The sequence below is a fragment of the Streptomyces caatingaensis genome (genome assembly GCF_001187435.1).
In the GTDB taxonomy this organism is placed as follows: Bacteria; Actinomycetota; Actinomycetes; order Streptomycetales; family Streptomycetaceae; genus Streptomyces; species Streptomyces caatingaensis.
Map to the genome: position 1 here is coordinate 116,044 of NZ_LFXA01000004.1, position 57,671 is coordinate 173,714.

General features: G+C 72.5%; 45 protein-coding genes, 1 tRNA gene and 2 pseudogenes (2 of these 48 only partly in view). 20 read left to right on the forward strand and 28 right to left on the reverse strand.

The window, feature by feature from the left end; translation table 11 throughout:
* Together opcA and pgl are read left to right on the forward strand one after the other, a co-directional pair.
* On the forward strand, positions 1-942 hold the 3' portion of the coding sequence (opcA, locus tag AC230_RS07935; protein ID WP_049715358.1) for a glucose-6-phosphate dehydrogenase assembly protein OpcA. 93 nt of this gene lie to the left of the window's left edge; the window shows 942 of its 1,035 coding nt (coding positions 94-1,035); the start codon falls outside the window, past its left edge; its stop codon occupies positions 940-942.
* Entirely contained in the window at positions 939-1,721 is a 783-nt protein-coding gene (gene pgl / locus AC230_RS07940; RefSeq protein ID WP_078871069.1) for a 6-phosphogluconolactonase, read from the forward strand. The genes opcA and pgl overlap by 4 nt, the downstream gene beginning before the upstream one ends.
* A 74-nt stretch (positions 1,722-1,795) precedes the next feature.
* On the opposite strand, the gene pgi is transcribed toward pgl, so the two are convergent.
* The 13 genes from pgi to AC230_RS08005 all read right to left on the reverse strand — a co-directional run bounded on the left by pgi (position 1,796) and on the right by AC230_RS08005 (position 17,587).
* A complete protein-coding gene (gene pgi / locus AC230_RS07945) occupies positions 1,796-3,454 on the reverse strand; it encodes a glucose-6-phosphate isomerase (RefSeq protein WP_049715359.1) in 1,659 nt (552 codons plus the stop codon).
* A 151-nt stretch (positions 3,455-3,605) separates the two neighbouring features.
* The gene (locus tag AC230_RS07950) at positions 3,606-3,941 is read right to left on the reverse strand and encodes an RNA polymerase-binding protein RbpA (RefSeq protein ID WP_003957010.1); all 336 of its coding nucleotides are present in this window, start codon (positions 3,939-3,941) and stop codon (positions 3,606-3,608) included.
* Positions 3,942-4,099: 158 nt separating this feature from the next.
* Positions 4,100-4,330 (reverse strand): preprotein translocase subunit SecG, encoded by a 231-nt coding sequence (gene secG, locus AC230_RS07955; protein ID WP_198535472.1) that lies wholly within the window; start codon positions 4,328-4,330, stop codon positions 4,100-4,102.
* A gap of 130 nt (positions 4,331-4,460) precedes the next feature.
* On the reverse strand, positions 4,461-5,237 hold the full coding sequence (gene tpiA / locus AC230_RS33240) for a triose-phosphate isomerase (protein ID WP_049715361.1): 777 nt from the start codon (positions 5,235-5,237) through the stop codon (positions 4,461-4,463).
* A gap of 6 nt (positions 5,238-5,243) precedes the next feature.
* Entirely contained in the window at positions 5,244-6,455 is a 1,212-nt protein-coding gene (locus tag AC230_RS33245) for a phosphoglycerate kinase (protein ID WP_049715362.1), read from the reverse strand.
* A 98-nt stretch (positions 6,456-6,553) separates the two neighbouring features.
* Positions 6,554-7,558, reverse strand: a complete 1,005-nt coding sequence (gap, locus tag AC230_RS07970) for a type I glyceraldehyde-3-phosphate dehydrogenase (protein ID WP_049715363.1) — start codon at positions 7,556-7,558, stop codon at positions 6,554-6,556.
* Positions 7,559-7,695: 137 nt separating this feature from the next.
* Positions 7,696-10,662 (reverse strand): M14 family metallopeptidase, encoded by a 2,967-nt coding sequence (locus AC230_RS07975; RefSeq protein ID WP_049715364.1) that lies wholly within the window; start codon positions 10,660-10,662, stop codon positions 7,696-7,698.
* A gap of 163 nt (positions 10,663-10,825) precedes the next feature.
* A complete protein-coding gene (whiA, locus tag AC230_RS07980; protein ID WP_049715365.1) occupies positions 10,826-11,845 on the reverse strand; it encodes a DNA-binding protein WhiA in 1,020 nt (339 codons plus the stop codon).
* On the reverse strand, positions 11,836-12,882 hold the full coding sequence (locus AC230_RS07985; protein ID WP_049715366.1) for a gluconeogenesis factor YvcK family protein: 1,047 nt from the start codon (positions 12,880-12,882) through the stop codon (positions 11,836-11,838). Before AC230_RS07985 ends, whiA begins: the two co-directional genes overlap by 10 nt.
* Positions 12,879-13,811, reverse strand: a complete 933-nt coding sequence (rapZ, locus tag AC230_RS07990; RefSeq protein WP_198535473.1) for an RNase adapter RapZ — start codon at positions 13,809-13,811, stop codon at positions 12,879-12,881. The genes AC230_RS07985 and rapZ overlap by 4 nt, the downstream gene beginning before the upstream one ends.
* 169 nt (positions 13,812-13,980) lie before the next feature.
* Positions 13,981-15,954 (reverse strand): excinuclease ABC subunit UvrC, encoded by a 1,974-nt coding sequence (gene uvrC / locus AC230_RS07995; RefSeq protein WP_049715368.1) that lies wholly within the window; start codon positions 15,952-15,954, stop codon positions 13,981-13,983.
* A 135-nt stretch (positions 15,955-16,089) separates the two neighbouring features.
* Positions 16,090-16,938 carry a hypothetical protein gene (locus AC230_RS08000; RefSeq protein ID WP_049715369.1) on the reverse strand — a complete coding sequence of 283 codons (849 nt, stop codon included), beginning with the start codon at positions 16,936-16,938 and terminating at the stop codon, positions 16,090-16,092.
* A 4-nt stretch (positions 16,939-16,942) separates the two neighbouring features.
* A complete protein-coding gene (locus AC230_RS08005; protein WP_049715370.1) occupies positions 16,943-17,587 on the reverse strand; it encodes a papain-like cysteine protease family protein in 645 nt (214 codons plus the stop codon).
* Positions 17,588-17,822: 235 nt separating this feature from the next.
* On the opposite strand from AC230_RS08005, the gene AC230_RS08010 reads away from it, so the two are divergent.
* A complete protein-coding gene (locus AC230_RS08010) occupies positions 17,823-18,764 on the forward strand; it encodes a hypothetical protein (protein WP_049715371.1) in 942 nt (313 codons plus the stop codon).
* Positions 18,765-18,777: 13 nt separating this feature from the next.
* Here the strand turns inward: AC230_RS08010 and AC230_RS08015 are convergent, their stop codons facing one another.
* Together AC230_RS08015 and uvrA are read right to left on the reverse strand one after the other, a co-directional pair.
* Positions 18,778-19,215: a Rieske (2Fe-2S) protein gene (locus tag AC230_RS08015; RefSeq protein WP_049715372.1), complete on the reverse strand. Its 438-nt coding sequence runs from the start codon at positions 19,213-19,215 to the stop codon at positions 18,778-18,780.
* Positions 19,216-19,356: 141 nt separating this feature from the next.
* On the reverse strand, positions 19,357-22,278 hold the full coding sequence (gene uvrA, locus AC230_RS08020) for an excinuclease ABC subunit UvrA (RefSeq protein ID WP_049715373.1): 2,922 nt from the start codon (positions 22,276-22,278) through the stop codon (positions 19,357-19,359).
* Positions 22,279-22,528: 250 nt separating this feature from the next.
* Between uvrA and AC230_RS08025 the strand changes: the two genes are divergently transcribed.
* The 3 genes and pseudogenes from AC230_RS08025 to AC230_RS30865 all read left to right on the forward strand — a co-directional run.
* The gene (locus AC230_RS08025) at positions 22,529-23,215 is read left to right on the forward strand and encodes a maleylpyruvate isomerase family mycothiol-dependent enzyme (protein ID WP_049715374.1); all 687 of its coding nucleotides are present in this window, start codon (positions 22,529-22,531) and stop codon (positions 23,213-23,215) included.
* 39 nt (positions 23,216-23,254) lie between these two features.
* Positions 23,255-23,911: an MBL fold metallo-hydrolase gene (locus AC230_RS08030; RefSeq protein WP_049715375.1), complete on the forward strand. Its 657-nt coding sequence runs from the start codon at positions 23,255-23,257 to the stop codon at positions 23,909-23,911.
* Between the two features lie 132 nt (positions 23,912-24,043).
* Positions 24,044-25,300, forward strand: a pseudogene (locus AC230_RS30865) (MFS transporter); the annotation flags it as partial.
* Positions 25,301-25,315: 15 nt separating this feature from the next.
* Here AC230_RS30865 and AC230_RS08035 read toward each other — a convergent pair.
* The 4 genes from AC230_RS08035 to uvrB all read right to left on the reverse strand — a co-directional run bounded on the left by AC230_RS08035 (position 25,316) and on the right by uvrB (position 31,395).
* A complete protein-coding gene (locus AC230_RS08035) occupies positions 25,316-26,302 on the reverse strand; it encodes a TerC family protein (RefSeq protein WP_049715834.1) in 987 nt (328 codons plus the stop codon).
* A gap of 156 nt (positions 26,303-26,458) precedes the next feature.
* The gene (locus tag AC230_RS08040) at positions 26,459-28,390 is read right to left on the reverse strand and encodes a TerD family protein (protein ID WP_049715376.1); all 1,932 of its coding nucleotides are present in this window, start codon (positions 28,388-28,390) and stop codon (positions 26,459-26,461) included.
* A gap of 99 nt (positions 28,391-28,489) precedes the next feature.
* Positions 28,490-29,068, reverse strand: a complete 579-nt coding sequence (locus AC230_RS08045) for a TerD family protein (protein WP_049715377.1) — start codon at positions 29,066-29,068, stop codon at positions 28,490-28,492.
* A 197-nt stretch (positions 29,069-29,265) separates the two neighbouring features.
* Complete coding sequence (gene uvrB, locus AC230_RS08050; RefSeq protein ID WP_049715378.1) at positions 29,266-31,395, reverse strand: excinuclease ABC subunit UvrB; 2,130 nt, start codon at positions 31,393-31,395, stop codon at positions 29,266-29,268.
* Between the two features lie 224 nt (positions 31,396-31,619).
* Here uvrB and AC230_RS08055 point away from each other — a divergent pair, with 224 nt between their 5' ends.
* Positions 31,620-32,570, forward strand: a complete 951-nt coding sequence (locus AC230_RS08055; RefSeq protein ID WP_049715379.1) for a glycerophosphodiester phosphodiesterase — start codon at positions 31,620-31,622, stop codon at positions 32,568-32,570.
* Between the two features lie 54 nt (positions 32,571-32,624).
* A complete protein-coding gene (locus AC230_RS08060) occupies positions 32,625-32,903 on the forward strand; it encodes a DUF6343 family protein (protein ID WP_277816846.1) in 279 nt (92 codons plus the stop codon).
* A 45-nt stretch (positions 32,904-32,948) separates the two neighbouring features.
* Here AC230_RS08060 and AC230_RS08065 read toward each other — a convergent pair whose 3' ends face one another.
* From AC230_RS08065 to rpsA, 4 genes are all read right to left on the reverse strand, one after another.
* Positions 32,949-33,320 carry a tetratricopeptide repeat protein gene (locus tag AC230_RS08065; protein ID WP_049715380.1) on the reverse strand — a complete coding sequence of 124 codons (372 nt, stop codon included), beginning with the start codon at positions 33,318-33,320 and terminating at the stop codon, positions 32,949-32,951.
* 82 nt (positions 33,321-33,402) lie between these two features.
* On the reverse strand, positions 33,403-34,017 hold the full coding sequence (coaE, locus tag AC230_RS08070) for a dephospho-CoA kinase (RefSeq protein ID WP_049715381.1): 615 nt from the start codon (positions 34,015-34,017) through the stop codon (positions 33,403-33,405).
* Positions 34,018-34,042: 25 nt separating this feature from the next.
* The gene (locus AC230_RS08075; RefSeq protein ID WP_049715382.1) at positions 34,043-34,987 is read right to left on the reverse strand and encodes a PAC2 family protein; all 945 of its coding nucleotides are present in this window, start codon (positions 34,985-34,987) and stop codon (positions 34,043-34,045) included.
* Between the two features lie 159 nt (positions 34,988-35,146).
* On the reverse strand, positions 35,147-36,640 hold the full coding sequence (gene rpsA, locus AC230_RS08080; RefSeq protein ID WP_049715383.1) for a 30S ribosomal protein S1: 1,494 nt from the start codon (positions 36,638-36,640) through the stop codon (positions 35,147-35,149).
* Positions 36,641-37,011: 371 nt separating this feature from the next.
* Here rpsA and AC230_RS08085 point away from each other — a divergent pair, with 371 nt between their 5' ends.
* Complete coding sequence (locus tag AC230_RS08085) at positions 37,012-37,827, forward strand: class I SAM-dependent methyltransferase (RefSeq protein ID WP_049715384.1); 816 nt, start codon at positions 37,012-37,014, stop codon at positions 37,825-37,827.
* Positions 37,828-38,044: 217 nt separating this feature from the next.
* Positions 38,045-40,615 carry an ATP-dependent helicase HrpB gene (gene hrpB, locus AC230_RS08090; protein ID WP_049715385.1) on the forward strand — a complete coding sequence of 857 codons (2,571 nt, stop codon included), beginning with the start codon at positions 38,045-38,047 and terminating at the stop codon, positions 40,613-40,615.
* Positions 40,616-40,639: 24 nt separating this feature from the next.
* Here hrpB and AC230_RS08095 read toward each other — a convergent pair whose 3' ends face one another.
* On the reverse strand, positions 40,640-40,843 hold the full coding sequence (locus AC230_RS08095; RefSeq protein ID WP_049715386.1) for a hypothetical protein: 204 nt from the start codon (positions 40,841-40,843) through the stop codon (positions 40,640-40,642).
* Positions 40,844-41,039: 196 nt separating this feature from the next.
* A complete protein-coding gene (gene polA / locus AC230_RS08100; protein ID WP_198535490.1) occupies positions 41,040-43,865 on the reverse strand; it encodes a DNA polymerase I in 2,826 nt (941 codons plus the stop codon).
* A gap of 144 nt (positions 43,866-44,009) precedes the next feature.
* Here polA and AC230_RS08105 point away from each other — a divergent pair, with 144 nt between their 5' ends.
* The 7 genes from AC230_RS08105 (at position 44,010) to AC230_RS08135 (ending at position 52,701) form a co-directional block, all read left to right on the forward strand.
* Positions 44,010-46,316: an FdhF/YdeP family oxidoreductase gene (locus AC230_RS08105; RefSeq protein ID WP_049715388.1), complete on the forward strand. Its 2,307-nt coding sequence runs from the start codon at positions 44,010-44,012 to the stop codon at positions 46,314-46,316.
* Between the two features lie 57 nt (positions 46,317-46,373).
* Complete coding sequence (locus AC230_RS08110; RefSeq protein WP_049715389.1) at positions 46,374-46,841, forward strand: PaaI family thioesterase; 468 nt, start codon at positions 46,374-46,376, stop codon at positions 46,839-46,841.
* 292 nt (positions 46,842-47,133) lie between these two features.
* Positions 47,134-48,354 carry a branched-chain amino acid ABC transporter substrate-binding protein gene (locus AC230_RS08115; RefSeq protein WP_049715836.1) on the forward strand — a complete coding sequence of 407 codons (1,221 nt, stop codon included), beginning with the start codon at positions 47,134-47,136 and terminating at the stop codon, positions 48,352-48,354.
* A gap of 99 nt (positions 48,355-48,453) precedes the next feature.
* Positions 48,454-49,383, forward strand: coding sequence for a branched-chain amino acid ABC transporter permease (locus tag AC230_RS08120; protein ID WP_049715390.1), 930 nt, complete (start codon positions 48,454-48,456; stop codon positions 49,381-49,383).
* Positions 49,384-49,388: 5 nt separating this feature from the next.
* Positions 49,389-51,122: a branched-chain amino acid ABC transporter permease gene (locus tag AC230_RS08125; protein ID WP_049715837.1), complete on the forward strand. Its 1,734-nt coding sequence runs from the start codon at positions 49,389-49,391 to the stop codon at positions 51,120-51,122.
* Positions 51,123-51,127: 5 nt separating this feature from the next.
* A complete protein-coding gene (locus AC230_RS08130; RefSeq protein WP_049715838.1) occupies positions 51,128-51,988 on the forward strand; it encodes an ABC transporter ATP-binding protein in 861 nt (286 codons plus the stop codon).
* The gene (locus AC230_RS08135) at positions 51,985-52,701 is read left to right on the forward strand and encodes an ABC transporter ATP-binding protein (protein WP_049715391.1); all 717 of its coding nucleotides are present in this window, start codon (positions 51,985-51,987) and stop codon (positions 52,699-52,701) included. The genes AC230_RS08130 and AC230_RS08135 overlap by 4 nt, the downstream gene beginning before the upstream one ends.
* Positions 52,702-52,765: 64 nt before the next feature.
* Here the strand turns inward: AC230_RS08135 and AC230_RS08140 are convergent, their stop codons facing one another.
* On the reverse strand, positions 52,766-53,422 hold the full coding sequence (locus AC230_RS08140) for an ANTAR domain-containing response regulator (RefSeq protein WP_049715392.1): 657 nt from the start codon (positions 53,420-53,422) through the stop codon (positions 52,766-52,768).
* Between the two features lie 96 nt (positions 53,423-53,518).
* Between AC230_RS08140 and AC230_RS08145 the strand changes: the two genes are divergently transcribed.
* Positions 53,519-53,593, forward strand: a tRNA-Leu gene (locus AC230_RS08145).
* A gap of 120 nt (positions 53,594-53,713) precedes the next feature.
* Positions 53,714-54,472 (forward strand): helix-turn-helix domain-containing protein, encoded by a 759-nt coding sequence (locus tag AC230_RS08150; protein ID WP_049715393.1) that lies wholly within the window; start codon positions 53,714-53,716, stop codon positions 54,470-54,472.
* Between the two features lie 3 nt (positions 54,473-54,475).
* Here AC230_RS08150 and pyk read toward each other — a convergent pair whose 3' ends face one another.
* Positions 54,476-55,897: a pyruvate kinase gene (gene pyk / locus AC230_RS08155; RefSeq protein WP_049715394.1), complete on the reverse strand. Its 1,422-nt coding sequence runs from the start codon at positions 55,895-55,897 to the stop codon at positions 54,476-54,478.
* Between the two features lie 144 nt (positions 55,898-56,041).
* Positions 56,042-56,736 (reverse strand): annotated as a pseudogene (locus tag AC230_RS08160) (SIMPL domain-containing protein).
* Between the two features lie 200 nt (positions 56,737-56,936).
* Between AC230_RS08160 and AC230_RS08165 the strand changes: the two are divergent.
* A protein-coding gene (locus tag AC230_RS08165; RefSeq protein ID WP_049715395.1) for a bifunctional metallophosphatase/5'-nucleotidase crosses the window boundary here: on the forward strand, positions 56,937-57,671 show its 5' portion. The gene runs 1,086 nt beyond the window's last position; only the first 735 of its 1,821 coding nucleotides appear in the window; the start codon lies at positions 56,937-56,939; its stop codon lies off the right edge, out of view.

The following is a 57,671-nucleotide window of genomic DNA, read 5'->3' on the forward strand; positions in this document are numbered from 1 at the left end:
GTGCTCACCCTGGTCATCGTCACCGACGAGGAGCACGCCTACGACTCGCTCAAGGCGGCCAACGAGGCCTCCCGCGAGCACCCGTCGCGCAAGCTCGTCGTCATCAAGCGGGTCAGCCGCTCCCCGCGCAACCGCTCGCAGGCCCGGCTCGACGCCGAGGTCCGGGTCGGCACCTCCGCCGGCACCGGCGAGACGGTCGTGCTGCGGCTGTACGGCGACGTGATAGACCACGCCCAGTCGGTGGTGCTGCCGCTGCTGCTCCCGGACGCCCCCGTGGTCGTCTGGTGGCCGGTCGCCTCCCCGCTCGACCCGGTCAAGGACCCGCTCGGCGCCCTCGCCCAGCGCCGCGTCACCGACACCTACGCGGCCGACGAGCCGGTCTCCGAGCTCACCACCCGCGCCGCCAACTACGCGCCCGGCGACACGGACCTCGCCTGGACCCGCATCACCCCCTGGCGCTCGATGCTCGCGGCCGCCCTGGACCAGCAGCCGGACGTCAAGGTCACCGCGGCCGAGGTGGAGGGCGAGGACTGCAACCCCAGCGGCGAACTGCTGGCCATGTGGCTCGCCGACCGCCTCGGGGTGCCGGCCCGCCGCACCGTCTCCGACGGCCCCGGCCTCACGGCCGTCCGCCTGGAGACCGAGGACGGCGTCATCACCCTGGACCGCACCGACGGCTCGCTCGCCCGCCTCTCCATGAAGGGCCACCCGGACCGCGCGGTCGCGCTCAAGCGCCGCGAGACGTCCGAGCTGCTCGCGGAGGAACTGCGCCGGCTCGACCCCGACACGGTCTACGCGGCCACGCTCAAGTACGGCGTGCACCGCCTGGCGGGCACCTCCGCCCCGGAGCAGGCGCCCGCCGGGGCCCCGGCCCCCGACGGGGCCAAGCCGGCCCCGGGCCCCGCGAAGAAGGGCTCCGCTCCGAAGAAGGCGGCGAAGTGAGCACCGCCCCGCGGATCGTCGTCCACCGCGACAAGGAGCTGATGGCCCGGGCCGCGGCGGCCCGGCTCATCACCCGGATCGTGGACGCCCAGGCGGCCCGCGGCTCGGCCTCCGTCGTCCTCACGGGCGGGCGCAACGGCAACGGGCTGCTCGCGGCCCTCGCCGCCTCGCCCGCCCGCGACGCGGTCGACTGGTCCCGGCTGGACCTGTGGTGGGGCGACGAGCGCTTCCTGCCCGACGGGCACCCCGAGCGCAACGTCACGCAGGCCCGCGAGGCCCTCCTCGACGCGGTCGGGCTCGACCCCGCGCGGGTCCACCCCATGCCCGCGGCGGACGGCACCTACGAGGACGCCGACGAGGCGGCCGCCGCGTACGCGGCCGAACTGGCCGCCGCGGCGCGGCCCGAGGACCACGGCGCGGTCCCGTCCTTCGACGTCCTCCTCCTGGGCGTCGGCCCGGACACGCACGTCGCCTCGCTCTTCCCGGAGCTCCCCGGCGTCCGCGAGACCGAGCGCACGGTCATCGGCGTCCACGGCGCGCCCAAGCCGCCGCCGACCCGGATCTCCCTGACCCTGCCCGCGATCCGGGCGGCCCGCGAGGTCTGGCTGCTGGCGGCGGGCGAGGACAAGGCGTCCGCCGTGGCGCTCGCGCTGAGCGGCGCGGGCGAGATCCAGGCGCCGGCGGCGGGGGCGTACGGGCGTACGCGCACGCTGTGGCTCCTGGACCAGCCCGCGGCCGCCCAGCTCCCGCGGGACCTGTACCCGCCGGCGTCGCCGTAACGGAGAGGGGCCCCGGTCCCTCCCCCAGAGGGGGTACCTCCTCTGGGGGAGGGACCGGGGCCCCTTCCGCCGCGTCAGCGGCCCCGCACCGCCCGGTAGCGGGCGACGAGCGCCGAGGTCGAGGGGTCGAGCCCCTCGACGGAAGCCCCCTCCGTCAACGCCGGCTCCACCCGCTTCGCCAGCACCTTCCCCAGCTCGACCCCCCACTGGTCGAAGGAGTCGATGTTCCAGATCGCCCCCTGCACGAACACCTTGTGCTCGTAAAGCGCGATCAACTGCCCCAGCACGGAAGGCGTCAGCGCGTCCGCGAGGATCGTCGTCGTGGGCCGGTTGCCCCGGAAGGTCTTGTGGGGGACGAGCTCGGGCGCGACGCCCTCCGCCGCGACCTCCTCCGGCGTCTTGCCGAAGGCCAGCGCCTGCCCCTGCGCGAACAGGTTGGCCATCAGCAGGTCGTGCTGGGCGACGAGCCGCGGCTCCAGGTCGTCCACGGGGCGCGCGAAGCCGATCAGGTCGGCGGGGATCAGCTTCGTCCCCTGGTGGATCAACTGGTAGTACGCGTGCTGCCCGTTGGTGCCCGGCGTGCCCCACACCACCGGCCCCGTCTGCCAGTTGACGGGCCGCCCGGCGCGGTCGACGGACTTGCCGTTGGACTCCATGTCCAGCTGCTGGAGGTAGGCGGTGAACTTGGAGAGGTAGTGGCTGTAGGGCAGCACGGCGTGCGACTGCGCGTCGTGGAAGTTGCCGTACCAGATGCCGAGCAGACCCATCAGCAGCGGCACGTTCTTCTCGGGCGGCGCGGTGCGGAAGTGCTCGTCGACGAGGCGGAAGCCGTCGAGCATCTCCTGGAAGCGGTCCGGCCCGATGGCGATCATCAGGGAGAGCCCGATGGCCGAGTCGTACGAGTAGCGGCCGCCGACCCAGTCCCAGAACTCGAACATGTTGGCCGTGTCGATGCCGAACTCGGCGACCTTCTCCGCGTTGGTGGAGAGCGCGACGAAGTGCTTGGCGACGGCCTCGTTCCCGGCGCCCGCGCCCAGCCCGTCCAGCAGCCAGCCCCGCGCGGACGTCGCGTTGGTGATGGTCTCGATGGTGGTGAAGGTCTTGGACGCGATGATGAAGAGCGTCTCGGCCGGGTCGAGGTCCCGCACGGCCTCGTGCAGGTCCGCGCCGTCCACGTTGGAGACGAAACGGACCGTCAGGTCGCGGTCGGTCCAGGCGCGCAGCGCCTCGTGGGCCATCGCCGGACCGAGGTCCGAGCCGCCGATGCCGACGTTGACGACGTTGCGGATGCGCTTGCCGGTGTGGCCCGTCCAGGCCCCCGACCGGACCCGGTCCGCGAAGTCCCGCATCTTGGCCAGCACGGCGTGCACGGCGGGGACGACGTTCTCCCCGTCCACCTCGATCACGGCGGAGGCGGGGGCGCGCAGGGCGGTGTGCAGGACGGCCCGGCCCTCGGTCGTGTTGATCTTCTCGCCGCGGAACATCGCGTCCCGCAGCTCCGCCACCCCGGCCGCCGCCGCGAGGTCGCGCAGCAGCCGCAGGGTCTCGTCGGTGACGAGGTGCTTGGAGTAGTCGACGTACAGGTCGCCGACGGTCAGCGCGTACTTCTCGGCCCGCCGGGGGTCCTCCGCGAACAGCCGGCGCAGCTGCACCTCCCCCAGCTCGTCCCGGTGCTTGGTCAGTGCGTTCCACTCGGGCATGCGGTCGAGCCCGGTGCGGCCCTCAGCGTTCATTTCGGACATCAGTCCATTTCTTCTCGTAGCTCTCTCGCCTCTCCCAACCTAATGGAGCCGCCGCAGATTCCGGGGCACGGCCCCGGGAACACCACCGGCCCGGCCGGAAGGAACGGTCCTTCCGGCCGGGCCGGTCAGTGCTGGCGGTTCGTCAGATCTCCCCGCGGAGCTTGGCGAGTGCCTCGGCGAGGATCGCCTCGCCGTCCGCGTCGCTGCGCCGCTCCCTGACGTACGCGAGGTGCGTCTTGTAGGGCTCGGTGCGCGGGGGGTCCGGCGGGTTGTCCCGGTCCTGGCCGGCCGGGAAGCCGCAGCGCGGGCAGTCCCAGGTGTCCGGGACCTGCGCGTCACTGGCGAAGCTCGGCTGCGTCTCGTGCCCGTTGGAGCACCAGAAGGAGATGCGCAGGCGCGGGGCCGACTCGCCCCGCTCCGCTTCCCCCATCGGCCCCGCCCCGACCCGGCTTCCCCGGATCGCGTTGCCACTTGCCACGGTCGTAACTCCCTGCGTGATGGTGCGGCGGAGCGTGACAGTCCGCTCCGCTGCGAGCGCCCCAGTCTACGGAAGGCCCAACGCGCGTCCAGCGGCAGGAGTTACACGGCCGGCCGCGCGGCGCGGGTTCCATCATAGGCCGCGGGTACGACGGAGCGTCAGCTGTCGAGCTTCATCAGCACGCCGAGCACGACGATGCAGGCGAACCACAGCAGGCCCACCACGATGGTGATCCGGTCGAGGTTGCGCTCGGCGACCGAGGACCCGCCGACGGACGACTGCATGCCGCCGCCGAACATGTCGGACAGGCCGCCGCCCTTCCCCTTGTGCATGAGCACCAGCATCATCATCAGCAGGCTGAAGACGATGAGGGCGATCGAGAACGCCATGACCACTGGTGGACCAACTCTCTCGGACTGTTGACGAACGGATGCGGGGCCGGCCCCGGCGGAAACCGCCGGTCCCGGCCCCGACAGGGTACGACGGGCGGCGCCCGTCGGCACAGCGCTACCGGTGGGACTACTGGTCGCGGAAGCGGACGATCTTGACGAACTCCTCCGCGTCCAGCGCAGCACCGCCGACCAGCGCGCCGTCCACGTCCGGCTGCGCCATGATCGCGGCGACGTTGCCGGACTTGACCGAGCCGCCGTACTGGATGCGGATCTTGTCGGCCACCTCCTGGCCGTAGAGCTCGGCCAGGCGGCCGCGGATCGCCCCGCAGACCTCCTGGGCGTCCTCGGGGGTGGCGACCTCGCCGGTGCCGATGGCCCACACCGGCTCGTAGGCGATGACGATGGTCCCGGCCTGCTCGGCCGGGACGTCCTTCAGGGCGCCGTCGAGCTGGGCCAGGGTGTAGGCGACCTGGTTGCCGGCCTTGCGGACGTCCAGGCCCTCGCCGACGCAGAGGATCGGGGTCACGCCGTGCTTGAAGGCGGCCTTGACCTTGGCGTTGCAGAGCTCGTCGGTCTCGCCGTGGTACTGGCGGCGCTCGGAGTGGCCGATCGCCACGTAGGAGCAGTTGAGCTTGGCGAGCATGGGGCCGGAGATCTCGCCGGTGTACGCGCCGGAGTCGTGCGCCGAGATGTCCTGGGCGCCGTACTTGATCTTGAGCTTGTCGCCGTCGACGAGCGTCTGCACCGAGCGCAGGTCGGTGAACGGCGGCAGTACGGCGACCTCGACGGACTCGAAGTCCTTGTCCGCGAGGGCGAAGGCGAGCTTCTGGACGTGGGCGATGGCCTCGAGGTGGTTGAGGTTCATCTTCCAGTTGCCCGCCATCAGCGGGGTACGTGCACTCACGGTGTTTCAGTCCTCCAGAGCGGCGAGGCCGGGGAGCGTCTTGCCCTCGAGGTACTCGAGGCTGGCGCCGCCACCGGTCGAGATGTGGCCGAAAGCGTTTTCGTCGAAGCCCAGGGTGCGCACGGCGGCGGCGGAGTCGCCACCACCGACGACGGTGAAACCGGGCGAGTCGAGCAGGCCCTGGGCGACGGCCTTGGTGCCGTTCGCGTAGTCGGGGTGCTCGAAGACGCCCATGGGGCCGTTCCAGAACACCGTCCCGGCGTCGGCGAGCTTCGAGGCGTACAGCTCACGGGTCTTGGGGCCGATGTCGAGCCCCTCCTTGTCCGCCGGGATGGCGTCGGAGGCGACGACGTCGGGGTTGGCCGGGGCCTTGGTCTTCAGGTCCGGGAACTCGGCGGAGACCAGGACGTCGACGGGGAGGACGAACTCCACGCCGCGCTTCTCGGCCTCGGCCAGGTACTCCAGGCACGTCGCCTTCTGGTCCTCCTGGAGCAGCGAGATGCCGACCTCGTGGCCCTTGGCGGCCAGGAAGGTGTACGACATGCCGCCGCCGATGAGGATGCGGTCGGCCTTCTTCAGCAGGTTGTCGATGACGCCCAGCTTGTCGGAGACCTTGGCGCCGCCCAGCACGACCACGTACGGCCGCCGGACGTCCTCGGTGAGCTTCTTCAGGACGCCGACCTCGGTGGCGATCAGGTCGCCGGCGGCGTGCGGGAGCCGCTTGGGGAGGTCGAAGACCGAGGCGTGCTTGCGGTGCACGGCACCGAAGCCGTCGCCGACGTAGAGGTCGGCCAGCGCCGCGAGGGCGTCGGCGAAGGCGCCGCGCTCCGCGTCGTCCTTGCTGGTCTCGCCCGCGCTGAAACGGAGGTTCTCCAGCAGCGTGACCTCGCCGTTCGCCAGGGCGGCGACGGTGGCCTTCGCGCTGTCGCCGACCGTGTCGGTGGCGAACGAGACGTCCTTGCCCAGGAGCTCGCCGAGCCGCTTCGCGGCCGGGGCCAGGGAGAACTGCGGGTCCGGGGCGCCCTTGGGGCGGCCCAGGTGGGAGGCCACGATCACCTTGGCGCCCGCCGCGGCGAGCTTGGCGATCGTGGGCGCGACGGCACGGATGCGGCCGTCGTCGGTGATGGTCGTGCCGTCGAGCGGGACGTTGAGGTCGGCGCGGACGAAGACCCGCTTGCCCTCGACGCCGCCCTCGATGAGTTCGTCGATCGTCTTCATGTGGTGACTCCGGTGACTTCCGTGAGTTTCAGCCATGCGACGGGGCCCGTACCGCGCGTCGGTGCGCCGTACGAGCCCCGTCCCTTACAACGCCCGTGTCAGAGCTGGCCGCCGACGAAGACGGTCAGATCCACCAGGCGGTTGGAGTAGCCCCACTCATTGTCGTACCAGCCGACGACCTTGACCTGCTTGCCCTGGACCATCGTCAGCTTGGAGTCAAAGGTGCAGGAGGCCGGCCAGTTGACGATGTCGGAGGAGACGATCGGGTCCTCGGTGTACTCGAGGACGCCCTTGAGCTGGCCCTCGGCGGCCTTCTGGAAGGCGGCGTTGATCTCTTCCTTGGTGGTCTCGCGCTCGAGCTCCAGGACGAGGTCGGTGACCGAGCCGGTCGGGACCGGGACGCGCATGGCGATGCCGTCCAGCTTGCCCTTGAGCTGCGGGAGGACCAGGGCGGTGGCCTTGGCGGCACCGGTCGAGGTCGGGATGATGTTCTCCGCGGCGGCGCGGGCGCGGCGCAGGTCGGAGTGCGGGAAGTCCAGGATGCGCTGGTCGTTGGTGTACGCGTGGACCGTCGTCATCATGCCCTTGACGATGCCGAAGTTCTCGTCGAGGACCTTGGCCATCGGCGCCACGCAGTTGGTGGTGCAGGAGGCGTTGGAGATGACGTGGTGGTTGGCCGCGTCGTACTTGTCCTGGTTGACGCCCATCACGATGGTGATGTCCTCGCCCTTGGCCGGGGCCGAGATGAGGACCTTCTTCGCGCCGGCGGCGAGGTGCTTGGCGGCGTCCTCGCGCTTGGTGAAGATGCCGGTGGACTCGATGACGATGTCGGCGCCCAGCTCGCCCCAGGGCAGGTTGGCGGGGTCGCGCTCGGCCATCGTCCTGAAGGTCATGTCACCGACGGTGATCGTGTCGTCGGTGTGGCTGACGTCCTGCTTCAGGCGACCGAGGATGCTGTCGTACTTCAGCAGGTGCACCAGGGTGGCGTTGTCGGTCAGGTCGTTGACACCGACGATCTCGATGTCCGCACCCTGCTCCAGGAGCGCACGGAAGTAGTTGCGACCGATACGGCCAAAGCCGTTGATGCCTACGCGGATCGTCACGAACCGATCTCCTCGTTGGTGTGCCGGTCTGTCCCGGCGGCTGTATGGGATGTCCCCGACCACCACCGACCCTACCTCCAACCGGCGATGTACGTGACATTGGAGGCCCCCCTGGTCAAGAGGGGGGCGCTGTGGCGTCAGACACGCAAAATGTGCAGGGCGGCGCTCAGAAGAGCCCCCCGCTCGCGTGCCCCGCGGACGTGTTCGAGCCCGAAGCCGAGCAGCACGGTGTCACGCGTCGTGACGGCGGCGGAGGAGTGGTAGAGGGCCTTGGAGACCGTCCAGTCACCCCCGTTGCCGGGGCTGCCGGCCGGCGGGCCGGGGACCTTCCAGGGTCCGGTCGAGCCGGCCTCGAAGCCCTCGGTGTCCTTGACGGCGCCGCCGGCGGTGACGGTGGCGTCGTCGACGAAGACGCCGGGCCCGCCGGTGCCGCCGTCGGTGACGTAGGAGACCGAGACCTCGACCGTCCGCCCGGCGTAGGCGCCGAGGTCGAACGAGGCGCGGTGCCAGCCCTGGGAGGAGCCGGTGAAGCGGTGCCAGGCGCCGGTGGTGCCGTGCGCGGCGCAGGAGCCGTCGCGCAGGGTGAGGTAGTGCCGGAGGAAGGGGTGCAGGGTCAGGTACGAACCGTCGGCGCAGTCCGCGGGCACCTCGGCGCTGGTGCCGCCGTTGGCGTCCGGCAGCGTCGTCCAGTCGTCGCCGCCGGCCGTGCGGATCTCGACGACGGCGTTGTCGTAGCCCTTCTCGGTCTCGTGGCTGATCTGGAACCCGAGCGTGGGCCGGTCCTTGGCGGTGACGCCGGTGAGGTCGATGGTGCGCGTGAGGCGCATCCAGGCGCGGTCCTTGTGCCGGGCCGCGGCCATCCCGTCGCCGGCGTACGGCTCGAAGGCGGTGCGCAGGCCCGGGTAGACGCCGGCTCCGGTGCTGCGGAACTGCGGGAAGCGGTCGGCGCGGAGCACGTCGGAGGTGGTGACGTAGGAGCCGGCGGCGTCGAGCGGGCTGCCGGGGGCGTCGGCCAGGTCGGCGCCGGTGCCGGCGAGCGGTCCGGAGCCGGTGAACCGCCGCGGGTGGGCGAGGGCGGTGCGGCCGTAGGCGCCCAGGTAGTACTGCGCGAAGTCGTCGGTCTCGGCCGCGCCGACGCGGGACGTACCGCCCGCCTCGGGCCCCAGGGCGACGAGCCTGCCGCCCTCGTTGAGGTAGTCGCGGACGGCCAACAGGGTTTTCCCGTCGGGCTTGTTGGCGCCGGTGTACCAGACGGCCGACCTGAAGTGCCGCAGCACGCCGAGGGGATGGGGCGCGCCCTGCCGGGCGACGTCCCAGACGACGGCCCGGTGGCCGGCCCGGTCGAGCGCCTCCGTGTAGGCGGCGAGCCGGCGGGCCGGGTCGGTGCCGCCCTCGTCGGCGATGACAAGGGTGTCGGCGGCCGGCCGGTGCCAGACGGTGTAGGCGAAGGGCTCGCTGCGGACGGTGCCGCCGCCGGGGGTGCGGCCGGTGAACCAGACCTCCACCCTGGCGCCTTCGGGGGCGCCGCGCACGGTGCCGCGGTACTCGTCGAAGCGGATGTTGTCGTGTCCGCCGTAGCGCTTGCCGCCGCGCCAGGGCGTGAGCGGCGCGGTGCGCGTCCTCCCGCCGTCCACGCGGTAGTTGAGGCGCTTGCCGGCCAGGGACTTGCGGGCGGTGACGGCGACGGGCTGGTCGGCGCCGCGCGCGAAGGAGGCGGCGAAGGCGTCGGGGGTGAAGTCCGGCGCGGTCGTGCCGACGGAGGAGGCGGGCCGGTCGGCGTGGGACGCGGTGTCGGCGACGGAGAGGGCGAAGGGGATGTTCTTGGTGAACTCCGCCCGGATGAGCTTCTCGTCGTCGGGGAAGGTGAAGCTGGAGGGGCAGTCGGCCGGGTTCCAGCGGCCGGAGGTGTCGGAGCGCGAGGCGGTCTGGCAGGTCGACATCTCCGGGGTGAACATCATCGTCCCGTTGACGTTGGCCGCGTGGCCGTCGGCCTCGCCGTTGGTGGTGTACAGCTCGGAGGAGAGCTGGGGCCGGTAGCCGGGGATCGCGGACTTCTCCGGGGTGCCGGCGAGCGCCTTGTAGAGGACGTCGTCGGGGGTGGGGGTGGCGACCTGCCAGCCGACGCCGTAGAGCAACAGCTCCGCGGCGGAGTGGTAGTTGACGGCGTAGCGGAAGCGGATCCGCTTCTCGAACGCGTCGAGCGCCCGGGTCTCGGGCTCGGAGGCGGGGCCCGTGCCGCGGTAGGTCTCGGAGGCGGGGTCGGCGGACGAACCCTCGTTGTCGTAGCCCCACTTGTAGGGGAAGTTGCGGTTGAGGTCGACGCCGTCGCCGGGGGTGATCTTCCCGTCGCCGTTGTTGTCGCGCAGGTTCTTGCGCCACAGCCGGGTGTCCGGGCTCTTGAACGTGTAGTCGTAGCCGTCGGGATTGGCGGAGAGCAGGAACCACAGCTCGGTGCTGTCGACGAGCCGGGTGATCCGCCGGTCCTTGCCGTAGGTGTCCAGGACGTGGTGCATCAGCCGGCGGGTCATCTCCGGCGTGACCCACTCGCGGGCGTGCTGGTTGGACAGGTAGAGCACGGCCGGTTTCGACCCGTCGCGGGTGCGCCGCGCGTCCTTGCCCACCTTGACGGCCAGGATGTCCTGGCCGCGCAGGCTCTTGCCGATGGAGACGACCTTGGTGAGCCCGGGGTGCGCGGCGCCGGTGGCGAGGATCTCCTCCCGCAGGCCGCCCGCGCCGCCGTACGGGCGGAAGACGCCGTCGCCGCCGCCGCGGGCGAAGCGCTCGCGGGCGTGCCGGGAGACGTGCCGCTCGGTGAGTTCGACGCCCTGGGCGCGCAGTCGGCCGGCCTGCCGGCCGGTGAGGTAGAGCTCGACGGGCGCCTTCTCGCCCGCGGCGGGCGGGCGGCCCAGTTCGTGTCCGTCCGCGCCCGCCCGGACCAGGAGCGGCATCTGCGCCGCGGTGACCCGGGCGTCCCAGACCCGGATGGCGTCGGAGGCGGCCGCGCCCGGCGGGGCGTCCGGCCGCGCGTGTGCGAAGGGTGCCGCGGTCAGGCCGCCGACGAGCAGCGAAGCCGCCACGAGGATCGATCGCGTCCTGCGTCTCATGAACCCCCCATGCCGTTGTCCGTCCCGTGCGATGACGGACGCAAGGCTTGCGACGGCCCATGACCATGTCAATAGGGCACGCTTCCAACCGGACGACGGCGCCCCCGGCGGCCGAAGGGCCGCCGGGGGCGGTTCACCCGGTTGGCTCCCCTCAGGGGTGAGGTCAGCCGGCCATGTCCTTGACGAGGCCGGCGACGACGTCCTCGGGGAGGTCGGCCAGCTCGGAGAGGTTGGACTCGGTGCCCGGGATGCCCAGGTCCTGGGCGCGCTTGTCGGCCATGGCCAGCAGCCGGCGGATGCGGCCGGCGACGGCGTCCTTGGTCAGCGGCGGGTCGGCGAGGGCGCCCAGCTCCTCCAGCGAGGCCTGCTTGTGCTCCATGCGCAGCCGCCCGGCGGCGGCGAGGTGCTCGGGCACCTCCTCGCCGAGGATCTCCAGGGCCCGCTGGACCCGGGCCCCGGCCGCGACCGCGGCGCGGGCCGAGCGGCGCAGATTGGCGTCGTCGAAATTGGCCAGCCGGTTGGCCGTGGCGCGCACCTCGCGGCGCATGCGCCGCTCCTCCCACGCCAGGACGGACTCGTGGGCGCCGAGGCGGGTGAGCAGCGCGCCGATGGCGTCGCCGTCGCGGACGACGACCCGGTCCACCCCGCGGACCTCGCGGGCCTTGGCCGCGATCTGCAGCCGGCGGGCCGCGCCGACCAGGGCGAGGGCCGCCTCGGGGCCGGGGCAGGTGACCTCCAGGGAGGACGAGCGGCCGGGCTCGGTCAGCGAGCCGTGCGCGAGGAAGGCGCCCCGCCAGGCGGCCTCGGCGTCGCAGGTGGCGCCGGAGACGACCTGCGGCGGCAGGCCGCGGATCGGCCGGCCGCGGCCGTCGACCAGGCCGGTCTGGCGGGCCAGCTGGTCACCGCCCGCCACCACCCGCACCACGTACCGGCTGCCGCGGCGCAGCCCGCCGGGGGCCATCACCACCAGGTCGGACGCGTGTCCGAAGATCTCCAGGATGTCCTTGCGGAGGCGCCGGGCGGCGATTCCGGTGTCGAGCTCCGCCTCGATCACGATGCGGCCGCTGACGAGGTGCAGTCCGCCGGCGAACCGCAGGATCGCCGAGACCTCCGCCTTCCTGCAGCAGGTCCGGGTGACGGGGAGCCGGGAGATCTCGTCCTTCACCGCTGCCGTCATCGCCATGGGCCGATCCTTCCATGCATCCGAAAAATACGGTCGTACGCGGCGGCCAACAGCTCCGGATCGTGCGTAGCGGAACTCCCCTGCGCGGCGACCGGCGCCAGCTCGACCGCGGCGCCGAGCCGCTTGGCGGCGTCGCACAGGCTCTCGCGGTCGGGCACGGCGGCCTCGTCGGCCAGCACCACGTCCAGGGCGAGTTTAGGGGCGTGTCGGGCCAAAACCTCCAAATGACGCTGCGGGGAGAAGCCCTCGGTTTCGCCGGGCTGGGGGGCGAGGTTCAGCGAGAGGACCCGGCGGGCCTTGGTCTGCTGGAGCGCGTCGAGCAGCTCGGGGACGAGCAGGTGCGGGATGACCGAGGAGAACCAGGAGCCGGGGCCGAGCACCACCCAGTCCGCGTCGAGGACGGCCTCGACGGCCTCGGGGACGGCCGGCGGGTCCTCCGGGACGACGTGGACGGACTGCACCTCGCCGGGGGTGAGGGCGACGGTGGCCTGGCCGCGGACGGTGCTGACGGCCTCCGGCACGGCCGGGTCGTGGCCGCGGACGAGGGCCTGGAGCTCCAGCGGGACGGCGGACATGGGCAGCACCCGGCCGTGCGCGCCGAGCAGCTTGCCGACCAGGTCGAGGGCCTGGACGTGGTCGCCGAGCTGCTCCCAGAGGGCGACGATCAGCAGGTTGCCGACGGCGTGGCCGTGCATGTCGCCGTGGCTCTCGAAGCGGTGCTGGATGACGCGCGCCCAGGTCTGGCCCCAGTCGTCGTCGCCGCACAGGGCGGCGAGGGCCTTGCGCAGGTCGCCGGGGGGCAGCACGCCGAGCTCGTCGCGGAGCCGGCCGCTGGAGCCGCCGTCGTCGGCGACGGTGACGACCGCCGTGAGGTCGCCGGTGATGCGGCGCAGCGCGGCGAGCGAGGCCGACAGCCCGCGGCCGCCGCCGAGGGCGACGACCTTGGGCTGGGTGCGGCGCCGGTGGCTGCGCGCGGCGCCGCGCGCGCCGGGGACGAGCCGGCGCACGCGGCGCATCCGGAAACTGCGGGCGGTCACTCGCGCCCCATGTCCCGGTGGACGACGACGGTTTCGACACCCTCCGAGACGAGGCGGTGGGCGAGCTTCTCGGACATGGCGACCGAGCGGTGCTTGCCGCCGGTGCAGCCGACGGCGATGGTCACGTAGCGCTTGCCCTCGCGGCGGTAGCCGGCGGCGATGAGCTGGAGCAGCTCGGTGTAGCGGTCGAGGAACTCCTTGGCGCCGGGCTGGTTGAAGACGTAGCCCGAGACCTCCTCGTTGAGGCCGGTGAAGGGGCGCAGCTCCGGGACCCAGTGGGGGTTGGGCAGGAAGCGGCAGTCGACGACGAGGTCGGCGTCGACGGGGAGGCCGTACTTGTAGCCGAAGGACATGACGGTGGCCCGCAGCTCGGGCTCCTCCTCGCCGGCGAACTGGGCGTCCATCTTGGCGCGCAGCTCGTGGACATTGAGGCTGGAGGTGTCGATGACGAGGTCGGCGTCGCCGCGCAGCTCGCGCAGGAGGTCGCGCTCGGCGGCGATGCCGTCGACGATGCGGCCGGAGCCCTGGAGGGGGTGCGGGCGGCGCACGGACTCGAAGCGGCGCACGAGGGCGTCGTCGGACGCCTCCAGGAAGATCACGCGCCGCTTGACCTTCTTGGCGGCCAGGTCGGCGAGGGATTCGCGGAGGTTGTCGAAGAAGCGCCGGCCGCGGACGTCGACGACCACGGCGATGCGGGCGACGTTGCCCTGGGAGCGGGCGCCGAGGTCGACCATGGTGGGGATGAGGGCGGGCGGCAGGTTGTCGACGACGAACCAGCCGAGGTCCTCCAGGCACTTGGCGGCGGTGCTGCGGCCCGCCCCCGACATGCCGGAGATGATCACCAGCTCGGGGATGCCCGCCGCCTCGCCCGTCGTGTCCGCCGTGGTGGCCGTACTCACCTGTGCTCCGTCCCGCTCGCTGTCGTTCATGAGTTGTCCCCCGTTCTGCCGGCGGGGCCGTGGTCGCGGCCCCGGGTGTCCGGCCTTCCTTCGGATCTGCCTCTGATCTTCCCAGGGCCTTCGGCCCGTGCGGGGAAGGGAGGAGGCTCCGCGCCCGCGCGCGCCGGGGCGGCTCCCCGGTCCGCGCGGCCGGTCTCCATCATCCCTCGGTCCCGTCCAGGATCTCGCCCGTCGCGGTGTTGACCGCGGGGGCGGGCGGTGCGCTCGCGGCCAGGGCCGCGGCGACGGACTCGGCGGTCCGGCGGCCGACGCCGGGGACCTCGCAGAGCTGCTCGACGGTGGCCGTCCGCAGCTTCTTGACCGAGCCGAAGTGCTTGAGCAGCGCCTGCTTGCGGGTCTCGCCGAGGCCGGCGACCGCGTCGAGCGGCGACGCCTTCATCGTCCGCGTCCGCTTGCCGCGCTGGTAGGCGATGGCGAAGCGGTGCGCCTCGTCGCGGACGCGCTGGAGCAGGTAGAGGCCCTCGCTGGTGCGGGGCAAGACGACGGGGTCGTCCTCGTCGGGCAGCCAGACCTCCTCCAGGCGCTTGGCGAGGCCGCAGACGGCGACGTCCGCGACGCCAAGCTCGTCGAGGGCGCGGCGGGCGGCGGCCACCTGGGGCTGTCCGCCGTCGACGACGACGAGCTGCGGGGGGTAGGCGAAGCGCTTGGGGCGGCCGTCGTCGTCGCGGTTGCCGTCCTCGGCGGCCTCCTCGACGGCCCACTCCCCCGTCTTCCGCCGCTCCGCGAGATAGCGGCGGAAGCGGCGGGAGACGACCTCGTGCATGGAGCGGACGTCGTCCTGCCCCGCGAAGCTCTTGATCTGGAAGCGGCGGTACTCGCTCTTGCGGGCCAGGCCGTCCTCGAAGACGACCATGGAGGCCACGACGTCCTGCCCCTGGAGGTGGGAGATGTCGAAGCACTCGATGCGCAGCGGCGCCGACTCCAGGCCGAGGGCCTCGGCGATCTCCTCCAGGGCGCGGGAGCGGGTGGTGAGGTCGGAGGCGCGCCTGGTCTTGTGCAGCGCGAGCGCCTGCTGGGCGTTGCGCTGGACGGTGGCCATCAGGTCCTTCTTGTCGCCGCGCTGGGGGACGCGCAGGTCGACGCGGGAGCCGCGGCGGCCGGCGAGCCACTCGGCGACGGGCTCCACCGGCTCGGGCAGGGCGGGGACGAGGACCTCCTTGGGGACGGCGTCGCCGCGCTCCTCCCCGTAGAGCTGCTGGAGGGCGTGCTCGACGAGGCCGGGCGTGCCGACCTCCTCGACCTTGTCGGTGACCCAGCCGCGCTGGCCGCGCACCCGGCCGCCGCGGACGTGGAAGATCTGCACGGCCGCTTCGAGTTCGTCCTCGGCGACCGCGATCAGGTCGGCGTCGGTGGCGTCGGCGAGCACGACGGCGTTCTTCTCCAGGGCGCGCTTGAGCGCCGCTATGTCGTCGCGCAGCCGGGCGGCCTTCTCGTACTCCATCTCCTCGGCCGCATCCTGCATCCCCTTCTCCAAACGGCGGATGTACGCGCCGGTACGGCCGGCCATGAAGTCGCAGAACTCCTCGGCCAGTTCGCGGTGCTCCTCCGGGGTGACGCGGCCGACGCAGGGGGCGGCGCACTTGCCGATGTAGCCCAGCAGGCAGGGGCGGCCGATCTGGGCGGAGCGCTTGAACACCCCGGCGGAGCAGGTGCGTACGGGGAAGACGCGCAGCAGCAGGTCGACCGTCTCGCGGATGGCCCAGGCGTGCCCGTAGGGGCCGAAGTAGCGCACGCCCTTCTTCTTGGCGCCGCGCATGACCTGGACGCGGGGGAACTCCTCGCCGAGCGTGACCGCGAGGTAGGGGTAGCTCTTGTCGTCGCGGTACTTGACGTTGAAGCGGGGGTCGAACTCCTTGATCCAGGAGTACTCCAGCTGCAGCGCCTCGACCTCGGTGCCGACGACCGTCCACTCCACGGAGGCGGCCGTGGTGACCATCGTGCGGGTGCGCGGGTGCAGCCCGGCGAGGTCCTGGAAGTACGACGAGAGGCGCTGGCGCAGGCTCTTCGCCTTCCCGACGTAGATCACCCGGCCGTGCTCGTCACGGAACTTGTAGACCCCCGGGGAGTCCGGGATCTGTCCCGCCGCGGGGCGGTAGCTGCTGGGGTCGGCCATGTCACCAACCCTACTTGCGGGCACCGACAACGGGGGCCGCGCGGGGAACGGCCCCGGCCCCGGCGCGTGGAGGGCGCCGGGGCCGGGGCGGGCGGGGCGGTGTGCGGGGTGTGGGGGGTCTCCGGTGCCGTCGGGTCAGCGGCGCCGGAGCCTGCGCACCGCCACGGTGGTGAGGCCGAGGCCGGCGGCCGCGGCGGCCGCGGCCGAGGCGGCCACGGTCGTGGTGGAGGGGCCGGAGGACGGGGCGGCGACGGGCTCGGCGGCCACCGCTCCGCCCTCGTCGTAGCCGCCGGCCGCGCCCTTCTTCGCGTAGGCGGAACCGGGCAGCTTGTCGCCGTACGCCGAGTGGACCCGCTCGCGGTAGGCCCCGAGCGTCGTCCCCGCGGTGCCGACGGCGCGCTCGGCGTCGGGGTTGAGCGGCAGGACGCGGTCGCCGCGCTGGACGTACCAGGCGTTGATCTGCGGTTCGCGGAAGACGGTGCCGCCGGCGAGCTTCCTCGCGCCCTCGGCGGCGTAGCGCGTCTCGTCGTCGCCGCTGGCGATGTTGACGACCTTCCAGCTCCCGCCGGTCTCGGCCGCCCACACGGACGCCTTCCGGCCGTCGGCCGAGACGGCCTTGCTGGCCACGTAGTCGAACGCGGCGACCGGGGCGTCCTTCCGGCCCGCCACGAACTCGGGCGAGAGGGAGTAGACGGGCACGGTCGCGCCCTCGATCCGGGGCGTGGCCGCGGGTCCGGCGGCGGCGGTGCGGCCGTCACGGGGTCCGCGGGCGTCGTCGCGGGCGAAGAAGCGCGCGAGCGTGTCGAGCGTCCCGGCGGACGTCGTGGCCGCCCTGGCCTGGGCGATGCCGGCGGCGGGCGGCGGGGCGGGCGCGGCCGGGGGCTGCGCGGCGTGGGCGAGGGGGGCGAGGCCGGCCAGGGCGGCGGTCAGGGCGCCGGCGGCCGCGACGCGGGCGGCGGTGCGGCGGGCGGTGTTCTCGGTCATCGGGTCACCCGCCGATCCGGTAGAGCGAATGCGTCCAGGCGAACCGGTTGTTGTCCACGTACCAGTTGTGGTCCGCCCAGTTGTAGCGGTTGCTGGTCTTCCACGGGTCGCCCCAGTAGACCAGGTTGTTCGCGGTGTCGTAGCCGTAGATCACCTGCATGTGGCCGCCGCCGGACTTCCAGCCGATGCGGGTCTCGATGGGCCGGTCGGCGTTGATCTCGCCCTGCACCGTCGAGTAGCGCAGCCATCCGTCCACGTACGAGCCGGTGTTGATGCCGGCCCAGCGGAAGGCGTTCTGCACGTTGCCCAGCGTGGCCTGGTTGTTGGGGCACTCGGTGCCCTGCTGCCGGTTGAACGCGGCGTTGCAGAACTGGTTCTGGCTGTACTTCCGGCCGTACCAGGCGGCGATGGTGTTGCCGGAGCCGGCCCAGCACCAGTTGGTCTTCTCCTGGGCCTGCATGGTGATGTTCAGCTTCTTCGCGGCGCGCAGCGGCTTGGCGGCCGGTGCGGAGGCGGCGGAGGCCGTGGCGGTGGGCAGTGCCACCAGTGTCGCGGCCGCGAGGGCCGCGGCGGTCAGCCGGGCGGCGCCGCGCGGACGGCGCTCGCGGGATATGAGGGGTCTCTCGGATTGTGCCGAGGCACGGGCCATGCCGATTCTCCCGTGTCAGGTGGGGGGTTGGACGGTGGGGGCGTCCGGACGCTGGTCAGGAGCATGGAATGTTGTCGCGTGCTGGTCAACCGGCTTGAATGCGGGGTGAGACGGCGAAGTGAACGGCTGCCGGCGTGTGTGAACGCCCCGTGCCCCCGCCAGGTGGAACGCGGCGCTCCACCCCGCGCCGGTTCCGTTCGCCTCGGGTGAATATTCACAGGAAGCGGCACACGGCATGGCACGGACCGGCACACCGGTGGGCGAGAGCGAGCTGACACAGGCGCTGCGCACCGGCCCCTTCCATCTGGCGCTGCGCACGGCGCTGTCCGCGCGCGGCCTCGCGCTGCACCGGGTGCAGCACCGCCTCGCCCAGCGCGGCGTCAACGTCGGGCTGACGAGCCTCAGTTACTGGCAGCGGGGCGCGCGGTGCCCGCGAAGACCCGAGTCGCTGCGCGCCGTGCGGCTGCTGGAGGAGATCCTCGACCTGCCCGAACAGGCGCTGCTCCGGCTGCTCGACACGGCCGCCGCCCGGCCGGCCGGCGAGCGGCCCGCGGCGCGCACGTTACGGTCGCTGATGGACGAGTCCCGGGCCGTCGAGCGGCTGCTCGGCGAGCTGGAGGCGCCGGCGGACGGCGGACTGCACACCGTCTGCCACCTGGAACGGGTCTCCATCGGCGCCCGCCGCGAACTGCGCGGGCGCGACTCGCACCACGTGGTGCGGGCGCACCGGGACGGGGTGGACCGCTACGTCGCCATCCACTACGGCGACACCGGCTGCGACCCGGCGCGCATCGCCGTCCGCGCCACCGAGAACTGCCGTGTGGGGCGCGTGCGCTGGCACTCCGGCGCGGGCGTCCTGGTCAGCGAGCTGCTCTTCGACACCCGGCTGCGGGCCGGCGAGACGTACGTCTTCGGTTACGCCTTCGACGACGGGACGGGGGGTCCGAGCCACGAGTACGTGCGCGGGTTCAGCTTCGCGGGCGGGCAGTACGTCCTGGAGGTGCGCTTCGACGCGGCGGCCCTGCCGGTGCGCTGCCTGCGCTTCGCGCAGTCCTCGGCCGCGGCGCCGCGCAGCGGGCAGCAGGAGCTGACGCTCAGCGGGCGGCACCGCGGGGTGCACCTGGTGGAGCAGGGGGTGGGGCCGGGGATCGTGGGGATCGGCTGGGACTGGTACTGACCGCGCCGAGCCGCTACGCCTCCGGCCCCGCCACGAGGCGGCCGCCCTTCGTCCGCACCGGCACGGGCGGCAGCGGATCCCCGGCCGGGCCCTGGAGCACCTTGCCGGTCGCCACGTCGAACCGGCTGCCGTGGCACGAGCAGGCGGCCGCGCCCTCCTCGATGGCGGCCAGGACGCAGCCGGCGTGGGTGCACTCCGCGCCGAAGGCCTTGAACTGCCCCTTCACCGGCTGGGCGACCAGCAGCCGCTCCTCGCGGTAGAGCTTGGCCCCGCCGACGGGGACCTCGCTCGCGGGCCCGAGCTCCACCGGCGCGGTGGGTGTCGAGGAGGCCCTCGCCCCCGTCCGCCCGTCGCACGCGACCGCACCGAGGCCGGCGACCCCGGCGAGCGCGGCTCCGCGCAGCACGGTACGGCGGGAGGCGCAGCAGGGGACGGGCTGCCGGCTGGTCATGGTGGTGCTCCTGGGGGGTGCGACGGCGTACCGCCTGAACGATCTCGGTGCCCGACGATACTGCCCGCGCGGGGGGCAGGGGTTTCGTGCCCCGGACCCCGCCCCCTGCGGGGGAGGGGTCCGGGGCCCGCCCCCAGGGCCTCAGCCCCGGCGAACCCGCGTCTTCGCCGGCGCCGTCTTCTTCGCGGGCGCCTTCCGCCCCCGCTTCGCCGGGGCCGGGGACACCGCGGGCAGCATCTCCCTCAGGAACCGGCCGGTGTGGCTGTCACCGTTCGCCGCGACATCCTCCGGCGTTCCCTCGGCGACCACCAGGCCGCCCCCGTTGCCGCCTTCCGGACCCATGTCCACGACCCAGTCGGCCGTCTTGATCACATCGAGGTTGTGCTCGATGACGATCACGGTGTTGCCCTTGTCGACCAGGCCCGACAGCACGGAGATCAGCTTGTTGATGTCCTCGAAGTGCAGACCCGTGGTCGGCTCGTCGAGCACGTACACCGTCCGCCCGGTGGAGCGCTTCTGCAGCTCGCTCGCGAGCTTCACGCGCTGCGCCTCGCCGCCCGAGAGCGTGGGCGCGGACTGGCCGAGGCGCACGTACCCGAGGCCCACCTCGTTGAGCGTGCGCAGGTGGCGCGCGATCGTCGGCACGGCCTCGAAGAAGTCGAGGGCCTCCTCGATGGGCATGTCCAGCACCTCGGCGATGGACTTGCCCTTGTAGTGGACCTCCAGGGTCTCCCGGTTGTAGCGCGCCCCGTGGCAGACCTCGCAGGGCACGTACACGTCCGGCAGGAAGTTCATCTCGATCTTGATGGTGCCGTCGCCGGAGCAGTTCTCGCAGCGGCCGCCCTTGACGTTGAAGGAGAAGCGGCCGGGCAGGTAGCCCCGGACCTTCGCCTCCATGGTCTCGGCGAACAGCTTCCGGATGTGGTCGAAGACTCCGGTGTACGTGGCGGGGTTGGACCGGGGCGTGCGGCCGATGGGCGACTGGTCGACGTGGACGACCTTGTCGACCAGGTCGTCGCCGTCGACCCGGGTGTGCCGGCCGGGCACGGCGCGGGCGCCGTTCAGCTCCCGGGCCAGGTGTGTGTAGAGGATGTCGTTGACCAGCGTGGACTTGCCGGAGCCGGAGACGCCCGTCACCGCCGTGAGCACCCCGAGGGGGAAGGACACGTCGATGTCGCGGAGGTTGTTCTCCCGGGCGCCGCGGACGGTCAGGCGGCGCTCGGGGTCGACGGGCCGGCGCACCTGCGGGGTGGCGATGGCCCGGCGGCCGGAGAGGTACTGGCCGGTCATGGACTCCTCGGTGGAGAGGAGCTCGGCCAGCGGGCCGCTGTGGACGACCTTGCCGCCGTGCTCGCCGGCGCCGGGGCCGATGTCCACGACCCAGTCGGCGACCTTGATCGTGTCCTCGTCGTGCTCGACGACGATCAGGGTGTTGCCCATGTCGCGCAGGCGGACCAGCGTCTCGATGAGGCGGTGGTTGTCGCGCTGGTGCAGGCCGATGGACGGCTCGTCCAGCACGTACAGCACGCCCACCAGGCCGGAGCCGATCTGTGTGGCGAGCCGGATGCGCTGCGCCTCGCCGCCGGAGAGGGTGCCCGCGGCGCGGTTGAGCGAGAGGTAGTCCAGGCCGACGTCGACGAGGAACCTCAGCCGCTCGTTGACCTCCTTGAGCACCCGCTCGGCGATCTTCTTCTCGCGGCCGGTGAGCTTCATGCCGCGCAGGAAGTCGGCGCACTCGCTGATGGACATCGCGGAGACCTCCGCGATGGAGCGGTCCTGCACGGTGACGGCGAGGACGATCGGCTTGAGCCGGGTGCCCTCGCAGGTGGGGCAGGGCACCTCGCGCATGAAGCCCTCGAAGCGCTCGCGGCTGGAGTCGCTCTCGGCCTCGGAGTGCCGCCGCTTGACGAAGGGCACGGCGCCCTCGAAGGCGGTCGTGTAGGCGCGCTCGCGGCCGTAGCGGTTGCGGTAGCGGACCTCGATCTGGGTCTTGTGCCCGTTCAGCAGGGCCTTCTTGGCGCGCTGGGGCAGGCCGGCCCAGGGGATGTCGGTGCGGAAGCCGAGCTCGTCGGCGAGCGCGGAGACCAGGCGGTGGAAGTAGTCCTTCGTGTGGCCGTGGGACCAGGGGCTGATGGCGCCCTCGTCGAGGCTCTTCTCCGGGTCGGGGACGACGAGTTCGGGGTCGACCTCCATGCGGGTGCCGATGCCGGTGCAGTCCGGGCAGGCGCCGAAGGGCGAGTTGAAGGAGAAGGAGCGGGGCTCCAGCTCCTCGAAGGAGAGGTCGTCGTAGGGGCAGTAGAGGTGCTCGGAGTACATCCGCTCGCGCTCGGGGTCGTCCTCGGGGAGATCCACGAAGTCGAGGACGACCATGCCGCCGGAGAGGCCGAGGGCGGTCTCGACGGAGTCCGTCAGCCGGCGCTTGGCGCTGTTCTTCACGGTCAGGCGGTCGACGACCACCTCGATCGTGTGCTTCTCCTGCTTCTTGAGCTTGGGCGGCTCGGAGAGCTGGACCGTCTTCCCGTCGACCCGGGCCCTGCTGTAGCCCTTGGTCTGGAGGTCGGCGAAGAGGTCGACGAACTCGCCCTTGCGCTCGCGCACCAGCGGGGAGAGCACCTGGAAGCGGCTGCCCTCGGGCAGCTCCAGCACCTTGTCGACGATGGCCTGCGGCGACTGGCGGGAGATCGGCCGGCGGCACTCGGGGCAGTGCGGCTTGCCGATCCGGGCGAACAGCAGCCGGAGGTAGTCGTAGACCTCCGTGATCGTGCCGACCGTCGAGCGCGGGTTGCGCGAGGTCGACTTCTGGTCGATGGAGACGGCCGGGGACAGGCCCTCGATGAAGTCCACATCGGGCTTGTCCATCTGGCCCAGGAACTGCCGTGCGTAGGAGGAGAGCGACTCGACGTAGCGACGCTGCCCCTCGGCGAAGATCGTGTCGAAGGCGAGCGACGACTTGCCCGACCCGGACAGGCCCGTGAAGACGATGAGGGAGTCACGGGGGAGGTCGAGCGAGACGTTCTTGAGGTTGTGCTCGCGCGCGCCACGGACGATGAGACGGTCAGCCACGCCGGTCGGCACCTTTCGTGTGAAGAGGAAGGGGGTGCGCCGGCCCCGCCACCGCACGAGGCCGCCCGTCTCGGGGGCCGTCGCGGGAGCAGAGGTCAGTGCGGAGCGATGCTCCCGACCCCGACAGGGTACGAGAGCGCTGCGGGCATCTCCCAAGGATGCCGCATCCCGAGCGTATAGCACGCACATTCGATTTACGGCGGGATCCCGCCTGCTTCACCCGAAGGAGTGGCGGCGCTATCGTCGCCGCATGATTGATCATGAACACGATCTCGCCCTGCTGCGCGAGGCGACGGACCGCCTGACGCGGGCCGTGGCGGCCCTGGCGGAGCCCGCCGTCGCGGAGCCCTCCCGGCTGCCCGGCTGGACCCGCGGGCACGTGCTCGCCCACCTCGCGCGCAACGCGGACGCCTTGGTCAACGTACTCTCCGGGCGCCCGATGTACGCGAGCGCCGAGGCCCGCGACGCGGACATCGCCGCCGGCGCCGCGCGCCCCCTCGCCGCCCATCTCGACGATCTGCGCGCCACCGCCCGGCGCTTCGCGGAGACGGCCGCCCGGCCGGCCGACTGGTCGCGGACCGTCACCCTCCGCAACGGGGTCACCGACAGCGCCTCCCGGGTCCCCTTCCGGCGGCTGATCGAGGTCGAGCTGCACCACGTGGACCTCGGGACCGGCTACGAACTGGAGGACCTCCCGGCCGAGTTCACCGTCCGCGAGATCGGCTTCCTGGCCGACCGGTTCGCCGGGCACCCGGGCCTGCCCGCCCTCCTGATCGCCGACGAGGAGGGCCGCACCTGGCGCACCGGCCGCCCGGACGGCCCCCGGACCCGGATCGCCGGCCCCGCCCCCGCCCTGCTCGGCTGGCTCGCCGGCCGGCGCGACGGCGCGGCCCTGGACGCGGGCGGTGCGTCCGTCCCCGTCCCGCCGCCCCTGTAGACCAGGACCACTGTCGTACCGAGGAACTAGGCTGATTCCATGGCATACACCGGAGCGGTGAAGGTCGGCGGCCCCGCCGACGTACACGAACTGACCGACCTGATGATCTCGAAGGTCGCGGTCGGCCCGATGGACAACAACGCCTATCTGCTGCGCTGCCGCGCCACCGACGAGCAGCTGCTGATCGACGCCGCCGCCGAGCCGGAGACGCTGCTCGGCCTGATCGGCGACAGCGGCATCGCCTCCGTGGTCACCACCCACCGGCACGGCGACCACTGGGGCGCCCTGCGCGAGGTGGTCGACGCCACCGGCGCCCGCACCTACGCCGGCCGGTACGACGCGGAGGGCATCCCCGTCCCCACCGACGTCCCGGTGGACGACGGCGACACCATCACCGTCGGCCGCGTCGAGCTCACCGCCCGTCACCTGGTGGGCCACACCCCGGGCAGCATCGTGCTGATCTACGACGACCCGCACGGCCACCCCCACGTGTTCACCGGCGACTGCCTCTTCCCGGGGGGTGTCGGCAACACCCACCAGGATCCCGAGGCGTTCGCCGGCCTGCTCGGCGGCGTGGAGAGCAAGCTCTTCGGGCGGCTCCCCGACGAGACCTGGGTCTACCCGGGCCACGGCGCCGACACCACGCTCGGCGCCGAGCGCCCGCACCTGCCGGAGTGGCGCGAGCGCGGCTGGTAGCGGCCTCCGCCGTGCGCCCCGGCGGGGCGCACGGCGGGCGGAAGCGAACGCTCCGCCACGCCCCCGCGCGCCCCGTTTCCCTTCCGGGAGCGGGAAGTTGGACGGTACATGCACCATGACCGGCCTCCGGCCATGTTCCGTCTCGCCACCGCCTCCCTCGTCGGGACGGCCATCGAGTTCTACGACTTCTACGCCTACGGCACCGCCGCGGCGCTGGTGCTCGGCCCGCTGTTCTTCCCCACCGTCTCGCCGCTGCTGGGCACGCTCGCGGCGTTCGCCACCTTCGGCGTGGGGTTCGTCGCCCGCCCGGTGGGGTCGGTGCTCTTCGGGCACATCGGCGACCGGCACGGCAGGCGCCCCGTCCTCGTCGCCTCCCTGCTGCTGACCGGGCTGGCCACGGTCGCCGTCGGCCTGGTGCCGGACTACTCCCGGATCGGCCTCGCCGCCCCGCTGCTGCTGCTCGTCCTGCGCTTCCTCCAGGGCCTCGGACTGGGCGGCGAGTGGGGCGGCGCGGTCCTGCTGACCGCCGAACACGCCCCCGCGCACCGCCGCGCCCTGTGGTCGAGCTTCCCCCAGCTCGGCCCGCCGGCCGGCTTCCTGCTGGCCAACGGCATCACCCTGGCGCTCTCCACCGCCCTGACGGACGAGGCGTTCCGCTCGTGGGGCTGGCGGGTGCCGTTCTGGGTCGCGGGCGTCCTCGTCGCGGGCGGGCTGTGGCTGCGGACCCGGATCGGCGAGACACCCGCCTTCCGGGCGCTGGCCCAGGACGAGGCCCGGGCCCGGCTGCCCGTCGCCGAGGTGCTGCGCGACCACTGGCGGCCGGTCCTGCTCACCGCGGGCGGCCTCTCCTGCGGCTACGCCGTCTTCTACACGGTCAGCACCTGGTCGCTGGCCTACGCCACGGAACGGCTCGGCGTCGACCGCACCGTCGTGCTGGGCTGCGTCATGGCCGCCGTGGCCGTCCCGGGCCTGGCCACCGTCCCGCTCGCCCTGCTCGGCGACCGCGTCGGCCGGCGGCCGCTGTGCCTGGCCGGCTGCGCCGCCGTCGCCCTGTGGATGTTCCCGATGGTCGCCCTGCTGCACACCGGGGACGCCGCCCTGATGACCCTCGGCTTCACCGTGGCGACGGCCGCCTTCGGCATCACCTTCGCCGTGGTGGGGGCCTACGTGCCGGAGCTGTACGCACCGCGGGTGCGCTGCACCGGGGCGGCCGTCGGCTACAACCTGGCGGGGATCCTCGGCGGCGCGGTCACGCCGATGGCGGCGACGGCGCTGACCCGGGGCGGGGGGACGCCGTGGGGCGTCGCGGTCCTCCTGGTGGCGATCGCCCTGATGAGCCTGGGCTGCTTCCTGCTGCTGCCGGAGACCCGTCCGGTGCCCGCCGCGGCGGGCACCGGCGCCGGCTCAGACGTCCGCGCCCTGCCGGTCCCGGGCCCCCGCGGCGTCCTCGGCCTTCCGCGCGGCGCGCAGGCTGGTGACCGTGGTGACGGCCAGCACGGCGCAGATGACGCCCAGCGAGACGGGGATGCTGATCTCCGGCACGGACACCCCGCTCTCGTGCAGGGCGTGCAGGACGAGCTTGACGCCGATGAAGCCGAGGATCACCGAGAGCCCGTACGACAGGTGGACCAGCTTCCGCAGCAGGCCGCCTATCAGGAAGTACAGCTGGCGCAGGCCCATGAGGGCGAAGGCGTTGGCCGTGAAGACGATGTACGGGTCCTGGGTGAGCCCGAAGATCGCCGGAATTGAGTCCAGCGCGAACAGCACGTCGGTGGTGCCGATCGCCAGCATGACGATCAGCATCGGGGTCATCAGCCGCTGGCCGTTCCGCACGACGAAGAGCCGGGTGCCGTGGTAGCGGTCGGTGGACGGGAAGCGCCGCTCGACGGCCTTCAGGAAGCGGTTCTCCTCGTACTCCTCCTCCTGCTCGCCGGCGCGCGCCTCCTGGATGAGCTTCCAGGCGGTCCAGATGAGGAAGGCGCCGAAGAGGTAGAAGATCCAGGAGAAGTTGGCGATGATCGCCGCGCCGGCGCCGATGAAGACGGCCCGCAGGACGAGGGCGATCAGCACACCCACCATCAGCACCCGCTGCTGGTAGGCGGCGGGGACCGAGAACTTCGCCATGATCAGGACGAAGACGAAGAGGTTGTCGACGCTCAGCGACTTCTCGGTGATGTAGCCCGCGAAGAACTCGCCGGCCGGCTCGCCGCCGCCGAGGGCGAGCAGGCCGAGGCCGAAGAGCGCCGCGAGGACGACCCAGACCACCGTCCAGGTTCCGGCCTCCTTGAGGGAGACCTCGTGGGGCTTGCGGCCGCCGATGAAGAAGTCGGCGGCCACCAGGGCGCACAGACCGAGGACGGTCAGCAGCCACATCGTCAGGGAGACGTCCAAGGGGTCCTCCGGCACGTCGTACGGCAACTTCCAGCGTCGTCGCTGCCGGAGGCGCGCTCCACCCGGGCGGGCACGGCACGGCCGCCTCCGTACCGAAGACCGTACAGGAAGACCCAAGAAAAGGTAAAGAGAATCCCAAGCCCCCTGCTTGCGGGGTCAGCGGCCGTAGGCCCGCCGTGCCTGCCCGACCTGCCACAGCACCCGGCGGACCACATCGCTCCCCGCGGGGGCCAGCGACGGCTCGTACGTCCATGCGTGGTGCACCCAGGGGTCGGCGAGGTGGTCGTCCGGGACGGGGGTGACGCGCAGGAGGGAGCGCCACAGCGGGTCGAGCAGCGGGCCGAAGCCCCGGGCGTCCTCGCGGTCGGCCACCATCATCAGGTGCACGCCCACGGAGGGGCCCTCGTCCGCCAGGTAGCGGAGCCGGTTGACGGCCCGGTCGTCGAAGCCGTGCGGGAAGTCGTTGACGATCAGCAGCTGTTCGGCGGTGTCGATGTCGGGCGGCAGGGCGTCGGCCGCCCCGCTGCGGACGGCCATCTGCACCAGGTCGACGCGGCGCGTCAGCTCCGTCAGGACGGTGGCGACGCCCTGCGCCCCGGCGGCCGGGGGACGGCTCAGGGCGCCGCACTCCAGCAGCGGGGCGAGGGCGGCGCCGGCCGAGCCGGCGGGGTCGATGACGTGCACGCTGTAGTCGCCGACGGGGTGGACGGCCAGCAGCCGGGCGGCGTGGGCGACCGCGCAGTCCATGGCCAGCCGGCGCAGCTCGGCGGGGTCGGCCCGGCCGGTGCCGGAGCCGGTGGCCCGGCCGCAGTCCACCCACAGCCCGCGCTCCAGCGGCAGCCGCACCAGCATGGGGATGCGCAGCCCCCGGCGCTCGGGCAGGTGCAGGTCGCCCAGGCGCAGGGCGAGGGGCGTCTCCAGGGGTGCCTGGTAGCCGTGCCAGACGGGGCTGTCCCAGCGGGCGAAGGCGGGCGGCAGGGCGTGCTCGACGACCTCGGCCTCGGCGGTGAGCTGGGCGAGGTCGCGGTCGAGGACGGCGCGGGCGCGGTCGACGAGCCCGTCGCGCCGGGCCCGCGCGGCGGCGCGGGCGGCGTCCGCGGCGGGGCCCACGCGGGTGGCCGGGTCGGCGAGGTGGGCGTCGAGCTCCCGCTCCAGGCGGGACTCGGCGAAGCCGACCGCGCTGCGGTAGGCGGCGGCGCTGCGGGCGAGGTCCTCGAACATGCCCCACACCTGGTTGTAGAGGCGCTCCTCCGGTGTCCAGCCCGAGGCGTCGCCCGCGACGGGCCCGGCGGGGGCGCCGTCGCCGGCCGCGGGCGCGGCGGGCGGCGGGGCGGGGACGGGCGGCGGGGGCGGAGTGTGCCGGGCGGGGTGGCGGTAGTCGACGCGGGTGCCGCCGGCCGCGCGGGGCGCGGCGGGGGCCAGGGCCCGGTGGGCCGCCCGGTCCTCGGGCGGCTCCTCCGGCCGTTCACCGGCGGCGGTGTGCCGGCCGCCGCCCGCGCCGCGGTGGGAGGGCCGCGGAGGGGCGAGGACGAAGTCCGCGGCGGGGCTCGCGGCGGCCGCGGCGACCAGGGCGGCGAGCTCGGCGGCGGCCTCCAGCCCCAGGTCGCGGAAGAGGGCGGGGAGGCCGTCCGCGTATCCCTGGCCGACGGCGCGGACCCGCCAGGCCCCCCGCCGGCGGTAGAGCTCCAGGGCGACGAGGGCGGTCTCGGCGTCCAGCCCGGTGACGGTGAAGCCGGCGATCTCCTCCCCCGCGGCGCCGGCCAGCGCCAGGAACGGCGCGGCCGCCGCGCCGAACCGGGCGGGGCCCCGGCCGTCGGGCGGCAGCGCGAGCAGCACGCTGATCCGGTGCACCGCCTCGGGCAGGGCGTCCAGCTCGACGCCCACCCGCCCGGCCTCCGCCGTCCCGGCCACGGTCACGCCGGGCACGCGCGGGGCGCCGGGGTGGACGACGTGCTCCGGCCCGGGCACCCTGCCGTCCGGCCCGCCGAGCGCGGCCGCCACCACCACCGGGCCGCCCGCCGAGACCCTGATCTCCAACCGGCTCGTGGTCAGCGGGTGGTTCTGCCCCCGCACCAGCTCGGCCGTCATGTGCTCTTGCCCCCCTTGTCGTCGTGCGCTGCCCGCCGTGCCCCGGCGCGGCGGGGACCGCGCCCCGCCGCGCCGGGGGCCGTCCCCGTCGCCCGTCCGCTACAGGACGGTGGCGATCACCGGGTAGAGGTCCTGGATGGTCCGTCCGTTGGACGGGAGGCCCAGGGCGGTCATCTGCCAGCCGGCGCCCACCCGGTGCACCTTCGCCATGATCTGCGCCGTGTAGGGCCCGCCCCCGTCGAGGGTGTAACGGGCCAGCTCCTGGCCGGTGGTGTCGTCGATCAGCCGGCAGAAGGCGTTGGACACCTCGGCGAAGGTCTGGCCGCTGAAGGAGTTGACCGTGAAGACGATCTGGTCGATGTGCACGGGCACGCGCTCCAGGTCGACCAGGATCGTCTCGTCGTCGCCGCCGGTGCCCGCGCCGCCCACCAGGTTGTCCCCGGTGTGCCGCACCGAACCGTCGTTGCTCACCAGGTGGTTGAACCAGACGTCGTCGATCGGCTGTCCGTCGGCGTACAGCACGGCCGAGGCGTCGAGGTCGATCTCCTTGGTGCGCGACCGGAACAGTCCCCGGCGGGGGGCCGACTTCCAGCCGAGCCCCATCCGCACCGCGGACAGGGATCCCCCGTCGGCCTTCTGCAGACTGACGCCCTGCCCCTTGGACAAGTTGACGCTCACGCGCGGTCCCTTCTCGTTCGTGACTCTCCCCCGTGCCGCGCGATCACGCGGCATCCGGGACCGACCCTATGCATTCGCACGACCGCCCGCCTCGCCGAGTGCGGTTTGTGGCGGTCTTGCAACATCCCTCCCGGTCATCTTTGGGCAAAGGACGGCCCGTTGGGCCGGCCCGCCCCACCGGCGCCGCGGAGGACCCGTCAGGCCAGGCCCGCCTCCCTCATCTGCCGCAGCTCCTTCTTGAGTTCGCCCACCTCGTCCCGCAGCCGGGCGGCGATCTCGAACTGGAGCTCCGCGGCCGCGGCCCGCATCCGGTCCGTCATCTCCTCGATCATCTCGGCGAGTTCGGCGGCGGGCCGGTCCGTCGGCACGGTCTGCCGGGCCCTGGCGGCCTTCTTGCCGCCCTTGCCCCCGGCGGGTGCCGTGGGCACCGGCGCCTTCGCCTTGCCCTTGTCCGCCCGCCGGTAGCCCGTGCCCAGCAGCTCCTCGGTGTCGATCTCCTCGCGGGCGAGGGTGGCGACGATGTCACCGATCTTCTTGCGCAGGGGCTGCGGGTCGATGCCCCGCTCCTTGTTGTACGCGATCTGCTTCTCGCGGCGCCGGTTGGTCTCCTCGATCGCCTTCTCCATCGCGGGCGTGATCTTGTCCGCGTACATATGGACCTGGCCCGAGACGTTGCGCGCCGCACGGCCGATGGTCTGGATCAGGGAGGTGCCGGACCGGAGGAAGCCCTCCTTGTCCGCGTCGAGGATCGCCACCAGGGACACCTCGGGCAGGTCGAGGCCCTCGCGCAGCAGGTTGATGCCGACCAGGACGTCGTACTCGCCCGCGCGCAGCTCGCGCAGCAGCTCCACGCGGCGCAGCGTGTCCACGTCGCTGTGCAGGTAGCGGACCTGGATGCCCAGCTCCAGGAAGTAGTCCGTGAGATCCTCGGCCATCTTCTTGGTGAGGGTGGTGACGAGGACGCGCTCGTCCTTCTCGGTGCGCTCGCGGATCTCGTGCACCAGATCGTCGATCTGCCCCTCGGTGGGCTTGACGACGACCTCCGGATCCACCAGGCCGGTGGGCCGGATGATCTGCTCGACGAAGCCGTCGGAGCGGGAGAGCTCGTACGGCCCCGGCGTCGCCGACAGGTAGACCGTCTGCCCGATGCGCTCGGTGAACTCCTCCCACTTCAACGGGCGGTTGTCCAGCGCGGACGGCAGCCGGAAGCCGTGCTCGACCAGGGTGCGCTTGCGGGAGGCGTCGCCCTCGTACATCGCGCCGATCTGCGGGACCGTGACGTGCGACTCGTCGATGACGAGGAGGAAGTCCTCCGGGAAGAAGTCGAGCAGGGTGTTGGGCGGGGAGCCGGGCTCGCGGTCGTCCATGTGCAGCGAGTAGTTCTCGATGCCGGAGCAGGAGCCGATCTGGCGCATCATCTCGATGTCGTAGGTGGTGCGCATGCGCAGCCGCTGGGCCTCCAGCAGCTTGCCCTGCTTCTCCAGCTTCGCCAGCTGCTGCTCCAGCTCGGCCTCGATCCCCGCGACGGCCTTCTCCATCCGCTCGGGACCGGCGACGTAGTGGCTGGCCGGGAAGACGTACAGCTCCTCGTCGTCGGAGATGACCTCGCCGGTGAGCGGGTGCAGCGTGGACAGCGCCTCGATCTCGTCGCCGAACATCTCGATGCGCACGGCCAGTTCCTCGTAGACCGGGAAGATCTCGATGGTGTCGCCGCGGACGCGGAAGGTGCCGCGGGTGAACGACAGGTCGTTGCGCGTGTACTGGATCTCGACGAAGCGGCGCAGCAGCTCGTCCCGGTCGATCTCCTCGCCGACCTTGAGGGGCACCATGCGGTCCACGTACTCCTGCGGGGTGCCCAGGCCGTAGATGCAGGACACGGAGGCCACCACGACGACGTCGCGGCGGGTGAGCAGGGAGTTGGTGGCGGAGTGGCGCAGCCGCTCCACCTCCTCGTTGATCGAGGAGTCCTTCTCGATGTAGGTGTCCGACTGCGGGACGTACGCCTCGGGCTGGTAGTAGTCGTAGTACGAGACGAAGTACTCGACGGCGTTGTTCGGCAGGAGCTCGCGGAACTCGTTGGCGAGCTGGGCCGCCAGGGTCTTGTTGGGCGCCATGACGAGCGTCGGCCGCTGGAGCTTCTCGATCATCCACGCCGTGGTCGCCGACTTGCCGGTGCCGGTCGCGCCGAGCAGCACCACGTCCTTCTCCCCCGCGCGGATGCGCTTCTCCAGCTCCGCGATGGCCGTCGGCTGGTCACCGCTGGGCTGGTAGGGGCTGACGACCTCGAAGGGCGCCACCTTGCGTTCGATCTTGGAAACGGGCCGCATGGGACCACCGTACGACCTGCCACTGACAAAGACCGTTCCACCGGCTCTCACCTGGGGTTTCCCCGGTGAACGGGCGGTGGGCGCCCGGCGAACGGCATGGGGCGGATCGCGCTTTCCCCCTGCGCCCGCCCCGGCTTTCGGGTACGACTGTGCCGTACGCCGTCACCGCCGTACCCCATGGACCGGGCCGCCGTGCCCGGTGCCCGGACGCCGCGAGGAGCCGCATGCGCATCCGCCCCGCCTCCCCCCTGCCCCGTGCCCTCGTCGCCCTGGCCGCGGCCGCCCCGCTCGCGCTGGGCCTCGCCACCGGGCCCGCCGAGGCCTCCTCCCCCGCCATGGCACGGCCGCACACGCCCTACGCCATCGGCCACCGCGGGGTGCCCGTCCAGGCGCCCGAGAACACCCTCGCCTCCATCGACAGAGCCGCCCGCCTGGGCATCGGATGGGTGGAGAACGACGTCCAGCGCACCAAGGACGGCGCGCTCGTCGTCATCCACGACACCACCCTCACCCGGACCACCGACGTGCGGAAGCGCTTCCCGGACCGGGCGCCCTGGCGCGTCGGCGACTTCACCCTCGCCGAGATCCGCAAGCTCGACGCCGGGAGCTGGTTCGGCCACCGCTTCGCCGGCGAGAAGGTGCCCACCCTCGACCGCTACCTGCGCCGGGTCGACCACAACCGGCAGCGCCTGCTGCTGGAGATCAAGGCGCCCGAGCTCTACCCCGGCGTCGAACGGCAGATCGCCGACACGCTGCGCCGCACCGGCTGGCTCGACCGGCGGCACGTCGGCGGCCGGCTGGTGGTCCAGAGCTTCAGCGCGCCGTCGCTGAAGGCCTTCCACGCCCTGCGCCCGGAGGTGAGGACCGGCTTCCTGGGCGCCCCGCGCGCCACCGACCTGCCCCGCTACGCCGCCTTCGCCGACCAGATCAACCCCGACCACACCAAGGTCACCGCGGACTGGGTCCGCAAGGTCCACGGTCTGACCGGCCCGCACGGCCGGCGGCTGGAGATCTCGGCGTGGACCGTGGACGACCCCCGCCGGGCGGTCGCGCTCGCCCGCATGGGGGTGGACGCGATCATCAGCAACGCGGCGCACGTCGTCGCCGGCGCGCTGGCGGACGACGCCGACGAGGACGCCGACGCCGTGCCGGCGCCGGCCGACGCCCTCGGCTGACCGGTGCGGCCCTCCCCCTTCCGGGTGGACCCTGGGAGGAGGAGGTGGTGCACCGTGCAGCGTTCGGGCAACGAGCCCATGACCGCGCGCAGCCCGCTCCGTCTGCGGTGCGGGCTCGCCGTCTTCGGCCTGGTCGTCTCCGCCGGGGGTGCGTGGCTGTTCGCCGCGTCCGGGCACCCCGGCTGGGCCGCGGCCTTCGCGGTCCTCGCCCTGATCACCGTCGTGGACCTCGCCTTGATCATCCGCCACATCCGCCAGGGCCCGCACTGGCAGCCGGGGCGGGACGTTCCGCCGTACGAGCCGCTCGACGAACGGGGGCGGCGAGGGCCGTGATGTGGAGGGTGTGTGCCCCGGTCCCTCCCCCGGAGGGGGCACCCCTCACCCACCCACCTCCCCGAACCGCGCCGCCGCGACGAAATCCGGCCGGGGATCGAGCGCCGCCGCGAGCCGGAAGTACCGCAGCGCCTCCCCCGCCCGCCCCGCCCGCACCAACGTGCGCCCGAGCGCGAAATGAGCGAAGGCGTTGTCCGGTTCGCGCTCCAGCACATGCCGGAACTCCCCCTCCGCCCGCCGCAGTTGAGCGGAAGCGAAATACGCCCGGGCCCGCAGCAGACGGGCCGCCGTGTTCCCGGGGTGGGACGAGATCACCGAGTCGAGGAGCTTGACCGCGCCGCGCGGATCCCGCGCGTCCAGCAGCCGTTCGGCCGTCCGGAAGTCGATGACGTGGGTCTCGGGCGTCGGCTCGGGCACGAGTGCGGTCCTTCCCTGTGGCTGCCGGGACACCGGGGCGAAGGGCCCCGGACGGGGGGAGGCAACGCCCCGGACGCAAGCCCTATTCCCGGCCGCTTCCCCCCGCCGCCCGGGCCCGCAGCCGGGCCCAGACCTCGTCCACCCGGGCGGCCAGCTCCTCGACCGGGCCGTCGTTGGGGATCACCTCGTCGGCCACCGCCAGCCGCCGCTCGCGCGTGGCCTGCGCCGCCATCCGGGCGCGGGCCTCCTCCTCGGCCATGCCGCGCAGCCGCACCAGCCGGTCGAGCCGGGTCTCCTCGCTCGCGTCGACCACGAGCACCACGTCGTAGAGCGGCGCGAGGCCGTTCTCGGCGAGGAGCGGCACGTCGTGGACGACGATCGCGTCCGGCGGCGCGGCGGCCTGGAGCTCGGCCGAGCGGGCCCGCACCAGCGGGTGCACGATCGCGTTCAGCGCCGCGAGCCGCTCCTCGTCGGCGAAGACGAGCGCCCCCAGCGCGGGCCGGTCCAGCGAGCCGTCCGGCGCGAGCACGCCGGAGCCGAACTCGCCGACGACCGCCGCCAGTCCGGGCGTGCCCGGCGCGACGACCTCCCGCGCGATCCGGTCGGAATCGATGATCACCGCGCCGTGCGCGGCGAGCAGCCGCGACACCTCGCTCTTGCCGGCGCCGATCCCGCCGGTGAGGCCCACCGTCAACATGGGCCCCACGCTACCGTCGTGACGCTCAGCGCCCGCCGTCGCCCTCGCGGTCGGCGAGGAACCGCTCGAACTGGGCGCCCAGTTCCTCGGCGGAGGGCAGCTCCACCGGCTCGGCGACCAGGTTGCCGCGGGTCTCGGCCCCGGCCACCGCGTCGTACTGGTGCTCAAGCCCGCGGACCAGGGACACCAACTCCTCGTCCCCCTCCCCGATCTGCCGCTCGATCTCCTCCTGCGTCCGCAGCGCCTGGTTGCGCAGCGCGTGCGCGGTGTCGGGCAGGACGAGCCCGGTCGCGGAGGTGATCGCCTCCAGGACGGTCAGGGCGGCGTCGGGGTACGAGGAGCGCGCCACGTAGTGCGGGACGTGGCCGGTGATACCGAGCACGTCGTGGCCCGCCTGGGCGAGCCGCAGCTCGACGAGCGCCTCGGCGCTGCCGGGCACCTGCGCCTCGTCGAAGTGGCTGCGGTGACCCGGCACGAGGTCCGTGCGGTTGCCGTGCGCGGTGATGCCGACGGGGCGGGTGTGCGGAACGCCCATGGGAATGCCGTTGAAGTTGACCGAAAGCCGCACCCTCAGCCGCTCCACGATCTGGCGCACGGCGGCGGCGAACCGCTCCCACTCCACGTCCGGTTCGGGCCCGGAGAGCAGGAGGAACGGCGCGCCGGTGGCGTCCTGGACCAGGCGCAGTTCGAGCCGGGGCGCCTCGAAGGCGCTCCAGTGGTCGCGCTCGAAGGTCAGGACGGGGCGGCGCGCCCGGTAGTCGACCAGCCGGTCGTGGTCGAAACGGGCCACGACCTGGTGCGGCAGCCCGTCGAGGAGCCGCTCGACGATCTGGTCCCCCGTCTCACCGGCGTCGATGTACCCGTCGAAGTGGTAGAGCATGACCAGCCCGGCGCTGTCCTGGGCGAGGGCCAGGTCGGCCACGGCGAGCCCCTGGGGCTCCCATTCGTACAAACCCTGCGGATCCATCACGGTGACCGTTCCTCCTCATGTTCCGTGAGGGAGAACGTTCTTGACGCCCCGGGGAATTCCCGCTCCGCGCCGGGGAGGCGCCCGGACAGGCGGAAGGCCCGCTCCCCCCGAGGGGGAGCGGGCCTTCGCCGTCAGCGGTCACCCGCGGTGGTCGGAGCCTCAGCTCTGGCCGCCGGCGAGCTTCTCGCGGAGGGCGGCCAGCGCCTCGTCCGACGCCAGGGCGCCGGAGGTGTCGGCCGACTCGGAGGAGTACGAGCCACCGGCCGGAGCGGCCTGCTGGGCGGCCTGGTCGCCGGCGGCGGCAGCCTCGGCGTCCGCCTCGCGGGACTTGATGACCTGCGCCTGGTGCTGCTCGAAGCGCTGCTGCGCCTCGGCGTACTGGCGCTCCCACTCCTCGCGCTGCTTCTCGTAGCCCGGCAGCCAGTCGTTGGCCTCGGGGTCGAAGCCCTCGGGGTAGATGTAGTTGCCCTGGTCGTCGTAGGACGCGGCCATGCCGTACAGGGTCGGGTCGAACTCGACCACGGACGGGTCGGCACCGAAGGACTCGTTGGCCTGCTTCAGCGAGAGGCTGATGCGGCGGCGCTCGAGGTCGATGTCGATGACCTTGACGAAGATCTCGTCGTTGACCTGGACGACCTGCTCCGGGATCTCCACGTGGCGCTCGGCCAGCTCGGAGATGTGGACCAGGCCCTCGATGCCCTCGTCGACGCGGACGAACGCGCCGAACGGAACGAGCTTGGTGACCTTACCCGGGACGACCTGGCCGATCTGGTGGGTCCGGGCGAACTGCTGCCACGGGTCCTCCTGGGTCGCCTTGAGCGACAGGGAGACGCGCTCGCGGTCCATGTCGACGTCCAGGACCTCGACCGTGACCTCCTGGCCGACCTCGACGACCTCGGACGGGTGGTCGATGTGCTTCCAGGACAGCTCGGAGACGTGGACGAGACCGTCGACGCCGCCCAGGTCCACGAAGGCACCGAAGTTGACGATGGAGGAGACGACGCCGGAGCGCACCTGGCCCTTCTGGAGGGTGGTGAGGAAGGTCTGGCGGACCTCGCTCTGGGTCTGCTCCAGCCAGGCGCGGCGGGACAGGACCACGTTGTTGCGGTTCTTGTCCAGCTCGATGATCTTCGCCTCGAGCTCCTTGCCCACGTAGGGCTGGAGGTCGCGGACGCGACGCATCTCGACCAGCGAGGCCGGGAGGAAGCCGCGGAGGCCGATGTCGAGGATGAGACCACCCTTGACGACCTCGATGACGGTACCGGTGACGATGCCGTCCTCTTCCTTGATCTTCTCGATCGTGCCCCAGGCGCGCTCGTACTGGGCGCGCTTCTTGGACAGGATCAGGCGGCCTTCCTTGTCCTCCTTCTGGAGAACGAGGGCCTCGACCTGGTCACCGACGGAGACGACCTCGTTGGGGTCGACGTCGTGCTTGATCGAGAGCTCGCGGGAGGGGATGACACCCTCGGTCTTGTAACCGATGTCGAGCAGGACCTCGTCCCGGTCGACCTTCACGATGACGCCGTCGACGATGTCGCCGTCGTTGAAGTACTTGATCGTCTCGTCGATCGCGGCGAGGAAGGCTTCCTCGTTACCGATGTCGTTGACCGCAACCTGCGGGGTGGTGGCGGTGGTCTCGGTGCTGCTCGTCATGTGGGAAAGGGCTCCGGTACGGACATTGAGTCGTAGGTACTGCTACGCCGAGAGCCCGTATATCGCACCGCCGAAGCCGGACAGCCTTGGAGGCGCTCTCCGGATCGCTCCGGTAGCGCCTCGACAACCGAGGGGACATGCAACAAGTGCGAAAGCGGCCTGCTCGGTCCGAGGCGCGCAGGCCCGCAGCGCAACTTGTAGCATACGGGGACGGCCGGACACGGTCAATGCGCGAAGGCGCACAGCAGGGACAAAACCCACCGAATCCGGCGCAACTCACCTTGCAGGACGCGGGAAACGCCCCTCGAAGTCCTCGGACGGCCGGATACTCTACCCACTTTTCCAGCCGGCCAGGGATCGCGACCACCCAGATGACGCCAGAATCCACCGAAGAGCACGAGCCCGAGGCGGTCCGCAGGACCACCGGCGCCACCGAGAGCAGCCGGGCCAGCCGCGGCTGGTGGGACCGCAACGCCGACGAGTACCAGAGCGAACACGGCGCGTTCCTCGGCGACGACCGCTTCGTCTGGGGCCCTGAGGGCCTGGACGAGGCGGAGGCGGGGCTGCTCGGCCGCCCCCTGGCCGGGCTGGACGTGCTGGAGATCGGAGCCGGCGCGGCCCAGTGCTCGCGCTGGCTGGCCGCCCAGGGGGCCCGGCCGGTCGCCCTGGACCTCTCGCACCGGCAGCTCCAGCACGCGCTGCGGATCGGCGGGGACGTCCCCCTGGTCGAGGCCGACGCCGGGGCCCTCCCCTTCGCGGCCGGCTCCTTCGACCTGGCCTGCTCGGCGTACGGGGCGCTGCCCTTCGTCGCCGACCCGGTGCGGGTGATGCGCGAGGTGCACCGGGTGCTGCGGCCCGGGGGGCGCTGGGTCTTCTCCGTCACCCACCCGATCCGCTGGGCCTTCCCCGACGAGCCCGGGCCCGAGGGCCTCTCCGTCGCCGCCTCCTACTTCGACCGCACGCCCTACGTCGAGCAGGACGAGGCGGGGCGGGCCGTGTACGTCGAGCACCACCGCACGCTGGGGGATCGCGTGCGCGACGTCGTCGCCGGGGGTTTCCGGCTCCTCGACCTCGTCGAGCCGGAGTGGCCGGACTGGAACACGCAGGAGTGGGGCGGCTGGTCGCCCCTGCGCGGCCACTTGATCCCGGGCACGGCGATCTTCGTCTGCGAGCGCGACCAGGGCTGAGGGGGCAGGGCTGAGGGGGGATGTGCCCCCGACCCGCCCTTTCACCGTTTCTGGCGCGCTGCCGCGCGGGGCAACGCGGCTTCGCCACGTTAGTCCCCAAACGCCGGACGGGCTGATTCAGCCCGTCCGGCGTTTGAGGACACCCGCGGCGGAGCCGCACCAGAAACGGTGAAAGGGCGGGTCGGGGGCGCCTCTCCCCCTCAGCGACACTGTCCCGGTGACCCGCACCACCGACGTCCTCACCCACCTCCCCGTCCACACCGCCCTCCCCCACCTCACCCGCGCCCTCGACAGCCACGGCGCAGCCGTCCTCTGCGCCCCGCCCGGCACGGGCAAGACCACCCTGGTCCCCCTGGCCCTGGCAGGGCTGGCAGGGCCAGCGGGACCAGAGGGAGGAGCGGAGATCGACGAGGCCGCGCCCCGGCGCGTCCTCGTCGCCGAACCCCGCCGCATCGCCGCCCGCGCCGCAGCCCGCCGCATGGCCTGGCTGCTGGGCGAGCAACCGGGCGTGCGCGTCGGCTTCACGGTGCGCGGGGAGCGGAAGGCCGGCCCCCGGACGGTGGTCGAGGTGGTCACCACCGGTGTCCTGCTCCAGCGCCTCCAGCACGACCAGGAGCTGGCCGGAGTCGACGTCGTCGTCCTCGACGAGTGCCACGAGCGGCACCTGGACGCGGACACCGCGGCCGCCTTCCTGCTCGACGTCCGGGCGGCCCTGCGCCCGGACCTGCGCCTGGTGGCCGCGTCGGCGACGACGGACGCCGAGGGCTGGGCCCGGCTGCTGGGCGACGCCCCGGTGGTGACGGCGGAGGGCACGGCGCACCCCGTGGAGGTCGTGTGGGCGCCCCCGCCGCGCGCCGTGCGCCCCCCGCACGGCCTGCGGGTGGACCCGGCGCTGCTGGACCACGTGGCGGCCGTGGTGCGGCGGGCGCTGCGCGAGCGCGAGGGCGACGTGCTGTGCTTCCTGCCGGGGGTCGGCGAGATCGGCCGGGTGGCCGGGCTGCTGGGCGGGGAGGAACGGCTGGGGGCGGAGGTGCTCCAGGTGCACGGCCGGGCCCCGGCCGCCGTCCAGGAGGCGGTGCTGGCCGGCAGCCCGGAGGGCACCCGCCGGGTGGTGCTGGCGACCTCGGTGGCGGAGTCGAGCCTGACCGTGCCGGGGGTGCGTGTCGTCGTGGACGCCGGTCTGGCGCGCGAGCCGCGCACGGACCACGCCCGCGGGCTGAGCGCCCTGACGACCGTCCGGGCGTCCCGGGCGGCCGGCCGGCAGCGGGCCGGCCGGGCGGGCCGTGAGGCCCCGGGGACGGTCTACCGCTGCTGGGCGGAGGGCGACGACGCCCGGCTGCCGGCGTTCCCGGCGGCGGAGATCACGGTCGCGGACCTGACGGCGTTCGCCCTGCAGGCGGCCTGCTGGGGCGACCCCGACGCGAGCGGCCTGGCGCTGCTCGATCCCCCGCCCTCCGGCGCGATGGCCGCGGCCCGCGCCGCGCTGACCGCCACGGGCGCCGTGGACGGTGCGGGCCGCCCGACCGGCCGGGGCCGGCGGATGGCCCGGCTCGGCGTGCACCCCCGCCTCGCACGGGCCCTGCTGGACGGCGCCCCGCGGCTGGGCGCGCGGCGCACGGCCGAGGTGGTGGCGCTGCTGAGCGAGGAGCCGCCCCGGGAGTACGGCGACGACCTGGCCGCCGCGTGGCGGGCCGCGCGCCGGGGCGCGGACGCGTACGGGGCGCGCTGGCGTGCGGAGGCGCGCCGGCTGGAGGGCGCCCTGCGCGGGGTCGCGGAGGACGGTCCGTGCGGCGGCGAACCGCTGGGCGACGACGCCGCCGCGGGCCTGGTCGCGGCGCTGGCCTTCCCCGAACGGGTGGCGTGCGCGCGTGGCGGGGCGTCGTACCTGATGGTGTCCGGGACGGGCGCCGAGCTGGGCGACGGTTCGCGCCTGCGCGGCATGCCGTGGCTCGCCGTGGCCGTCGCCGACCGGCCGGTCGCCGCGGCGTCGGCCCGGGTCCGGCTGGGCGCGGTGATCGACGAGGGGACGGCCCGGGAGACGGCCGGGGCGCTGCTCGCCGAGGACGAGGAGGTGCGCTGGTCCCCGGAGCGCCGGGACGTGGTGGCCCGCCGGGTGACGCGGCTGGGCGCCGTCGAGCTGGCCTCGGCCCGGCTCGCCGCCCCGGACCGGGCCCGGCTGCGGGCGGCGCTGCGGGAGGGGCTGGTGGCGGAGGGCCCGGGGCTGCTGCGCTGGAGCGCGGAGCCCACCGGACTGCGGCGGCGCCTGGCGTTCCTCCACCGCGAGCTGGGCGATCCCTGGCCGGACGTCTCGGACGCCGCGCTGCTGGAGCGGGCGGACGAGTGGCTGGGCCCGGAGCTCGACGCGGCGCGCGGGCGCGCGGATCTGGAGCGCGCGGACGTACGCGCCTGTCTGGAGCGCCTGTTGCCGTGGGCGACGGGCGACGCCGCCCGGCTGGGCGAGCTGGCGCCGGAGCGGATCGAGGTGCCCAGCGGCTCGCGGATCCGGGTGGAGTACGGCGACGGGCAGCCCGTGCTGGCCGTCAAGCTCCAGGAGCTCTTCGGTCTCCAGGACACGCCGCGGCTCGCGGGCGGGCGGGTGCCCGTCCTGGTGCACCTGCTCTCACCGGCGGGACGCCCGGCGGCCGTCACGGCCGACCTGGCGTCCTTCTGGCGGGAGGGCTACCGGGCCGTACGGGCCGAGCTGCGCGGCCGCTACCCGCGCCACCCGTGGCCGGAGGACCCCGTTGCGGCCGAGCCCACCCGGCGCACCAACACCCGCCGCCGGTGAGGGAGTCGCTCCCGCCGGGGAGGTTCAGGGGAGGTAGCGCTCGAGTGCCGCCGCCCCCTTCTCCTCGATGTGCCGGCGGGCCGCCTCGACCCGCTCCGGGGTGATGTCGTGGCCGGAGGCCAGGACGAGGTCCTCCGGGTCGAAGGGCCGCTCGGCGCCGGTGTACAGCCGGCTCGGCCCGGACGCGGTGGACCGCTCGGTGGATCCGTCCTCGGGACTCTCCTTCACGGCGAGCCTCCTCTGCTCCGCGGTCCCCCTCCCCGGGGGACCGTCCGTTTGAGGGGTTCCCTCCATCGTGTGACATCGGAGAGGCGTTCGCACACCGATCTCGCGACAATCAGCAGCTGGAACGGCCGTGCGGCCGCTCCCCGGGGGGGAGGGGCCGCACGGCCGTCCGGAGCAGTGCGGGCGCCGGTGCGGGGCGTCAGTGCGCGGCGGACTCCCAGTCGCCGCCGACGCCGACCGAGACGTCCAGCGGGGCACGCAGCTCGACGGCCCCGGACATCTCCCGGCGCACCAGCTCCTCGACCTGCTCCCGCTCGCCGGGGGCGACCTCCAGCACGACTTCGTCGTGCACCTGGAGCAGCATCCGGGTGGCGAGCCCTTCCTTCTCCAGCGCCCCGGCGACCCGCAGCATCGCGATCTTGACGATGTCGGCGGCGGTGCCCTGGATCGGGGCGTTGAGCGCCATGCGCTCGGCCATCTCCCGCCGCTGGCGGTTGTCGCTGTTGAGATCCGGCAGGTAGCGGCGGCGGCCCAGCATCGTCTCGGTGTAGCCGGTGGCGCGGGCCTCCTCGACGACGCGGCGCAGGTAGTCCCGCACTCCGCCGAAGCGCTCGAAGTAGGTGTCCATCAGGCCGCCGGCCTCGCCCGGGGAGATCCCCAGCTGCTGGGAGAGCCCGAACGCCGACAGACCGTAGGCCAGGCCGTACGACATCGCCTTGATCTTGCGGCGCATCTCGGCGTCCACCTCGGTCTTGGCCACGCCGAAGACCTGGGAGGCGACGGTGGTGTGCAGATCCTCGCCCGAGGTGAACGCCTCGATCAGGCCCTCGTCCTCGGAGAGGTGGGCCATGACGCGCAGCTCGATCTGGCTGTAGTCGGCCGTCATCAGCGACTCGAAGCCCTCGCCGACCACGAAGCAGCGGCGGATGCGGCTGCCGTCGGCGGTGCGCACCGGGATGTTCTGCAGGTTCGGGTCGGTGGAGGAGAGCCGGCCGGTGGCGGCCACCATCTGGTTGAAGGTGGTGTGGATCCGGCCGTCCGCCGCGATGTTGTTGATCAGGCCGTCGACGGTGGTGCGGAGCTTGGCGCGGTCGCGATGGCGCAGCAGGACGACCGGGAGCTCGTTCTCCGTCTGGCCGGCGAGCCAGGCGAGGGCGTCGGCGTCCGTGGTGTAACCGGTCTTGATCTTCTTGGTCCGGGGCAGGCCCAGCTCCTCGAAGAGGATCTCCTGGAGCTGCTTGGGCGAGGAGAGGTTGAACTCCCGGCCGGCGGCCCGGTGGGCGTCGGCGACGGCCTGCTCGATCTCGCCCAGGTACTCCTCGGAGAGCCGCTCCAGACGGGCGCGGTCCACCGCGATGCCCTCGCGCTCCATCGCGACCAGCAGGTCGCCGACGGGGAACTCCAGGTCGCGCATGAGCTCCAGCGCGTGCGTCCCGGCGAGCTTGCGCTCGTAGAACTCCCCGAGGTCGAGGACGGCGCGGGCCTCGACCATGAGCTTCTCGGCGGCCTCCTTGTCGGCCGTGCCGTCGAAGTCGAACGCCTGCTGGCCCGCCTCCGCCTTGTCGGGATCGACGCGCGGCAGGGTGCGGCCGAGCTTGTCCTCGACGAGCACCTCCAGCTCGGTGAGCTGCCGCTTGCCCTTGTTGAAACGGACCTTGCCGGCCCGCTTCTGGCGGTGGCGGTTGAGCGGATCCGTCTCGAAGGGGCGGGCCCCGGGCTCGTCCAGGTAGGCGGCCACGGCGGTGTCCATCGTGACGCCCGCGACGGCCCAGCCGCGCTCGGCGAAGACCCGCAGCACGCGCTTGCCCATGTGCAGCACCTTCGGCCGGGACGCGTCGGCCAGCCAGGCGGCGAACGCCTTGTCGTCGGCCTCGGACAGCTCCTGCGGCTCGAACCAGCAGGCCCGCCCGTCCGGCAGGGCCAGCGCCACCTCGTGGACGTCGCCGCTGCCCAGCTTCCAGTCGTAACCGGCCGCGACCGCGGCGGGCACCTCCGCCGGGATCGCCTCCAGCCAGCCCGCCAGCTCGTCCGCGCCCAGCATGCGCCCGTCGAGCTCGACCTCCAGCTCCTCGGCGGCCTCCGCCACGGCCGCCGCCGGATCCGTGCCCCACAGCCGCTCGCGCAGACTGCGGTTGCGGATCTCCAGCCGGTCCAGCAGGGCACCCAGCGCGGCCAGGTCGTACGCCTCGCGCACCAGGCCCTCCGGGCCGGTCGACAGCTCCACGTCGCGCACCATCTCCGTCAGGCGGCGGTTGAGCTTCACCGCCTCCAGGTGCTCGCGCAGATTCTGCCCCGCCTTGCCCTTGACCTCGTCCGCGCGCGCCACCAGCTCGGCGAACGAACCGAACTGGTTGATCCACTTCGTGGCCGTCTTCTCGCCGACACCCGGGATGCCCGGCAGGTTGTCCGACGGGTCGCCGCGCAGCGCCGCGAAATCCGGGTACTGCGCGGGCGACAGGCCGTACTTCTCCATGACCTTCGCGGGCGTGAAACGCGTCAGCTCCGAGACGCCCTTGGTCGGGTACAGCACCGTGACGGCGTCGCTGACCAGCTGGAAGGAGTCACGGTCGCCCGTGACGATCGACACCTCGAAGCCCTGGGCCTCCGCCTGCGTCGCCAGCGTGGCGATCACGTCGTCCGCCTCGAAGCCGTCGACCGCGAAGCGCGGCACCCGCATGTGGTCGAGCATCTCCCCGATCAGCTCGACCTGGCCCTTGAACTCGTCGGGGGTCTTCGACCGGTTCGCCTTGTACTCCGCGAACTCCTCCGAGCGCCACGTGGTGCGCGAGACGTCGAAGGCCACCGCGAAGTGCGTGGGCGCCTCGTCACGCAAGGTGTTCGCGAGCATCGACGCGAAACCGTAGACCGCGTTGGTCGGCTGGCCCCCGGACGTCGTGAAGTTCTCCGCGGGCAGCGCGAAGAACGCCCGGTACGCCATGGAGTGCCCGTCCATGAGGAGCAGGCGGGGCCGGCCTCCCCCCGCTGCCCCGGTGCCGGTCGGCTCACTGCTGTCGGACGGTGTCATCGATGCCTTTGCTGCCACGCCCCCGATCCTGCCACGACCCACTGACAATCCCCGCCACACCACCGGACGCCGCTGTCCGACCCCCATGACAGGATCGTCCCCGGGCCGACCGCACGCCCACCGACCGCTCTCGAGGGGAACGAGATGGCAGGCAAACCACCCACCGGCGACCCCGTCCAGGACGCACCCGAGGTCACCTCGCCCCGGCACTCCGCCGCGGGCCTCCCGGCCATCGCCCAGACGCTGCGCACCGCCCAGCGGCAGATGGGCGTGCGGCGCACCGCGCTCACCCTGCTCCGCGTCAACCAGAAGGACGGCTTCGACTGCCCGGGCTGCGCCTGGCCCGAGGGCGACGAACGGCACGCCGCGGAGTTCTGCGAGAACGGCGCCAAGGCCGTCGCCGAGGAAGCCACCCTGCGCCGCGTGACCCCCGCGTTCTTCGCCGCCCACCCGGTCTCCGGCCTCTTCGGCCGCAGCGGCTACTGGCTCGGCCAGCAGGGCCGCCTCACCCACCCCATGTACCTGCCCGAGGGCGCCGACCACTACGAACCGGTCTCCTGGGAGCGGGCCTTCGACATCGTCGCCGAGGAGCTGCACGCCCTCTCCTCGCCCGACGAGGCCGTCTTCTACACCTCCGGCCGCACCAGCAACGAGGCCGCCTTCCTCTACCAGCTCTTCGCCCGCGAGTTCGGCACCAACAACCTGCCGGACTGCTCCAACATGTGCCACGAGTCGTCCGGTTCCGCCCTCACCGACACCCTCGGCGTCGGCAAGGGCAGCGTCCTGCTGGAGGACCTCCACAAGGCCGACCTGATCATCGTCGCCGGCCAGAACCCCGGCACCAACCACCCGCGCATGCTCAGCGCCCTGGAGCAGGCCAAACGCGGCGGCACGAAGATCATCACGGTCAACCCGCTGCCCGAGGCCGGCATGGAGCGGTTCAAGAACCCGCAGAACGCCCGCGGCCTGGCCGGCGGCGGCGTCGCCCTCACCGACCTCTTCCTCCAGATCCGGCTCGGCGGCGACCACGCCCTCTTCCGCATGCTGGGCAAGCTGATCCTGGAGACCGAGGGCGCCGTCGACACCGCCTTCGTCGAACAACACACCCACGGCTTCGAGGAGTTCGCCGCCCTCGCCCGCACCGCCGACTGGGACGAGACGCTGCGCGCCACCGGCCTGACCCGCGCCGAGATCGAGCAGGCCCTCCAGCTGGTGCTCGCCTCCCGCCGCACGGTCGTCTGCTGGGCCATGGGCCTCACCCAGCACAAACACGCCGTCGCCACCATCAAGGAAGTCGTCAACTTCCTGCTGCTGCGCGGCGACATCGGCCGCCCCGGCGCCGGCGTCTGCCCCGTCCGCGGCCACAGCAACGTCCAGGGCGACCGCACCATGGGCATCTTCGAACGCCCCGCCCCGGCCTTCCTCGACGCCCTGGAGAAGGAGTTCGGCTTCGCCCCGCCCCGCCACCACGGCCTCGACGTGGTCCGCGCCGTCCGCGCGCTGCGCGACGGCACGGCCAAGGTCTTCTTCGCCATGGGCGGCAACTTCGTCTCCGCCACCCCCGACACCGACGTCACCGAGGCCGCCGTCCGCCGCGCCCGCCTCACCGTCCACGTCTCCACCAAGCTCAACCGCTCCCACGTCATCACCGGCGCGCGGGCCCTGATCCTGCCCACCCTCGGCCGCACCGAACGCGACCGGCAGCGCGGCGGCGACCAGTTCGTCACCGTCGAGGACTCCATGGGCATGGTCCACGCCTCCCGCGGCCGCCTCGCCCCCGCGAGCGACCGGCTCCTCTCCGAGCCCGCCATCGTCTGCCGCCTGGCCCGCCGCGTCCTCGGCGACAGGAGCACCACGCCCTGGGAGGAGTTCGAAGCCGACTACGCCACCATCCGCGACCGCATCGCCCGGGTCGTCCCCGGCTTCGAGGACTTCAACGCCCGCGTCGCCCGCCCCGGCGGCTTCACCCTGCCCCACGCGCCCCGCGACTCCCGCACCTTCCCCACCACCACCGGCAAGGCCAACTTCACCGCCTCACCCGTCGAACACCCCGAACTCCCCGAAGGCCGCCTGCTCCTGCAGACCCTCCGCTCCCACGACCAGTACAACACCACCATCTACGGCCTCGACGACCGCTACCGCGGCATCAAGAACGGCCGCCGCGTCGTCCTCGTCCACCCCGACGACGCCCGCGCGCTCCACCTCGCCGACGGCTCCTACACCGACCTCGTCAGCGAGTGGACGGACGGCACCGAGCGCCGCGCCCCCGGCTTCCGCGTCGTCCACTACCCCACCGCCCGCGGCTGCGCCGCCGCCTACTACCCCGAGACCAACGTCCTGATCCCCCTCGACCACACCGCCGACGCCAGCAACACCCCCGCGAGCAAGTCCGTCGTCGTCCGCCTGGAGCCCACGGCGGGCCCCGGCGCGGCCCCCGGCGGAGCCGCTTGATAACAACAGACCCGTCCCGCACACACGTCAACGACAGCACCAGGGGAGCCGAGCCGCATGGGCGAGCAGACCAGCACCGTCTTCACACAGGAGACCATCGACGCCTGGGCCGGCAGCGGCCTCGACCTCCCCACCCTCTTCTCGGCGGGGCAGCTCGGCACCCGCATGGGCGTCCAGGTCCTGGAGGCGTCGGCCGAGCGCGTCGTCGGCACCCTGCCCGTCGAGGGCAACACCCAGCCGTACGGCCTGCTGCACGGCGGGGCCTCCGCCGTGCTCGCCGAGACCCTCGGCTCGGTGGGCGCCATGCTGCACGGCGGCCCCACCCGCATCGCGGTGGGCGTCGACCTCAACTGCACCCACCACCGCGGCGCCCGCTCCGGCGTCGTCACCGGAGTGGCCACCCCCGCCCACCGCGGACGCACCAGCGCCACCTACGACATCGTCATCACCGACGAGCAGGGCAGGCGCGTCTGCACCGCCCGCCTCACCTGCGCCATCCGTGAGGCCGCGCTCCCGTCCACCTGACAACTCCCGCCGGATCCCGGCGAGTTGACCTTCCCCGCGCCACCCGCGCGGCCGGCGGCGCCACCCCCGCCGGCCGCGCGAAGCGGAACGTGATCTGCGTCATAACAAGACAGTCACAGCATCGGCGGCACCTCTGCCCCGGCACGTCGCACAGCCCTAAAGTCACGGCCATTCACCACCCCGCCGGGCGGTTCGCACCACCTCCCCACCTTTCGTCGGAGCCCGGCGAGCGACACGGCACCCCGGCCAAGCCGCCGCGCCAGGGAAAGGACTCACCGTGCGACACCGCTCCCTGCTCCTCCTCACCACCGCGCTCACGGCCGGGGCCCTCGGCCTGAGCGCCTGTGGATCACGCGACGACAAGGGAAGTGACAACGGCGAGCGGGGCGGCGGGAGGACCACCGTGGTCATCGGCCTCGACGCCCCGCTGACCGGCGACCTCTCCGCCCTCGGCCAGGGCATCAAGAACTCCGCCGACCTCGCCGTCAAGAACGCCAACAAGAGCAACGAAGTCCCCGGCGTCACCTTCCGGCTGACCCCGCTGGACGACCAGGCCCAGCCCACCTCCGGCCAGCAGAACGCCACCAAGATCGCCGGCGACGCCAAGGCCGTCGCCATCATCGGCCCCCTCAACTCCAGCGTCGCCCAGTCCATGCAGCAAGTCGCCCAGTCCAACACCATCGCCCTCATATCCCCCGCCAACACCACCCCCGACCTCACCCAGGGCAAGGACTGGAAACAGAACCACCGCAAACGCCAATTCACCACCTACTTCCGCACCTCCACCACCGACGAGGTCCAGGGCGCCTTCGGCGGCACGTACGCCCACGAGCAGATCAAGGCGAAAACCGCCTACGTCATCGACGACCAGAAGACCTACGGCGTCGGCCTCGCCTCCTCCTTCTCCGCCACCTTCACCTCGCTCGGCGGAAAGATCGTCGGCACCGAACACGTCAACCCCGAGGACCGCGACTTCAAGGCCATCGTCTCCAAGGCCAAGAGCACCCACCCCGACCTCGTCTTCTACGGCGGCGAGTACCCCGCCTCCGCACCCCTCAGCCAGCAGCTCAAGGAAAGCGGCGTCACCGTGCCCCTCATGGGCGGCGACGGCATGTACAGCGCCGACTACATCACCCTCAACAAGAAATCCGCCGGCGACTACGCCACCTCCGTCGGCAAACCCGTCGAACAGCTCGACTCAGCCAAGAAGTTCATCGCCGACTACAAGGCCGCCGGCTACAAGGACCGCTACGAGGCCTACGGCGGCTCCACCTACGACGCCACCTGGGCCGTCGTCCAGGCCGTCAAAGCCGTCACCGCCGAGAACGGCGGCAAACTCCCCGACGACGCCCGCGCCAAGGTCGTCCAGGCCCTCAACAAGGTCTCCTTCCCCGGCGTCACCGGCCCCGTCTCCTTCGACCAGTACGGCGACACCACCAACACCATGATCACCGCCTACCAGGTCGAAGGCACCGCCTGGAAAGCCCGCTACAGCGCCGCCTACAAGCGCTGACACCCGGCCGACCACCGGCAGAACCGATTCACCGTACGGCGCGGGCCCCACGGCCCGCGCCGACCGCCCGCACCCCTTCCCACCCACGGAGGCCCGGCGGTGCACGAACTGCCGCAACAACTGGCCAACGGACTCATCCTCGGCGCGATGTACGGACTCATCGCGATCGGCTACACGATGGTCTACGGCATCGTCCAGCTCATCAACTTCGCCCACGGCGAGATCTTCATGGTCGGCGGCTTCGGCGCCCTCACCGCCCACCTCGCCCTCCCCGACGGCACCGCCCTCGCCCTCGCCCTCCCCCTCATGATCGCCGGCGGCGTCCTCGCCTCCGTCACCGTCGCCGTCGCCGCCGAACGCTTCGCCTACCGCCCCCTCCGCGGCGCACCCCGCCTCGCCCCCCTCATCACCGCCATCGGCCTCTCCATCGCCCTCCAGCAAGCCGTCTGGAAGTGGTACCCCGACGCCAAGAAGGCCCGCGTCTTCCCCCAGTTCAAGGGCGAGTCCCTGCACCTCCTCGGCGCCACCGTCCAACGCGGCGAGATCTTCCTCCTCGCCGCCGCCCCCCTGTGCATGCTCGCCCTCGGCCTCTTCGTCACCAGAACCCGCACCGGCCGCGGCATGCAGGCCACCGCACAGGACCCCGACACCGCCAGACTCATGGGCGTCAACACCGACCGCATCATCGTCATCGCCTTCGCCATCGGCGCCGCCTTCGCCGCCGTCGCCGCCGTCGCCCACGGCCTCAAGTACGGACAGGTGGACTTCCGCATGGGCTTCATCACCGGCCTCAAGGCCTTCACCGCCGCCGTCCTCGGCGGCATCGGCAACATCTACGGCGCCATGCTCGGCGGCGTCGTCCTCGGCGTCGCCGAAGCGCTCGCCACCGCCTACATCGAGGACATCCCCGGCATGTCCCAGTTCGGCGGCGGCTCCTGGAAGGACGTCTGGGCCTTCGTCCTCCTCATCCTCGTCCTCCTGCTGCGCCCCCAGGGCCTGCTCGGCGAACGCGTCGCGGACCGGGCGTGATCACCATGACCACCCTCGCCCGGCACACTCCCCTCATCCCCCTGCCCGCCGGCCCCGCCCGGATCATCGCCGCCACCGGCGCCGCCCTCACCCTCGCCTCCACCTTCCTCCCCTGGACCTGGACCACCGCCTTCCCCGGCAACCTCACCGTCACCGGCTACCCCGGCGGCCTCCAGACCATCACCCTCGCCGGCGCCGCCCTCAGCCTCCTCCACGTCCTCGCCGCCCACCGCCTCCGCGGACTGCGCTGGCTCGCCCCCACCGGCACCACCGCCCCCACCGTCCTCCTGGCCCTCGGTACCCTCGCCACCACCTGGTACACCCTCGGCGCCATCGCCCGGCAACTCGGCGGCCTCGTCAACCTCGAACCCGGCGGCCTCCTCGCCGCCGCCGGCAGCCTCCTCGCCCTCCTCGGCGCCCTCGCCCTCCCCACCGACCTCCCCCACCCCGACGGCCCCGCACCCGGACCCCTGCGCCGTCTGCGCCACACCTTCACCACCCGCCGCCCCCACCCCGCAGCACCCCTCCCCGCCTGGGCCGACCTCCTCCTCATCGCCGCCGCCTTCGCCCTCGGCCTCCTCCTCTTCACCTACGGCGTCGACGCCGAATACGGCGAACTCTTCGTCGGCTACCTGCTCCTGACCATCGCCGGCCTCGCCGCCCTCGGCCGCTCCGGCCTCACCGCACGCCTCACCACCCTCACCGCACGACACCGCACCCTCACCCTCACCGCCGCACTCCTCACCGCCGCCTGCTTCCCCCTCACCCTCACCAACGACACCTACACCAACCTCGCCACCAGCATCCTGATCTTCGCCACCGTCGCCCTCGGCCTCAACGTCGTCGTCGGCCTCGCCGGCCTCCTCGACCTCGGCTACGTCGCCTTCCTCGGCGTCGGCGCCTACGCCGCCGCCCTCGTCTCCGGCTCCCCCGAATCCGCCGCCGGCGTCCACTTCCCCTTCTGGGCCGCCGTCCTCACCGGCATCGGCGCCTCACTCGTCTTCGGCGTCCTCATCGGCGCCCCCACCCTCCGGCTGCGCGGCGACTACCTCGCCATCGTCACCCTCGGCTTCGGCGAGATCTTCCGCATCACCATGCTCAACCTCAACGGCAAGACCGGCCCTGACATCACCAACGGCTCCATGGGCATCCCCAACATCCCCGACCTCGACATCGGCGGCTTCAACTTCGGCGACACCCACGACCTCCTCGGCTTCACCATCGGCCGCTTCGGCAACTACTACCTGCTGATGCTCCTCGCCACCATCGCCGTCGTCCTCGTCTTCCGCCGCGCCGCCGACTCCCGCATCGGCCGCGCCTGGGTCGCCATCCGCGAGGACGAGACCGCCGCCACCGCCATGGGCATCAACGCCTTCCGCCTCAAGCTCCTCGCCTTCGCCCTCGGCGCCGCCCTCGCCGGACTCGCCGGCACCGTCCAGTCCCACGTCATCACCACCGCCACCCCCGACCAGTACCAGTTCGCCGGCACCGTCCCGCCCAACTCCGCCTTCCTGCTCGCCGCCGTCATCCTCGGCGGCATGGGCACCATCACCGGCCCCGTCGTCGGCGCCGCCCTCCTCTACCTCATCCCGAACAAAATGGACTTCATGCAGGACTACCAACTCCTGCTCTTCGGCGTCGCCCTCATCCTCCTCATGCGCTTCCGCCCCGAAGGACTCGTCGCCGACCGCCGCAAACAACTCGAATTCCACGACGACGCCCCGCCGGAGGGAGCGTGACCACCATGGCCGCCACCCCACCCCTCCTCACCGCCACCGGCGTCACCATGCGCTTCGGCGGACTGACCGCCGTGCACTCCTGCGACCTCACCGTCCACGAACGCCAGATCGTCGGACTCATCGGCCCCAACGGCGCAGGAAAAACCACCCTCTTCAACTGCCTCACCGGCCTCTACACCCCCACCGAAGGCACCGTCACCTACCGCGGCACCCAACTCCCCGCAAAACCCCACCTCGTCACCCAAGCCGGCATCGCCCGCACCTTCCAGAACATCCGCCTCTTCCCCAATATGACCGTCCTGGAAAACGTCCTCGTCGGCCGCCACACCCGCACCAAGGAAGGGCTCTTCTCCGCCCTCCTCCGCGGCCCCCGCTTCCGCCGCGCCGAAACCGCCTCCGCCCGCCGCGCCCACGAACTCCTCGACTTCACCGGCCTCCACGGCAAGGCCGACCACCTCGCCCGCAACCTCCCCTACGGCGAACAACGCAAACTCGAAATCGCCCGCGCCCTCGCCAGCGACCCCGGTCTCCTCCTCCTCGACGAACCCACCGCCGGCATGAACCCCCAGGAGACCCGAGCCACCGAACAACTCGTCCTCGCCATCCGCGACCAGGGCATCGCCGTCCTCGTCATCGAGCACGACATGCGCTTCATCTTCAACCTCTGCGACCACGTCGCCGTCCTCGTCCAGGGCGAAAAACTCGTCGAGGGCGACGCCCACACCGTCCAGCGCGACGAACGCGTCGTCGCCGCCTACCTCGGCACCCCCTACGAAGGCGCACCCGGCCAGGCCGAGGCCGCCGAGGTCGAAGCCGCCGAAACCCACGCCGCCACCCCGCACCCCGAGGAGAACGAACCCCGATGACCGCCCTCCTCGAGGTCACCGGCCTCCGCGTCGCCTACGGCAAGATCGAAGCCGTCAAAGGCATCGACTTCACCGTCCACACCGGCCAGATCGTCACCCTCATCGGCACCAACGGCGCCGGCAAGACCACCACCCTGCGCACCCTCTCCGGGCTCCTCCGCCCCACCGCGGGCACCGTCCGCTTCGACGGCCAACCCCTCGGCGGCGTCCCCGCCCACCGGATCGTCGCCCGCGGCCTCGCCCACTCGCCCGAAGGCCGCCACATCTTCCCCCGCCTCACCATCGCCGAGAACCTCCAACTCGGTGCCTTCCTCCGCAAGGACACCGACGGCATCGCCCACGACATCCGCCGCGCCTACGAACTCTTCCCCATCCTCGGCGAACGCGCGCGCCAGCCCGCCGGCACCCTCTCCGGCGGCGAACAGCAGATGCTCGCCATGGCCCGCGCCCTCATGTCCCGCCCCAAACTCCTCATGCTCGACGAACCCTCCATGGGCCTCTCGCCGATCATGATGCAGAAGATCATGGCCACCATCCGCGAGCTCAAGGCCGCCGGCACCACCATCCTCCTCGTCGAACAGAACGCCCAGGCCGCGCTGAGCCTCGCCGACCACGGCCACGTCATGGAGACCGGCCGCATCGTCCTCTCCGGCACCGGCCCCGAACTCCTCGGCAACGCGTCCGTCCGCAAGGCGTACCTGGGCGAGGACTGAACGCGGGGACGCGAAAGGCCCGCGTCCGCACCGGACACGGGCCCTCTCCGCCGCGACTCCCGCGCTACTGCTCCTTCGCGGCCTTCTCCTTCTTCTCCCGGGCGTCCTCGATGACGGCCTCGGCCACCTGCTGCATCGACATCCGCCGGTCCATCGACGTCTTCTGGATCCACCGGAACGCGGCGGGCTCCGTCAGGCCGTACTGCGTCTGCAGAATGCTCTTCGCCCGGTCGACGAGCTTCCGCGTCTCCAGCCGCTGGGCGAGGTCCGCGACCTCCTTCTCCAGCGCCTTCAGCTCCGTGAAGCGGGAGACGGCCATCTCGATCGCCGGCACGACGTCGCTCTTGCTGAACGGCTTGACCAGATACGCCATCGCCCCGGCGTCCCGGGCGCGCTCGACGAGCTCGCGCTGCGAGAACGCGGTGAGCATCAGCACGGGTGCGATCGACTCGGCGGCGATCCGCTCGGCGGCGGAGATCCCGTCCAGAACGGGCATCTTCACATCGAGGATCACCAGATCGGGCTTGTGCTCCCGAGCCAGCGCGACGGCCGTCTCCCCGTCCCCCGCCTCGCCCACGACGGAGTAGCCCTCCTCCTCGAGCATCTCCTTGAGGTCGAGGCGGATCAGGGCCTCGTCCTCGGCGATCACGACGCGCGTGGTGTGCGGAGGGGTGTGCTGCGGCTCGTCGTCGACGGGCGGCTGGGGCTCGGCGGCGCTCACGGGTCTCCTCGGTCCAAGGCAGGTGGTGCCCCATGAGCGTACCCAGTGCTGTAGTTTTGAGTACCGGAGGGGTATACACTCTCCTTACATTGCAAGGCCCCGGTAGCCCAATTGGCATGAGGCAATGGATTCAAAACCCATACAGTGTCGGTTCGAGTCCGACCCGGGGCACTTCTCCTTCGATTCGAAGGTCGCACAGGGTTACCTAACCGTTGGGGATCTTCACTCGACGCGGTGAACATCTGCACATAGGCAGCTCACGCGTGTCCGGGCTGGACCAGGCTCGTCCCTGTGTACGACCTCGATACCCGCCGTCACGCCCTTTCCCTCGTCGCCCAGGGGCGCAGCCTCAATTCGGTGAGCCAGCAGACGGGCATATCCCGCTACGCCATCCGTCAGTGGCTGATCAGACTTGAGCCCAAGCAGTCGTCCTCCTCATGTCTGCGGTGCGACAGCAACCCGAAGCCTCCACAGGACCCGGCCGCATACGCCTACCTGCTCGGCCTCTACCTGGGCGACGGCTGCATCAGCAAACAGCCGAGAGGCACCTACGCCCTCCGCATCGCCCGTGCCGATGCCTGGCCCGGCCTCATCGCGGCACGCAAGGACGCGGTCGGACAGGTCCGCCCCGAGAACAGCGTCTGTGCCGTCCGGAAGCAGGGGTGCGTCATGGTGACCAGTACCAGTCGGCACTGGCCTTGCTTCTTCCCCCAGCACGGCCCCGGCAAGAAGCACCAGCGGGTGATCACTCTCGAGTCCTGGCAACAGGACATCGTCGATGCCCACCCGTGGGAGTTCGTACGCGGACTCGTCCACTCCGACGGCTGCCGCGTCACCAACTGGGCGACCAGGGTCGTAGCGGGCACACGCAAGCGCCATGAGTACACCCGGTACTTCTTCACCAACAAGTCGGACGCCATCCGGCGGCTGTTCACCGACACACTCGACGCGTTGGGCGTCGAGTGGAGACCGACGAACGCCTGGAGCGTCTCCGTCGCCCGCCGCCCCTCCGTGGCCCTCATGGACACCCACATCGGCCCGAAGCACTGACGGCTAGTCCTCGCCGATGTGATGCACCCGCACCAGATTCGTCGTCCCCGGCGTCCCCGGGGGCGAACCCGCCGTGATGATGACCATGTCGCCCCGCCGGCAGCGCCCGATCCGCAACAGGTACTCGTCCACCTGCCGGACCATCTCGTCCGTCGTCTGCACCATCGGCCCCAGGAACGTCTCCACGCCCCAGGTGAGGTTGAGTTGGGAGCGGGTGGCCGGCTCCGGCGTGAACGCGAGGAGCGGGATCGGGGAGCGGTAGCGGGACAACCTCCGTACCGTGTCACCGGATTGGGTGAACGCGACGAGGAACTTCGCCCCGAGGAAGTCGCCCATCTCGGCCGCCGCGCGGGCCACCGCGCCGCCCTGGGTGCGGGGCTTGCTGCGCTCGGTCAGCGGCGGGAGGCCCTTCGCCAGGACGTCCTCCTCGGCGGCGGCGACGATCCGGCCCATCGTCCGGACGGTCTCGACGGGGTACTTGCCGACGCTCGTCTCGCCGGAGAGCATCACCGCGTCCGTGCCGTCGATGACGGCGTTGGCGACGTCGGACGCCTCGGCGCGCGTGGGCCGGGATGCGTCGATCATGGAGTCGAGCATCTGGGTCGCGACAATGACCGGCTTCGCATTGCGCTTCGCCAGCTTGATCGCCCGCTTCTGCACGATGGGGACCGTTTCCAGCGGCATCTCGACGCCCAGGTCACCGCGGGCGACCATCAATCCGTCGAAGGCGGCCACGATGCCGTCGAGGTTCTCGACTGCCTGCGGCTTCTCGATCTTGGCGATGACGGGGAGGCGGCGCCCCTCCTCGTCCATGACGCGGTGGACGTCGTGGACGTCGTCGGCGTTGCGGACGAAGGAGAGGGCGACGATGTCGGCGCCGGTCCGGATGGCCCAGCGGAGGTCCTCGACGTCCTTCTCGGAGAGGGCGGGGACGGAGACGGCGACGCCGGGGAGGTTGAGGCCCTTGTGGTCGGAGACCATGCCGCCTTCGAGGACGACGGTGTGGACGCGGGGGCCGTCGACCTCGGTGACCTCCAGGGTGACGCGCCCGTCGTCGACGAGGATGCGCTCGCCCCGGGTGACGTCGGCGGCGAGGCCGTCGTAGGTGGTGCCGCAGCGGGTGCGGTCGCCGGGGACGTCCTCGACGGTGATGGTGAAGGGGTCGCCGCGTTCAAGGAGTACGGGCCCCTCCCGGAAGCGGCCGAGGCGGATCTTCGGGCCTTGAAGGTCGGCGAGGACGCCCACGTTGCGGCCGGTCTCCTCGGCCGCCTTCCTGACCCGCTCGTACCGTGCCTCGTGGTCGGCGTAGGTGCCGTGGCTCAGGTTGAAGCGGGCGACGTCCATGCCGGCCTCGACGAGTGCCTTGATCTGCTCGTACGAGTCGGTGGCGGGCCCCAGGGTGCAGACGATTTTCGCTCGGCGCATGGCACGACCTTAGGGCTTACCGGCGGGTAGGGAATCGGGGTGCGGGAACAGCCCAACGTCCGTTGGGTTAAAGCTTGTTGACAAGTAGTGAAACGTGCACGGAGGTGCTCCGATGAGCGGTGGAACACCCCCGGCGCGGCGGGTTCAGAGCACGGGCGGGGTCATGGTCAACCGGGCGTTGACCTGCGCGTAGACGGTCTGGCGCTGGGGTTCGAGGTCGAGGGCGGCGGGTGCGGCGCCGCCGTAGCCGGCGGAGCGCAGGGCTCCGGCGGGGCGGGGGCGGGGCCCACGGGGACGGCGTGTTCGGCTCCGGTGTCGGCGAGTTCGACGAGGGCCACGAGCCGGGAGCCGAGCGCCTCGGCGTATTCGCGGGCACGCTGGACGGCGTCGTGGACGGCCTGGCGGCGCGCCTCGCGGTGGGCGGGCGAGTCGGTGCGGAGGTCCCACCAGGGGCCGTCGAGGCGGGTGAGTTCGAGGTCGGCGAGGCGGGTGGTGAGTTCGCCGAGGACGGTGAAGTCGCCGAGGGTGGCGGTGAGGTGGACGTGTCCGCGGTAGGCGCGGATGCGTTCGTGGCGGCCCTTGTCGTTGAGCTGGGGGGTGATGGTGACGGCGCCTGTCTCGATCTTCTCGACGGCGTCGCCGTGGGTCTTGAGCAGGTCGATGACGTGGTTGTTGCGGCGGGTGAGGTCGTCGAGGGCCTTGTGGCGGTCGGTTCCCCGGGCGCTGACGGTGATTCCGAGTCGGGCGATTTCGGGGTCGACTTCGAGGTGGGCCTCGCCGCGGACGGCGACGCGCGGGGTGTCGGGTGTTCCGTAGGGCAACGGCTCGGGTGCGGTCATGTGCCAAGCGTCCCAGCCGGCGTGGGCCCGCGGGACCGGTGGGAGTCATCGATTCGCAACCTTGGCGGGGTGGTGGGGGAGCGGTCGGGGAGGCCAGAATCTACGCGCGTTGTACCGGAGGGTGACGTGGGCCGTCACCCTCCGGTGCCGTGTTCGGACGGATGGACGCCGTGGGGTGTCCGGTAACGGGATGGGGAGACATGCCGATCGACCGCAGGGGTTTTCTGGGCCGGACGGCCGCCACGGGTGCGGGGGTGGCCCTGACGGGGGCCGTGGGGGCCGTTCCGGCGGTCGCGGCCGCCCCCGGGGAGTCCGGCGGGGGCCGTGGTCACGGCCGGACGAAGCGGTACGCGTTCACCGTGATGGGCACCACGGACCTGCACGGGAACGTCTTCAACTGGGACTACTTCACGGACGCGGAGTTCGACGACAAGGCGCACAACGACGTGGGCCTGGCGAAGATCTCGACCCTGGTGCGCCGGGTCCGCGAGGAGAAGGGCCGGCGGAACACCCTGCTGATCGACGCGGGCGACACGATCCAGGGCACGCAACTGGCCTACTACTACGCGCGGGTGGAGCCGATCACGAAGGCGCACGGCCCGGTGCATCCGATGGCGCTGGCGATGAACGCCATGGGCTACGACGCGGCGGCGCTGGGGAACCACGAGTTCAACTACGGGATCCCGGTGCTGCGGAAGTTCGAGCGGCAGTGCCGTTTCCCGTTGCTGGGGGCGAACGCGCTGGACGCGCGGACGATGCGGCCTGCGTTCCGGCCGTACGTCATCAAGCGGATGCGGACCCCGCACGGGCGGGATGTGCGGGTGGCGGTGCTGGGGCTGACGAACCCGGGGATCGCGATCTGGGACAAGGCCAACGTCCAGGGGAAGATGGTCTTCCCGGGGCTGGAGGAGCAGGCGGCGAAGTGGGTGCCGCGG

Coding starts and splice junctions, on each gene's coding strand:
- secG (WP_198535472.1), bottom strand. CDS start 4,330: ATGGCGTTCTCGATCGCCCTCATCGTCTTCAGCCTGCTGATGATGATG.
- AC230_RS08010 (WP_049715371.1), top strand. CDS start 17,823: ATGGCACGGACCGGCACACCGGTGGGCGAGAGCGAGCTGACACAGGCG.
- pyk (WP_049715394.1), bottom strand. CDS start 55,897: ATGCGCCGAGCGAAAATCGTCTGCACCCTGGGGCCCGCCACCGACTCG.
- AC230_RS08135 (WP_049715391.1), top strand. CDS start 51,985: ATGACCGCCCTCCTCGAGGTCACCGGCCTCCGCGTCGCCTACGGCAAG.
- AC230_RS08015 (WP_049715372.1), bottom strand. CDS start 19,215: ATGACCAGCCGGCAGCCCGTCCCCTGCTGCGCCTCCCGCCGTACCGTG.
- uvrB (WP_049715378.1), bottom strand. CDS start 31,395: ATGCGGCCCGTTTCCAAGATCGAACGCAAGGTGGCGCCCTTCGAGGTC.
- AC230_RS08055 (WP_049715379.1), top strand. CDS start 31,620: ATGCGCATCCGCCCCGCCTCCCCCCTGCCCCGTGCCCTCGTCGCCCTG.
- rpsA (WP_049715383.1), bottom strand. CDS start 36,640: ATGACGAGCAGCACCGAGACCACCGCCACCACCCCGCAGGTTGCGGTC.
- coaE (WP_049715381.1), bottom strand. CDS start 34,017: ATGTTGACGGTGGGCCTCACCGGCGGGATCGGCGCCGGCAAGAGCGAG.
- AC230_RS08105 (WP_049715388.1), top strand. CDS start 44,010: ATGGCAGGCAAACCACCCACCGGCGACCCCGTCCAGGACGCACCCGAG.
- AC230_RS08000 (WP_049715369.1), bottom strand. CDS start 16,938: ATGACCGAGAACACCGCCCGCCGCACCGCCGCCCGCGTCGCGGCCGCC.
- AC230_RS08130 (WP_049715838.1), top strand. CDS start 51,128: ATGGCCGCCACCCCACCCCTCCTCACCGCCACCGGCGTCACCATGCGC.
- AC230_RS08005 (WP_049715370.1), bottom strand. CDS start 17,587: ATGGCCCGTGCCTCGGCACAATCCGAGAGACCCCTCATATCCCGCGAG.
- AC230_RS08125 (WP_049715837.1), top strand. CDS start 49,389: ATGACCACCCTCGCCCGGCACACTCCCCTCATCCCCCTGCCCGCCGGC.
- polA (WP_198535490.1), bottom strand. CDS start 43,865: ATGACACCGTCCGACAGCAGTGAGCCGACCGGCACCGGGGCAGCGGGG.
- uvrC (WP_049715368.1), bottom strand. CDS start 15,954: ATGGCCGACCCCAGCAGCTACCGCCCCGCGGCGGGACAGATCCCGGAC.
- AC230_RS07975 (WP_049715364.1), bottom strand. CDS start 10,662: ATGAGACGCAGGACGCGATCGATCCTCGTGGCGGCTTCGCTGCTCGTC.
- AC230_RS08025 (WP_049715374.1), top strand. CDS start 22,529: ATGATTGATCATGAACACGATCTCGCCCTGCTGCGCGAGGCGACGGAC.
- AC230_RS33245 (WP_049715362.1), bottom strand. CDS start 6,455: ATGAAGACGATCGACGAACTCATCGAGGGCGGCGTCGAGGGCAAGCGG.
- AC230_RS08030 (WP_049715375.1), top strand. CDS start 23,255: ATGGCATACACCGGAGCGGTGAAGGTCGGCGGCCCCGCCGACGTACAC.
- AC230_RS08040 (WP_049715376.1), bottom strand. CDS start 28,390: ATGACGGCCGAGCTGGTGCGGGGGCAGAACCACCCGCTGACCACGAGC.
- AC230_RS08085 (WP_049715384.1), top strand. CDS start 37,012: ATGACGCCAGAATCCACCGAAGAGCACGAGCCCGAGGCGGTCCGCAGG.
- whiA (WP_049715365.1), bottom strand. CDS start 11,845: ATGGCGATGACGGCAGCGGTGAAGGACGAGATCTCCCGGCTCCCCGTC.
- pgi (WP_049715359.1), bottom strand. CDS start 3,454: ATGAACGCTGAGGGCCGCACCGGGCTCGACCGCATGCCCGAGTGGAAC.
- rapZ (WP_198535473.1), bottom strand. CDS start 13,811: ATGAACGACAGCGAGCGGGACGGAGCACAGGTGAGTACGGCCACCACG.
- AC230_RS08110 (WP_049715389.1), top strand. CDS start 46,374: ATGGGCGAGCAGACCAGCACCGTCTTCACACAGGAGACCATCGACGCC.